Here is a 42,569-nt window from a genome sequence, read left to right on the forward strand (position 1 = left end):
TCCCAGCCGTGCCAGGACATCAGGGCCGCGTCGATGGCGGGATCGAACAGATGGGCCTGATCCCAGTCCAGGACGCCGACCAGCTCGCCGTCCTCGCCCCAGTGCACGTTGCCGCCGCACAGATCGCCGTGCACCAGCGCATCCGGTACGGCCTCCAGCGTCCTCGCCGCCTCCAGCCGCGCCCGGCACACCTCCCGCCACTTGTCCGGCAGGTGCGGAACCACCTGCCCGGCCAGCAGTTCGGCCCAGCCCCGCTCCCTTGGGGCGTGGAGCAGTCGCCGCAGGCGGGGGGTGATGGTGACCTCCCGTACCGCGCGCAGCAGTTTTCCGATCCGGTCCGGGTCGCCCCGGCCTTCCGGCTGCTCCCGGCCGCCGACCCAGGAGACGGCGACCGCCGCACGCGGCCCGAACCACGTCACGGGGGTGAGCGGCTCCGGCACCGCGAAGGGCAGCCCGGCGTCGGCGACCTCCCGCAACACCGCCATGCGGCGCGGCATCTCCCGCGCCGACGACGGGCGCCTGCTCACCCGCACCGCCGCCGTCCCCGGGATGAGCACCACGTGGTGCAGGTTGCCCCCGGTGATCCGGGCGGTGTCCAGGTCGTGGCCGGGCAGGAGCGCGTCGGCGATCTCCAGCAGTTCGTGTTGTGACGGCTCGCTCAACCCGTTCAGCTCGCCGCTCGCTTGATGAGCTCGGCGATCTGCGCCTCGACCTCGTCGGTCAGCTCGGTCAGGGCGAAGGAGGTCGGCCACATGGTGCCGTCGTCCAGGTTCGCGGCCTCGTCGAAGCCGAGCGTGGCGTACCTGGCCTTGAACTTGTACGCGCCCTGGAAGTAGCAGACGACCTTGCCGTCCCTGGCGTACGCGGGCTGCCCGTACCAGAGCTTCGGCATGAGCTCGGGCCCGTTGGCCGTGATGATGGCGTGCAGCCGCTCGCCCATGACCCGATCCTGCTCCGGCATCTCGGCGATCTTCGCGAGCACGTCCTTCTCCCCGTCGGCCTTGGACGCGTTCCGGCGCGCGGCCTTCTTCAGCTCCTGGGCGTGCTCCTTCATCGCGGCGCGTTCCTCGTCCGAGAACCCCTCGAACTTGTTGTCGGTGCTCTTCTTGGTCGCCATGATGAGGTCCCTTCTGGTGTGTGGTTCTCATGCTAGGAAGGCGCCGAGCAGATGGCTTCTCCAAAACTGATCGGTCTCCGGCGGTTGGCGCGGACCCTGAAGCGGGGCGGTGTTTCAGGGTTAACCCTCTGGGAGCGGGTCCACGTGGCGGCGAGGATGGTCGGAGCCTCTTGTCGATCAGCTTCTTGGAGTTGTTGTGCGACTCAGGACCGTTGTGACCGTGACCGCCGTGTTCGCCTCCCTGTCCGTGCTCGCGCCCGCCGCGCACGCGAGCCCTGCCCCGCCCGATCCCGCTCCCGGCGGGCCGCAGCGCCCGTACGAGCCGGACGTCGAGGGCACGAGGAACCTCGACTCGTTGTCCGTGACCGCGACCCGCGGCGCCGGCCGGAGCGTGACCCTGGCCTTCGATCGGCGCAGCCGGGCCGAGACGGGCCAGGTTCCCGCCGCGGCCCGGCGGTTCGTGTTCCTCTTCGACCGCTCGGTGAGCTTCAACCCCGGCGCCTTTCCCACCTGCGCCCGTAGCGTGATCGAGAAGCGCGGGGTCGAAGCCTGCCCCGAGGGCTCGCGCATCGGCGGCGGGCAGGGGCAGACCGCGGACGGGCAGACCCAGGACGTGTACGCCATCAACACCAGGCTCGGACGGAACCCCGGGGTGCTCGTCGTGATCCCGGACACCGGTGCGATCCTGGAGCAGACGCTGGAACGGGTCTCGGATCCCTACCGCCGGGACTACCGGTGGACGTGGGACGAGATCGTGCCCGCCTCGTCCACGCCGCCGCAGGACCGCGCGGGCACCACGCGCTTCCAGCTCTCCTTCGGCGCGACCCGCGAGCACAAGGGCCGTACGGTCGGCTTCGCCGAGACGACGGCCAAGCCGGGGGACAAGCTGGCTTTCGGCCTGTGGAGCGAGTTCGTGACCGGCGAGGTCGTCCTGCCCACCGACCGCACCCCGCTCCTGACCGGCCAGGAAGGCAGCCGATGAGCGGGGCCACCTCCAGGTAAGACCATGGCCGATCCCGTTGACCGCCGAGGGGGCCGGTCAACGGGATCCGGCGGGCACTCGGGCGGGCAGGACCGCTGTCATCCGGGTGCCCTGCCCTGGCGGACTTTCCACCACGAACCGGCCGCCAAGCGCGGCGACCCGATCGGCCAGCCCGCGCAGGCCGTGCCCGCCGGGATCGGCGCCGCCCACCCCGTCGTCGCTGACCGAAAGGCGTACCTCATCACCTGTGTCCTCGAACGCGACGACGACCTCGCTCGCACGGGCATGCTTCGTGGCGTTCGCGATGGCCTCGGAGACGACGAAGTACAGGTTCTCCTCCACGCGCGGCGGCAGCCGGCGGGCGGGAAGACCGCTCAGCACGACCGGCAGCGCGGCGCGTTCGGCCAGCGAGCGCAGCGCCGGGCCGAGCCCCGAGGCGACCAGGACGGCGGGATAGGCGCCGCGGGCCAGCTCACGCAGCTCGCCGAGCGCCGCGTTCAGCTCGCTCATCGCCCGCTCCAGAGCCGCGCTCGCCTCCGGCGGCCCGGTGAAGCGGGCACGGGCGAGGCTCAGCGACAGGCCGAGGTTGACCAGGCGCTGCTGGGCCCCGTCGTGCAGGTCGCGCTCGACGCTGCGGCGCCCGGCGTCCATGGCCTCGATGGCCCTGCTCCGCGCGTACCGGATCTCGCGGTGCAGCCGCGCGTTCTCGGCGGCCAGCGCGCGCATGCGGCGCAGCCGGTCGCGGGCCGTCCAGACCAGCCACACCACGAACACGGGCGACAACATGACGGCGGCCGCCACGATGCCGTTCATGGTCCAGAGTTCCACGCCATGATCAGTACCAACGACCACCGCAAGAAGGTGTAAAGGCCGGGAAGGCGTCAGCGGCGCAGATATGCCAGGACCGCGAGGACCCGGCGGTTGTCGTCCTCCGTGAGGGCCAGGTCGAGCCGGTCGAAGATGTTGCGTACATGCGCCTCGACCGTCTTGACGGTGACGCTCATCGCCTTGGCGATGGCCGCGTTGGTACGTCCCTCGGCCATCAGGCCGAGCACCTCGCGCTCCCGGCCGGTCAGCTCGCCGAGAGGATCTCTGGTACGCCGCCGCCGCAGCAGCCGGTCCACCACGGAGGGGTCGAGGACCAGGCCGCCCGCCCCGACGCGCCGGACGCCGCTCTCCAGGTCGCCCAGCCGGATGACCCGGTCCTTGAGCAGGTAGCCCGCGCCGCCTCCGCCGTGCGCCGCGACCTCCTCGAAGAGCTGGGCGGCGTAGTGCGTCTCGACGTACTGCGACAGGATGAGCACCCCCAGCCCGGGGTGCGCGGCGCGCAGTTCCCGAGCCACGGCCAGACCCTCCGCGGTGTACGTGGGCGGCATCCGGACATCGACCACGACCACGTCGGGCGGGTCCTCCCTGACCAGGCCGGCCAGCCGGGCGGCGTCGCCGGCCTGACCCGTGACCTCGAATCCGCGCTCGGTGAGCAGCCGTGCGAGCCCCTCGCGAAACAGCAGAGAGTCGTCGGCGACCATCACCCGCATCCGCACCGGCCTTCCGTGAGCTGATCGATCATTGTCGACCCTACGGTCACGAAGGCTGCCCCGCGTGGCCGCAGATAAGGCCGCAACGGACGATCTTCACCAAGTACGCTCTCCCTGACATCACCCCCCTCACCAGTCACCTCGGGAAGGCGCCACCGATGACCGACCGCCCGCTCGACACCAGCATTCCGAGCCCCGCCCGCATCTACGACCTGTGGCTCGGCGGCAAGGACAACTACGAGATCGACCGCGTCGTGAGTGAGCAGATCCTCGCGGCCGTGCCCGAGTTGCCGGTGCTGGCGCGTACGAACAGGGAGTTCCTCGGCCGCGCGGTGCGTTACATGGCCGGCGAGGTCGGCATCCGCCAGTTCCTCGACATCGGCACCGGCATCCCCACGGCGAACAACACCCACCAGGTCGCCCAGTCGGTGGCCCCGGAGAGCCGCGTCGTGTACGTCGACAATGACCCCATGGTCCTGGCGCACGCGCGGGCGTTGTTGCGCAGCGCGCCCGAGGGCACGACCGCGTTCGTGGACGCCGACCTGCGCGACCCCGGCACCATCCTCGCCGAGGCCCGCGACCTGCTCGACTTCTCCGAGCCGATCGGCCTGACCCTGCTCGGCGTCATCGACTTCCTGCCCGACACCGACAAGGCCCGCTCGACCGTCCGGCACCTGCTGTCGGCCATGGCCCCCGGCAGCCACCTGGCCATCTCCCACGGCCTGGTGGGCAAACAACTCGAAGAGGGCGTACGGCAGTGGAACGAGAGCGGCGGCGCCCCGATGACCCTGCGCACGCTGGAGGAGGTCACCGGCTTCTTCGACGGTCTCGAACTCCTTGAGCCGGGTGTGGTGGCGCTGCCGCGCTGGCGGCCCGTACCCGAGACCCTGTACGCCGACCACGAGGCCGTCTACTACGCGGGCGTCGGCCGCAAGCCCTGAGGCCGTATTCTCCCCACATGGCACTGCTGTTCGAGACGCGTGCGTCCGACTCGCCCTGGATCGACACCGTGTGGACCTGTACGAGCGAGCACGTCACGGAGATGACCTCCGTAGCGGCGGTGTCCTGGGGTCTGGTGTTCTCAGAGCACGAAGGCAGGTCGTACGCGAGCGTCACCGGCCCCGAGACCGGCACCGGCACCGCCCCGGTACCGGAGGGCGCGACCTTCGTCGGCATCGAGTTCGCCCTGGGCACCTCGTTACGGGCCGTAAGCACCCCGGCCCTGGTCGATGGGGGCGTGCAACTCCCCGACGCCACGCGCGCGACCTTCCGGCTGGACGGCGCCCGCTACGACTCTCCCGGCCCCGACGACGTCGAGGCCCTGGTCCACCGCCTGGTGCGGGCGGGCGCCATCATCCACGACCCACTCGTCACCGACCTGCGCCGAGGCCACCACGCCTTCGTCTCGGACCGAACCGTCGAACGCCGGTTCCGCGCGGCGACCGGCCTCACCCAGAGCGCCGTACGCCAGATCGAACGCGCCCGCGAAGCCGCCACGCTCCTGTCCACCGGGGTTCCGGCCATCGGCGTCGTCTCCAAGCTCGGCTACTTCGACGAACCCCACCTGGCCCGCGCACTGCGCCGCTACATCGGCCGTACGGCACAACAACTGCGCGAGGTCAGCGGCGGCGCGATCGCCCTGGCCCTGGATCAGCGCACGACATCGTAGATCATCTTCACGATCCCGTTCGCATAGGCTTCGCTCTCCCTGAGCCGCAACGCCTGCTGGTCCATGTCCGCCCTGCTGAACACGCTCTTCCCGGCTCCGAGCAGCACGGGGAAGACGAGCAGGTTGTACCGGTCGACCAGCCCCGCCTCCGCCAGCCGCCGGGTGAGCTCCGCACTGCCATGGATGAAGATCGCCCCACCTTCACCCTTCTTCAGCTCGACCACATCCTCGGTCGACCGCAGGATCCTCGTCGGCCCCCACCCCTCAACCAGGGCGTCCTCGGCCAGCGTCGACGAGACCACGTACTTGGGCAGGTCCTTGTACGCCGCGTGATCCTCCGAATCCCGCCAGACCGGCGCGAACGCCTCGTAACTCCGCCGCCCGAACAACAGCGCCGTCGTGTCCTCCAGTTCCTCCCCCTTGAGCGAGAACGCCTCAGGCAGGAACTCGACGCTCTTGAACACCCACCCACCACTGCGATGCCCCTCATTGGGCCCACCACCCGGGGAGTCCACAACGCCGTCGAGCGAAACGAATCCGGTGTAAACCACATCCCGCATGTGCTGCTCTCCTCGTAGTCGTGGTCTCGCTGACCGCGCCCATGCTACGAACAGACCCCTACGACTGTCTTGTACGGAAACGACAACCTCAGGGTGCGGAAGGTCGCTCTCGCCATGGCCGCGCAGGTCACTGACGGATCTCGTACGGGATGATCTCCGCGAGCGCGGAGGCCCCGCCCATGCCGTAATCCACCCGCAGCCGCACGAATCTGGCCGAAACACCCCTCAGGTCCACGTCGTTCGGCGCCGTCATACGTGGCCACTCGACCCGCTCGACGTCCCTGAACGTCGTGCCGTCGTCACTCACCTGCACCACGCCCTTCAGTACGGTGCCGTTCATGTCGTAGCGCAGCTTGGGCTGGAACCGCACCGCGGACAGTTCCCTGACCCGCCCGAGGTCGACCGTGACGAAGTGCGGCTGGGGCACGATCTCGGGGTAGTCGGAGTGGTAGTCGGTCGTGAGGTCACCGTCGACCACCCGGGAGGGGTCGCCTGCGCCGGGCTTGAAGGTGGTCGCCGTCGCGCTGAGCTCGGCGGGCGGGACCGGGGTGCCGGCCGGGGTGGTGGGCCAGACGCCGGGGGCGTGCTCGGGCTCGTCGGCGACGATCGGCCGGTCGGGGCCCGTTCCCCTGCCGCGGATCACCACGTCGGTGATGACCGCGCTGTGGTCGGAGTAGAACGGGTAGGTCTGGTCGAGGGCGCTGCCCTGGTGGCTGGGCAGGCGGCGGTCGTCCGTGCGCGAGCCGAGCACGCCGACGTCCCTGCCCCGCGTGAACACGTAGTCGATGCGGGCCGGCGCGGAGCGGTAGCCGCTCATCGGGCTCCAGGTACGGCCGGGGTGGCGCCCGGCGTCGGCGTTGGCGTACCGGAAGGTGTCGACGAAGCCGGCATCGGCGAACATCTTGGTCAACGGCCACGGCAGCACCAGGCCCGCGTGTCCGCGCGCGTCCTTGAACTGCTCGGTCCAGTCCAGGTACGGCCAGGCGTTGAGGTCTCCGCCCATGAGGACGGGGGCGTCGTCGTCGCCGATGAAGGACGGCAGCGCCTTGTCCAGGATGGCCCTGCCCATGGCGACGCGACGGAAGCGGTCGTCGTCGAGGAGTTGTTCGTCGGTCTTCGTCCGGGGCTGCCCGTAGAGGTTCTGCACGGCCGCCTCGTGGACGTCCCAGTTGGCGGAGATCTCGTGCCAGGTCCACATGCTGAAGGCGTGCACGTGCTTGCCGTTCGGCAGGCCGAGCCGGGCGCCGCCTAGGTTGAAGGAGGTGATGTCGGCGTCGGCGTAGCGCGGATAGACCTTCTCGACCTTGAGCTTCGTGTACAGCCACAGGTTGTCGCCGTTGACGCTGTTGTCCTCCGGATGGGTGAGCCGCACCCCGGAGAACCGCTTGCCCACCGGCCGCCCGGCGTTCAGCCCGTCGAGGATCTTCTGGCCGGAACCGTACCCCTCGACCACGAACAGGACGTCCGGATCGACCTCGTTGAGGTACTCGATCATCTGCCTGAGGTTCTCACCCGTCTTCTCCTGGCCGTTGATCGTGCCGCCGACGTAGAGGTTCCACGACATCAGCCGCAGCGGTGTGCCCGCGAATCCGTCCGGCATCGAGGTCACCTGGGCCTTGACGCTCACCTTCCGCTCGGGCAGCACGAAGGGACGGCTGCGCGCGTGCCCGTCCCGGCTGCGGATGGTGTCCCGCGCCCATACCTGCTCCCCGCTGCGCACGGTGATGGCGAACTCCTGCACGTGGCGCGGACGCGGCTTGGCGGTCGCGACCACCGTGCAGGTGCTGCCCGGCCGGTCGCCGTCGCAGTCCAGCCGGTACGCGGCAGGTCGGGGAACGGGATAGGCGATGGGATTGGGGGCGGGATCGGCGGCGGCGGGGACCGGGGCCAGTAACCCGGCCAGCGCCAGGGCGGCGGCGGCCAACGGAGGAACTGATCGACGCATGGGCGGATCCTTCGGGGAGGGGGTGTGCGTGCGTTCCCGGAACGGCGTCAGGCGAGTCGCCGGGGCGCGGCGGGCCGGGAGATCGAGCCGTCGGGTGAGAAGAACTGCTCGTCCACGTGGTCCAGGGCCAGGCAGGCCGCGCCGAGTGCGACGCATTCCTCGCCGAGCGCCGAGGGCCGGATATCGGGGACGCGCAGGCAGTGGGGTTCGAGGGCGCGGTGCAGGGCGGGCAGCAGGACGTCGGCGGAGCGGGAGAAGCCGCCGCCCAGGACGACCAGTTCGGGGTCCAGAGTCAGGACCATGGCGGCGGTGCCGAGCGCGAGATGCTGGGCGTAGGTGTCGAGGGCGGCCAGGGCGCCGGGGTCGCCGGCGCGGGCGGCCGCGAAGACGAGCCCGGCGGCGTCCTCGGACGGGGCGCCCCGGGCGGCGGGGGAGTCCTCCAGGCGGGCGGCCATGGTGCGCCAGCCGGTCATCTCCATGAGGCCGACCTCGCCGGTGGCTCCGCTGAAGCCGTGGTGCAGGCGGCCGTTGAGGACGAGTGCCGCGCCGGGCCGGCGGCCGGCGTGCAGGTAGACGAGGTCGCGGACGCCGGCCGCGACACCCAGTCGTTGTTCGGCGAGGGCGGCGAGCTTGCTGTCGTTCTCGACGGTGATCGGGCAGGCCAGCCGCTGCCCGAGATGGCCGATGAGATCGACCCCGGGCCAGTCGGGCAGGTCGTTGACCCGGGTGACCAGGCCCTCCCGGTTGACGACGCCGATGGTGCCGATGGCGACGCCCCACAGGTCGGCCGCGCTCAGACCGGAGGCGACGAGCGCGGCGTCGACGGCCCGCCACACGGCCTCCAGCCGCTCGGGCCGGGCCGTGTGCCGGTCCACCGCGACCCGGCCGCTGGAAAGGGTACGCCCGGCCAGGTCCGTGATCACCGCGAGGACCTTGTGGACCCCTATGTCGATGCCCAGCACGTGCCCGGCGTCGGCGCGGAAGCGGTAGCGCTTGGCGGGCCGGCCCATGCCGCCCACCGTGGGCTCGACCTCGGCGATCCAGCCGCGTTCCCGCAGATCGGTGACGACGTCGATGACGGAATTGCGCGACAGCCCGGTCCGCGCGGCCAGCTCGGTCAGCGTCAGCGGATCGGTCGTCTCACGCAGGGCGCGCAGGCTGCTGAGCGAGTTCAGCTGGCGCAGCCGCTGAAGGTCCCCACCGCTGACCTGCACAGGCTTGTCCTCCCACTAATGACGGTCTCCAGATTATGTCGGCCCCGAAAGACTCCCGCCAGCTGGATCATGCGACAAGGGAGGTATTGACGGCAAGACCCAGTTCATGACTATCTATGGACTCCGCAATAAATGGGAGAGTCGGGCATTGACAGTGACCATCGCGGTCGTCGGGGCGGGAGCCCGCGGCCAGATCTACGCCAGGGCGGCCGCCGCCGATGGCCGGGCGCGGATCGTCGCCGTGGCGGAGCCCGACCGGGCCAGGCGGGACAGGCTGGCCGCCGAGCACGGCGTACCGGAACGGGCGCGCTTCGCGGGATGGGCCGAGCTGGCCGCCGTGCCGAGGCTGGCCGACGCCGTGGTCATCGCCACCCAGGACCGCCTGCACGTCGAGCCGGCCGTGGCCTTCGCCGGGCTCGGCTACGCCATCCTGCTGGAGAAGCCCATGGCGCCCGCCGAGCCTGAGGCACGCAGGATCGCCGAGGCCGTCGAGCGCGCCGGGGTGATCTTCGCTGTGGGGCACGTCCTGCGCTACACCGCCTACACCAGGGCGTTCAAGGAGCTGGTTGACAGCGGCCGGCTGGGCGCGATCTCCAGCGTCCAGCACCTGGAACCGGTGGGCTGGTGGCACATGGCCCACTCCTTCGTCCGCGGCCACTGGCGCAACGCGAGCGAGTCCGGCCCGATGTTGCTCACCAAGTCCTGCCACGACATCGACTGGCTGCTCCACCTCATCGGGGAACGGCCGGTCGGCGTGGCCTCCTTCGGCTCGCTGACCCACTTCCGGCCGGAGAACCGGCCGCCGGGCGCGGGCAGCCGTTGCACGAGTTGCGCGGTCGAGCCCACCTGCCCGTACTCCGCCCGGCGCCTCTACCTGGACTGTCTGGGCGACCCCGACCGCGAGTTCTGGCCGCTCGGCGCGGTGACCTCCGACGCCACGACGGACGGTGTCATCCGCGCCCTGGAAGACGGCCCGTACGGCCGCTGCGTCTACGACTGCGACAACGACGTGGTGGATCAGCAGGTGGTGATGCTGGAGTTCGCGGGCGGCGCGACCGCGTCGTTCACGATGACCGCCTTCACCCCGCTGGAACACCGCAAGACCAGGGTCTTCGGCACCCATGGCTTCGCCGAGGGCGACGGCCGGGTCATCAGGGTCGTCGACTTCGTGACCGCCGCCGAGGAGCGCATCGACACCGGGACCCGCGCCGGAGCGTCGCTGGCCGACGGCCACGGCGGCGGCGACGCGGGCCTCATCGCGGCCTTCGTCGACGCCGTGGCCGCGGGGGACCAGGCGCCGCTCGGAGCCGGCGCGGCCGACGCACTGGCCGGGCATCTCGTGGTGTGGGCCGCCGAGCGCGCCCGCGAGACCCGGACGGTGCAGCCCCTGTGACGACGATCCCGGCGCCCGCCCGCCTCATCCCAGCGTCCGCCCGCGTCATTCCGGCGCCCGCCCGCCTCATTCCAGCGCCCGCCCGCCTCGACCCGGTGCAAGGGTGCTTCACCTTTACCGGCGCGACGCCTCTGACCGCCGACCCCGCGCTGGCCAGGGCCGCGGCATGGCTGCGGGAGAGCCTCACTCCGGCGACCGGCCTGCCGTTGCCCGAGGGCCCCGGCGGGGTCGAGCTCCGGATGGCCGAAGGGCTCGGGCCGGAGGAGTACCGGCTCACGGCCACCGAGGAGTCGGTGCTGATCGAGGCCGCGACCCCGGCCGGCGCCTTCTACGGGGCCCAGACCCTGCGCCAACTCCTCGACCCGGCCGCGTTCCGCGCCGGTCGCACCGGGAACAGGACGTGGAGCGTCCCCGCGGTCACGATCTCCGACGCGCCCCGGTACGGCTGGCGCGGCTGTCTCATCGACGTGGCCCGCCACTTCCTGCCCAAGCACGACCTGCTGCGTTACATCGACCTGCTCGCCGCCCACAAGCTCAACGTCCTGCACCTGCACCTGACCGACGACCAGGGCTGGCGACTGGAGATCAGGAAGTACCCGAAGCTGACCGAGGCCGGCTCCTGGCGCCGCGAGTCACCGCTGGGCGCCAGGCGGCACCGCCGCTTCGACGGCCGCCCGCACGGCGGCCATTACAGCCAGGACGACATCAGGGAGATCGTCTCCTACGCCGCCGACCGGTTCGTCACCATCGTCCCGGAGATCGACCTGCCCGGCCACACGCAGGCCGCCATCGCCGCCTATCCGGAGCTCGGCAACCTGGGCACCCCGCTGGACGTGCGTACCGAATGGGGCATCAGCGAGAACGTGCTCAACGTCGCCGACGCGACGATCGCCTTCTTCACCGACGTCCTGGAGGAGGTGCTGGAACTCTTTCCCGGCCAGTACGTCTGCGTCGGCGGCGACGAGGTCCCCAAGACCCAGTGGAACGAGAGTGTCCCCGCCAAGGAACGCATCCGCGAGCTGGGCCTGCGTGACGCCGACGAACTGCAGACCTGGTTCATGCGGCACTTCACCGACTTCCTGCTCGCCCGCGGGCGCACTCCGCTCGGCTGGGACGAGCTCATGGAAGGCGGCCTCCCGCCCGGGATCACCGTGGCCTCCTGGCGCGGGACCACGTGCACGGCGCTGGCCGCGCGGGCCGGTCACGACGTGATCGTCTCGCCCTTCGCCGAGACCTATCTGGACTTCCGCCAGGCCGAGAGCGAGCAGGAGCCGGTGCCCATCGGCAGCGTGACCTCCCTGAGCGCGGTGCACGCCTTCGACCCGATCCCCGCCGGCCTCACCGAACCGGAGCGGAGCCGGATCCTCGGCGCCCAGGCGGCACTGTGGACCGAACACATCGACTCGCCCCGGCTGCTCGACTACATGGCCTTCCCCCGCCTGTCCGCCTTCGCCGAGGCGGTGTGGAGCGGCGAGCGCGACTTCGAGGACTTCCTCGCCCGGCTCGCCGTACACGAGAAGCGGCTCGACGCGCTGGGTGTGGAGTATCGCCCGGCCGCCGGCCCGCACCCCTGGCAGCAACGCCCCGACGCCCCCGGCCACCCCAGGACCAGGGCTGAGATCGACGGCCAGCTCGCCACCTGGACCGCGAACCTGCGGTCCTAAGTCACCCCCACCTGGAGAAACCCGTGCGTTTTCGCCTCCCCCTGGCCGGGCTGCTCGGCCTCGCCGTCCTCGCGGCGGGCTGCGGCTCGTCCGGCGCGCCCGCCGCCGACGGCAAGGTCACCATCAGTTACGCCATCTGGGACAAGAACGACCAGCCCGCCAGCGAGAAGATCATCGCGGCCTTCCAGCAGGCCAACCCCAAGGTCACGGTCAAGCTGGAGATCACCCCGTGGGAGCAGTACTGGACCAAGCTCCAGACCGCCGCGTCCGGCGGCGCCGCCCCCGACGTCTTCTGGATGAACAGCCTCAACGTCCGCATGTACGCCAAGGGCGGCGTCATCGCACCGATCGACGACTCGCAGGCGCGGGGGCTGCCGGAGGCGGTCGTCGAGGGCTACCGCCATGACGGCAAGCTGTACGGGCTGCCGCACAACGTGAGCATCCCGGCGCTCTGGTACGACAAGAAGATCTTCGACGCGGCCGGCGTCAAGTACCCCACCGCCGACTGGACCTGGGACGACGTCAAAGCCGCCGCCAAGAAGCTGACCGACCCGGCCAAGAAGCAGTTCGGCATCCTCGCCCCGATGTGGGACCAGGGCGGCTTCTACAACACGATGATCCAGGCCGGCGGCCACGTGCTCTCGCCCGACGGCAAGAAGAGCGGCTTCGACGACCCCGCCTCCATCCAGGGCCTGGAGTTCTGGACCGGCCTGATCAAGGACCAGGTCGCACCCGTCGCGGAGGTCTACACCGACACCGACCCCCTCCAGCTGTTCCAGTCCGGCAAGTACGGCATGTACTACGGCGGCGTCTGGTTCGCCTCCACCTACTGGGCCAATCCCGAGATCCGCGAGCGGATCGACGTCGCTCCGCTGCCCAAGGGCCCCGCGCGGGAGGCCGTCATCCTGCTCGGCCTGGCCAACGCCGTCTCGGCCAAGAGCGAGCACCCACGCGAGTCGGCCGCCTTCGCCGCGTTCGTCTCCTCGGAGCAGGCGCAGAAGATCCTCAGCGACAGCGGTGGCGGCGCGCTCTCGGTCCGCCCAGGCACGCAGGACGGCTGGTTCAAGTCCTTCCCCTCCTGGCGGCTGAAGGAGACCTACGACGCCTCGATGCCGCACGGCGTGCCGTACCCGGCGACGCTGAACACCGCGCAGTGGCAGGAGGTGCAGCACAAGCTGCTCGCCGACGCCTGGGCGGGCAGGCGGCCGGTGGCCGAGGTCGCCAAGGAGATCGCGGCGCAGATGAACGAGATCCTGGCCAAGGAGTAACGGATGCACTCCAAGCGCGAGTGGGCGTGGGGTTACCTGCTCATCGCCCCGATGGCGCTGGGGCTGGCCGTCTTCTACCTGTGGCCCATCGCCCAGACCCTCTACCTCAGCTTCACCGAGTCGGGCGTCTTCGGCGGCTACACCTGGGTGGGGACGGCCAACTTCACCGAACTGCTCGGCGACGAGGAGGTGCTCGGCGCGCTGGGCAACACCCTGCTCTACGCGGTGCTGGTGCTGGCGGGCGTGCCCCTGTCGATCGTCGTCGCGGCCCTGCTGAACGTGCCGGGGCTGCGCGGCCTGAGCGTCTACCGCGCCCTGTACTTCCTGCCGGTCGTCACCATGCCCGCCGCGGTGGGCCTGACGTGGCGCTATCTGTTCAACGGCGACTTCGGCGCGATCAACTACCTGCTGGGCCGGGTGGGGATCGACGGGCCGTACTGGGTGGGCGATCCCGATTTCGCCATCTACGCGATCGCGATCGTCGGCATCTGGAGCACGATCGGCTACAACGCCGTGCTGTTCCTGGCGGGGCTTCAGGGCATTCCGCGCCCCTACTACGAGGCGGCCTCGATCGACGGCGCGGGGCGGGTGCGGCAGTTCTTCCGCATCACGCTGCCGCTGCTCACGCCGACCACGTTCTTCGTCATCGTGATCACGATGATCAACGCGTTGCAGGTCTTCGACCTGGTCTACCTCATGATCGATCTGAAGAGTCCGGCGCTGAGCGGCAGCCGTACGATCGTCTACCTCTTCTTCGAGAAGGGCTTCGTACAGAACCAGCGCGGCCTCGCCGCGGCGATCGCCGTCCTGCTGCTCGGGCTGATCCTCGTGCTCACCGCGATCCAGTTCAGGCTGCAGAAGAAGTGGGTGCACTATGAATAGGACCAGAACTTGGCCGGCGAACAGCCCCAGAACCTGGTCGGCGAATAGGCCCAGAACCTGGCCGGCCCACGTGCTGCTGGCCGCGGGCGCGCTGGTGATGCTCGCGCCCTTCGCCTGGCAGGTGGTGGTCGCGCTGCAGACCCTGCCCGACTCGCTGCGGGTGCCGCCGAAGTTCACGCCCTCCTGGCAGTGGTCGAACTTCGCCGACGTCTTCCGCTCCGTGCCGCTGGCCAGGCAGTTCCTCAACACCGTCGTGGTCACCGCCGCCGTCACCGCCGGGCAGTTGCTGCTGTGCTCGCTGGCCGCGTACGCCTTCGCCCGGCTGCGTTTCCCCGGCCGGGGCGCAATCTTCCTGCTGTTCCTGGCCGTGCTCATGGTTCCCGGCGAGCTGTTCATCATTCCGCGGTACGAGATCATGCAGGGGCTCGGCTGGCTCAACACGTTGCAGGCGCTGATCGCGCCGGGCGTCTTCGGGGCCTTCGGCACGTTCCTGCTCCGGCAGTTCTTCCTCACCCTGCCCAAGGAGCTCGACGAGGCCGCGCGCCTGGACGGTGCCAACCCGCTGCAGGTCTACTGGCACATCATGTTGCCGCTGGTCAGGCCCGGTCTGCTGGCGCTGGGACTGCTGACCGTCATGTGGTCGTGGAGCAGCCTGCTGTGGCCGCTGGTGGTCAACACCGACCCCGAGATGATGACGCTGTCGGCCGGCCTCGCCTCGCTCCGCGGACAGTTCCAGACCAACTTCCCGATCCTGTTCGCCGGCTCGGTCGTGGCCTCACTGCCCGTGATCGCCCTCTTCATCGTCCTGCAACGGCACCTCATCGCCGGCATCGCCTTCACCGGCTCCAAGGGCTGACCGCCTCGGCCGAACCGTACGTAGGCGCGCAAGGCCCATCAGCACGCCGGCAACCCGCAAGCCCTCCCGGCGGCGGAGCCGGGTTCTCGGATGACATGCCCGGGTGTCCGCATCGCCGCAGGTCACCGGCCACGCATGCGTACCACTCCGTCGGTGGGGCAGGGAAAATATCAATGGATCCGCTGATGAAAAGGGGCGATCGACGTGTTGCCGGGTTTCCGGCTGGAGTGGCCGATCACGGACTCACTGGTCGAACTGCGGGCGGGTGTGCGGGCGTTCGGCGCGGGCGCCGAGTTGGACGACAGACGGCTGATGGATCTGGTCATCGTGGCGAGCGAGGGCGCCGGCAGGGTGCTGGAGCAGGGCGGAGGCGGCGCAGTGGTCGCCTGGAGCGACGCCGGTGGGGTGAGCCTGGAGATCGTGGACGTTTCCGGCATGCTGGCCGTCCCGTACAGGACCGTCCATGCCAGTCCGGTCCCGCTCGACAGGCAGGGCATCGGCTTCTGGCTGATGCACCGGTTGTGTGACGAGGTCAGCCTTGATGAGGGCGACGGCACCGCGCGGTTGCACCTGCGCTTCCGGCATCGGGCCCGGCAGGCCGGCGAGCAGCTCGTACGAGCGTGAGAGCCAGAGGCAGAGCGCGCCTACGCCTCGGCGGTACGGGGACGCCCTCCGGCGGGCTCGGCGGTGGCCGAAGAGGCGGGATCTGCACGGCGGACAGCGGTACGCGATCGGTGACGCGGTCCGTCAGGTGGGCGAGGCGGCAGTCGTAACGGCGCTCCTCCGAGTCCGCCGTCATGATCGCGTCGGCCGTGTGTCCATGTCCATGGCCTGCCCGGGTGGCGGACGCCGGACGATGGTCAGATTATCGGCCGGGGGTAGTCGCCGGGCGGCGCGGGAAGCCGCCATGGTTGATGGATGTGGGTGGTGGGCAGGTCGGCGAGTTCGGGCACGTGGCGGCGTACGTACTCGCCCGCCGGATCGAACCGCTTGGCCTGGCGGAGCGGGTTGAAGGCGCGGTTGGGCCGGGTGTCGTTGCCGGTGCCGGCGACCCACTGCCAGTTGCCCGAGTTGTTGGCCACGTCGCCGTCGAGCAGGTGGTCGAAGAAGTGCCGGGCGCCGGCCCGCCAGTCGATCTTGAGGAGTTTGACCAGGTAGGCGGCGACGATGAGGCGGGCCCGGTTGTGCATCCAGCCCTCGGTGAGGAGTTGGCGCATGCCGGCATCGACGATGGGCAGCCCGGTCATGCCCGCGCGCCAGGCCTGGAGCGCGGTCTCGTCGTCGCGCCAGCGGTGGCCGCGGGGCCGGTAGTCGGTCCGGTTGATCGCCGGGAAGGCGTGCGTGACCTGGTGGTAGAAGTCGCGCCAGCACAGTTGCCGGACGAAGTCCTGGCCGCCGGCGGCCAGGAGGGCCAGCTCCAGCGGGGACAGGCAGCCGAACCGCAGGTACGGGCTCAGGCGCGAGGTGTGGTCACCGGCCAGGTCGTCATGACCGTCGGCGTAGCCCGGCAGCGCGCGGTGGATCCACTGCCGGGCACGGTCGCGGGCGGCGCTCTCGCCGCCGGGCATGGGTTCCGGCCGGGCCGGGGTCGGCAGCCGCCCCGCGGCGAGGTCCGGCGGCGTCGGCACGTGGCGGGGCGGCGCGAGCACGGAACGGCGCTCGTGCCGGCTCCAGGCGCGCCAGTACGGCGTGAAGACCCGGTAGTGGTCGCCGCCGCCGGACGGTTTGAGCGTGCCGGGCGGCACCACCGTGGCCCCGGGGAAGAGTTGGTAGGCGATCCGTTCCCGGGACAGCCGCTGCTGCCTGCGCCCGGCCAGCAGGGTGACGTCGGCGCTGGCGAAGATCGCCTCGGCTCCGGTTCGGCAGGCCAGCCTCATGGCCTCGGTCACCACGTCGCCGCGCCGTACGAACAACTCGCCGTCACGCGCCCGCAGATTGGCGCGCAGGTCGGCCAGGCACTGCAGCAGGAAGCCACGGCGGCGGCCGGCGGGGACCGTCTCGTCCAGCACGAACAGCGGGATCACGGCGCGGGCGCGCTCACAGGCGGACGCCAGCGCCGGGTGATCGTGCACCCGCAGGTCCCTGTTGAACAGGACGATCACCGTATCCATCAACGGTTCCTTCGCCGGGCCCGGCCGTGATCGCCGTTGCGCCGTACCGGTGCGCCGGGCAGGCGCAGGCAACCCGGCACCGGCACCGGCACCGGCACTGGCACCGGCACTGGCACCGGCACTGGCACCGGCACTGGCACCGGCACTGGCACCGGCACTGGCACCGGCACTGGCACCGGCACCGACACCGGCACCGACGCCGCCACCCGTGGCTTGCCGCATCCATGCTGGTCAGCCATGTCCCACAACTGCCCGCAACTGGTGGCGGCACACCAGCGGGAGCATGGGGCGGGTGGGACAGGGAAGGCTTGCAGGCATGTCATTGTGCCTGGTCACCGGGGCGACCGGCTATATAGGCGGGCGGCTGGTCCCGGAGTTGCTCGCCGCCGGTCATGACGTGCGGTGCATGGTGCGCTCGGCCGGTCGGTTGCGCGATCTGCCCTGGTTGGCGCGAGCACAGGTCGCCGAGGCGGACGCCTGCGACCCCGAGTTGACGCGCCGGGCGCTGGACGGGGTGGAGGTCGCGTACTACCTGATCCACACAATGGGCGCGAGCAGCCGGTTCGCCGAGCGGGACCGCCTGGCGGCGCGCACGTTCGCGGCGGCGGCGGCCGATGCCGGAGTGCGACGAATCGTCTATCTGGGCGGTCCCGCCGGGGATGAACGGCTTTCACCGCATCTGCGGTCGCGGGCCGAGGTGGGGGAGATCTTCCTGCGCGGAGCCGTGCCGGCGGTGGTGCTGCGCGCCGCGGTGATCATCGGGTCGGGGTCGGCCTCGTTCGAGATGCTGCGCCATCTGACCGAGCGGCTGCCGGCGATGACGACGCCGCGCTGGGTGTCCAGCCGCACCCAGCCGATCGCGGTGCGGGACGTGCTGCGCTATCTGGTCGCGTGGGCGCAGGTGCCGGGGACGGTCAACCGGGGGTTCGACATCGGCGGGCCGGACGTCCTGACCTACGCCGACATGATGCACGGTTACGCGGCCGTGGCCGGGCTGCCGCCCCGGCTGATCATTCCGGTGCCGCTGCTCAGCCCACGGCTCTCCAGCCTGTGGGTAGGGCTGGTCACGCCGGTCCCGGCGAGCATCGCGCGCCCGCTGGTGGAGTCACTGCGCAACGAAGCCGTGTGCGGCGAGCACGACATCGCCCGCCATGTGCCGGACCCCGAGGACGGGCTGATCGACTTCCGCCGGGCGGTGTCCCTGGCGCTGGCGAAGATCAAGGAGGCCGATGTCGCCACCCGCTGGTCCTCGGCCTCCACGCCGGGCGCGCCGAGCGACCCACTGCCCACCGACCCCGACTGGGCGGGCGGCAGCCTGTTCGTCGACCATCGCAGCCGGGCCGTGCCGGCGAGCCCGGAGGCGCTGTGGCAGGTGATCGAGGGAATCGGCGGCCACAACGGCTGGTACTCCCTGCCGGTCGCCTGGAAACTGCGGGGTCTGGCCGACCGCCTGGTCGGCGGGGTGGGGCTGCGGCGCGGTCGGCGCGATCCAGCCCGGTTGCGGGTGGGTGACTCGATCGATTTCTGGCGGGTGGAGGAGGTGCTTCCCGGCCGCCTGCTGCGACTGCGGGCCGAAATGCGGCTGCCCGGCCTGGCCTGGCTAGAACTCGGCGTCGCCCGTTCCGGCGGCCGGACGATCTACACCCAGCGGGCGATCTTCCACCCACGCGGGCTGCTCGGCCACCTGTACTGGTGGGCGATCTCACCCTTCCACAACCTCATCTTCGGCCGCATGCCGGTCAACGTCGCCGCGGCGGCCCTGCGGCAGGAGCGCATCTTGTCGTGATGGTCGTACGGCCATGAGTCACGCTCGGCAGCACGCCACGAAGCACTGGGATCCGTGAATGCGGCGGCTGCGAAAGGCGGTACGGACGGTCAAGTGACGGCCAAACGATCAATGGCCTGATTCTCAGTCTTGAGAACCAGGCCATTCACCTGCGGCTAACCTGTCGGGGTGGCGGGATTTGAACCCACGACCTCTTCGTCCCGAAGCAATTCGGATTCCAGTGCGAGTCAATGGGCCATGGTGTGTGACCTGCGCTGATGGTGCTACGACGTTCGCCGACGTTCGTGATCGTCTGTGTTGGTTGTCACGCAGACTGTCACGCAGACGGTCATGACAGTTGTTCGGCGAGCGATGTTGGCGGCAAGCGCGGGACGGCTCGCAGGGTCCATACGAGGGTTAGCGCGCCACCGACGAGAGTCACCCACGGTCGGAACTCGGAGTATGGGTACGGAGCACCGACCCACCACAGAGATACCAGGGCTGTGACGGAAAACGCCTTCAGCAATGGCCATCCGGGAGGCTTGGTGAGCATGGCAGGATCCTAAGACCATCGATGTGATCTTTACCATGTGAACGCTAGGTACGCTCGGTTACCTGGTCTGCCACGTCCTTGCTGGAACACTCGACAGAGCCGTCACGCGGACGTTCGGTGTTACAGCACTTCATTGAGATCTACAGGGACTCCCAATCTTGAAGCTGTCCCTGAGGTGTCCCTTCGCATGAATCGTCTCTCCCCTGGCCGGGGGCGGATGGGGGACACCCGGGACGGCAGGGACTGTAGGGGGCTGGTCTCCGCAAAATGGGGTGTGAGATCAGCTCTTAGGATCGTAGGCAGTGACACCTGAGTTGATTCTCTTCTGTACCCTCTTGAAGATACGGTTCGGTGTCGGCTCTGTCTTGTTGACTATGCTTTCATACTCGCCTCGCAGCGTTCTCACCACTATATCCAATTCGCCTATCGTCGGGTGTGAGCAGGCGAGCTTCTCCTCCATTTTGGCTCGGTGTCGGAGGGCGGTGAACTGGCGAGCTGAATCCTTGAAGGATGGCGCTTTTCTGTCTGATCCCAAGAAAGCAGCTGTCGCTGCCACGGCTCCAGCGACTGCGCCAAGTGCTCCCCATCGGCTCGGCTGACCTAAGGCAATCAGTAGTCCCGCAAGGCTGGAACACAAGGCCGGGATAAAGACTAAGACCTTCCCCCAGAGCTCAGCCGACTTGGCGGCTTCGAAATAAGTCATTGCTGAATACATTGCATCGGTGTAGAGCTCGTGGAGCTCCTCGACATATGGTTTGGCGTCTACTGTGTCGAGAGCCATCAGCGCCCCTTAATTGCTGGATATGGAACTTTAGGATTTGTCTTAAGGTACTCACAAGTCCATGTAAGTTCTGGCAGCGCCTCCGCTGAGGCATCTAGCCAGTCATTGTCGATGTGATTCGACTCGTGAAGAGCCACAAGCAAGACTCGTCTAACGGAAACTGATTGTTCGCGTCGAAACTCTTGCTTCAGCAGGGCGGTATCGCCGGGTCTGGCATATCGGCCAACGTATCTTACCGCCGACTCTCTAAGAAATCCCTCTTCATTGCGGTTGCTCAGGATGCGCCAAGCGGCCTCGTAGGCGCTTCGTCGGTAGATCTCACTCCTTAGCAAGAAGCAGAAAATGTAGTGCTCCGCGTAAGGATAATTTACGAACTTCCTCGAATTTAGTAGGTTGCCGAGAAGATCGCCGACGTCGGATCGGCTTTCGCTATGAAAGCGCTCAAGGTATCTGATTGCGTCAGGGGCAATGTGAGGGTAGGTAGGGAAATTCTCTGCGATCCATGGGAGCGCATAGTCATCATCCAGGCGGATGAATTGGTTCAAGGCGAAGCGCATGTCCCTAATATTGGGCGGATCCTGAGATGTTGCAGAATCGAAAAGCTCTCGAAGCTCTCCATAGGCACTCGGTAGTCCGATTTCCAGCCCGTACCTGATTGCGTCTTTATCGCCGTCATCTAGTTCCGCCGGGACCTTATGTGAAGGTATGATGCGAGTTTTTGCTCCGGCTACGCTAAGTCTACGACCTCTCATGATTCGGTTGACGCCCAGAAGCTCTCGGCGAAGCCCTTCCCAGTCATTGCCGAACATCATGATGTCATCCGAGTAGCGCAGGTTCCTTATTCCGTTACGTTGAAGGCTTCTGTCAACAGGAAGGAGGTAGAGGTTGGCTAGAACGCCAGAAGCGTCGCTGCCTTGAGGGATTCCCCAGACGTGATTCATCCGTTGGAACGTGACAAGAAAGGATCCAAGGCGATGCCGGATCCATTCACTGATCTCGAGCGAGCACAGGTCATCCATGAGCACGTCAAGTTCGACGTGCTCATAGAACGAAGTCACATCAGTTTTCGCTAGCAGATTTTTCGGAAATCTCTTGTGTAGGCGGCGCGCATTTCGCCGCATTCTCATCCAGGAGCTAATCGGGTTCTTCAGATCACCCTTGAGGGTCGACCAGCGATAGCTATATACAGAGCGAGGTATTTCTCTATCGATACGCTCCGCTATGGAGAAGGTGAGTGCCTCGTATACTAGTCGGTCTCTTAGCTGGAGGCGTGCTAACGGTCGAACCGTTAGCTTGTCCTTAGGGAGATCGACTACTTGGACAAGGCCTGGGCGATAATCTCCGGTGACCATATCCGAGATAAGGCTGTTGTGGTATCTTAACCAGTTATTGTGGACATCTGCGTGAGCGATGATGTCAGGTAGGTCCTGAGCGCCTTGATTCCCGTAGTAGCGCTGCCATGCGAACTCCACCCAGTTGCCAAATGCGGACAGATGGTCGTCGTTCAACCCAGAACCCCGCTCTTGTGTCCGACGCTCGATGGGCCGCATCCGGCTTAGTCCGATGATATTCGCATCCGCGTATGTGCGTAGAGACAGATCTGCGACTTGCCGAGGCTTCAAGAAGCTGTAGGTCACTAAGCCGTGGCCTGCTCGGCTACCTTGAGTTGTGGGCTGGGTGCAGAGCGCCGCTGAGCGCCTGTGCGCCTGACCCTGCCAGCCCTCGCGCTATCCGTTTGAGCTCGGCCACGGCATAGGCGTTGACCTCTATGGCGTCTAGAGCAACATCGAGAGCGACGGCAGTAGCGGCCTCGGCGTCGCCCTGCATGAGTTGGGCGCGTGCGAGGCATGCTCCGAACCAAGCCCTGTCACGACGGTAGTGCTCCGGCAAGGCAGCCAGGCCGCGTTCGAGGTAGTCGGTGGCGCGGCGGGCGTCGCCGAGTTCCAGTTCAGCCATGCCGCGTTGCATGAGGAACCAGCCTTCGCCATAAAAGTACATCCAGGGCGGCTCGTTCTCAGGGTGCTCGGCGGCGGTGCGGATGAGGTCTTCGGCTTCGGCGAGGCGGGTGCGGGCTTGGTTGGCTTCGCCGAGTTGGGCGTGTCCTCGGCCGGCCATTTGGGCGGCCATGCCTTGGACGCCGTGGGTGGTGCGGCCGTCGTGCCAGCGGGAGGCTTCGGCCAGGCGGACGCAGCGGGGTGCGTCGCCGAGGCTCCAGGCTTGGTGGGCGCGCATGTTGAGAGTGGTGGAGGCCAGGCAGGCGTCTCCGGCTTCGATGGCCCAGGAGTGGGAGCGGTCGTACCAAGCCAGGGCGGCGGCGTGCTGGCGGGAGTCCTGGCACATCCAAGCGATGAACTGGGCGTACTGAGCCAGCACGGCGATCGCCCGATCGGCGAGCGGCCCCCGGGCTCCTCGGGCGAGGTCAGCCACGGTGGTGAGCTGGGCGTGAATCAGTGGCAGGAGGGGGCGGCTGCCGATGGTGTCTTCGACGCGGCGGTGTTCGGCCAGACAGTGTTCCAGCCATTGCACCGTCGCCGCATCGACACGGGAGGGGTGCTCGATGGCGCGGGTGATGCGCTCGTACAGATCGGCGTCGGGGGCCAGGGCGGGAAGGGCGAGTATGGGGACCGGCTTGATGACGGTGCCGAAGAGTTGGTCCTCGGTCAGGCCGAACGCCTTGCAGTAGAGCGTGGTGTAGAAGGCGTCCGGCCGGTGCGCGCCGGTCTCGTGGCCCCGGATGCGGCGGATGAGGTTCGGCAGCTCGGTCAGGGGCTGGTCGGAGGCCTTGGTCAGCTCACGGGCCAGATCCCGCTGGGACCAGCCCCTGGCGGTGCGGGCGGTGAGCAGGCGGGTGGCCCAGACGGGAACCTCTGGAGTATCGGTCACCTGATGCACCTCCGGGGACGGGCGGACACGGGGGCGGACATCAGGGGTCGCCTCTCGGTGTCCTCTACAGGCTTGGTACCGCGCATGGCTCTGTTGTAGTCGTGCACTTCGACATCGAGGGTTTCTACTCGTGGACGGCTTCTGACGACGACGGTCGGGGATCGTGCGGCATCACCGGTGAGCTGGAGCGCGCCGCCGTACTGCTGCGGCAGGCGCTGGAGTCGTTAGAGCCCGGCGCCACGGGCGCGGTGCAGTTCGTGCGTCTCGATCGCTACGCATCGGACCCCTCCTACATCTACGGCATGACCCTGCTGCGCCTGCGCAGGGAGAAGGTCATCGCCGCCGCCGACTAAAAGGCCAGCGGATTTCGTCTGTCAGATCAGCCATCGCGAAGGGCGGCGTCCGCGTGCGCCGCCCTCACTGCGTCTACCGAAAGCACGTCGCCATGTACGAGTGGACGCCGCACGTCCGTTCCAGTTCTCGTCAGGTCCGGGTGACCGAGACCTCGTGTTGCGGTGAGTACGAGTGGTGCTGCGAGGCGGGGAAGTTCTTCGTCCTGCGCCACACCGAGAGCATCGGGTACGAGGAGACCGGCCGGGGCCGCTACTCCACTGCTCGCCTTGTCTGGGCCGCCCTCGTGATCGCCCACGAGCACCAGGAACGAGCGTCCTGAGACCACCCGCCCACGTCACCGCTCGGCCTGGACGCTGGCCGTGACGATGTTCTCCACCCTCGTCGGAACGGCCTGCCGCTGGAAGCAGGCCCCCGAGTCACGTCCGGGCACCTCCACTGTCCGGACGTGCTCGAATCCCTGCTCCAGGTAGTAGCGCTGCAGCCCGTAGTTGGTCTTCCACACGTCCAGCCGGAGCGAGGGGAATCCGCGCTGGGCGGCCTGATCCACCGACCAGTTCACGATGTCGGCTCCCAGCCCCTCACCGGCCCGGTCGCGGGCCAGGAGGAGCTTGTACAGGTACAGGGCCGGTCCATCAGCGTCCGGGTCCCAGAAGTCCAGGTCCGGCCGGGTGTTCAGCGTCACCGTGGCGACTACCTCGCCCCCGGCCTCGAACACCCACGTCTCCCGGTTGGCGATGTTGCGGTGGATCTTCTCCCGGCCGATCTCGTCCCACTTCGCCGTCCACTGCTGGATGCCACGTTCGGCCAGCCAGCGTTCGGACTCGGCGCGCAGCTCGACGACGCGCTCGGTGTCGCTCTCGACGGCGAGGCGGGCCACGAGGAAGGGACGATCAGGCATCTCTGCACTCCACCTGGTAGACGTACTTCGACCCGTTACCCGGCCTGATCTGGTGCAGAACCAGCACCGGCTTACCTGACAACGAGGCAGCGGCAAGACCAAGACCGAAGCCAAGAACAAGCTCAAGGAAGTCCTACGCGACTACGAGGACGGCCTCGCCATCGCCCCGGCCGACTACACGGTGGAGCGTGCCGTGAACGATTGGCTGACGTATGGCCTGAACGGTCGAGACTCCGCGACGGTGAAGACCTGCACGATCTTGTGCAGGACCCACATCATCCCGGCCTTGGGCGCTCGGAAGCTTCGTGACCTAAGCGCGGAAGACGTGGACAAGTGGCTCGCCACCAAGGCGAAGACGCACAGTACACGGACTCTTCAGGGCCTCCATGGCTGCCTCAACCGTGCAATCAAACGAGCGATGGCTCGAGACAAGGTCAAGCGGAACGTCGTGGCGCTTTGCTCGGTGCCGAAAGGGAGGGAAGGGTGCCCGTCCAAGGCCCTGACCTTCGCCCAGGCGGAAGCTGTGCTGCAGACGGCTGAGAGTTCCCGCATGTACGCCTACATCGTGCTTTCACTGCTCACTGGAGCACGTACGGAGGAGCTTCGGGCGCTCACGTGGGATCACGTGAACTTGGATGGCGCTCCTGACGCCAGCCCGCCAATTCCTCCGCATGTGGCCGTATGGCGCTCAGTACGCGCCGGGGGAGACACCAAGACGCGGAAGTCCCGCCGAACCCTCGCCCTGCCCAGGCGCTGCGTGGATCTCCTTCGGCAGCACCAGAGTGCACAACAAGGCGAGCAGGGCGAGGCGTGGTCGGACAACGGGCTGGTGTTCGCATCGGCCACGGGCAAGCCACTGGACGCCGCCAACGTCCGACGCGACTTCCGGAACGCGATCAAGGACGCAGAAGGCGTGGACCCGACCGAATGGACCCCTCGGGAACTCCGCCACAGCTTCGTCTCGCTGCTTTCGGATAACGGCATCCCCCTGGAAGAGATCTCTCGACTCGTCGGCCATAGCAGCACGGCGGTAACCGAGGCTGTCTACCGGAAGCAGATTCGTCCAGTTCTCCAGGGTGGGGCCGTGGCTATGGACCGCATCTTCGACCGGGATTGGTAGCGGTAGCCGCCGGTTCGAAACTCACATGTAGCCCTCTGACGTTGTGTCAGAGGGCTACATGAGTTGTGGCATCTAGAGTACGGCTGTGGCCGTTTCAGAGATCATTCTCACCGTGGCTGGCGGCGTAGTTGGCGCTGTGATCCAGAATCACCTCTCGAAGCACCTAGAGCGTCGCACCGCGCGAGGCGCAGTCATGGAGTGGATGCACAAGGCTGAGGCGCAGCCGATGCCTTGTCCAAGCTCCCCAGCAAGCTGGAGCGGAACGCGGACGATCATGACGATTACAACCGCCTCCACCTTGATCGACAGGCAGAAGTTCGCGAATCGAGGCAAGAGCTCCTACGGACGCTTGATGGCCTTGAGGTAGCGGCTTTGGCTGTCGGCATCCCCTGGCGCGTTGTGGAGGCGTACCGAGAATCCGTGCTGGTGACCGCCGAGGAGCGCGGCATAGAAGCGAAGGTCTTGGATGTGATGGAGTGCCATGACGAGATGCTTGCGACCTATGCGCGAACAGCCCTACTGCATCGAGCGGGCAACCGACTCCTGCGGGATGCTCTGCGTCTCCCATGGAGATCCAAGATCAACCAATGGCGGCGCGTTCGTGAGGTCACCTGGCTGTCGCAGGCCGTGTACTTGGAACGCGAGGGGTGGTACCCGGAGTTCGACGGTGGCCGTGACCCGTTCCGAACGGATCTGAAGGACTTCGGCCTGCATGATAGGGAGCGCATCCGCGAGTGGAAGAAGACGTGGAAGCAACGCCTGTCCACGTCGCGAGCAGGCTCGTCGAAAGTCGCCATACACCGCAACGGGCCAGAGGTATAGTCACGCAGTTAGTCACTCAGAAGACAAGAGAGGCCGCTTCCATCTAGCGGAAGCGGCCTTCTACCTGCGGCGATACTGTCGGGGTGGCGGGATTTGAACCCACGACCTCTTCGTCCCGAACGAAGCGCGCTGCCAAGCTGCGCTACACCCCGGTGCACGCCGGTCTTGCGCGTGCTTGGAAAAGTCTAGCGGACTTCCAAGGTGGTTGTGACCGCCTTTATCTCCGGGGTACCAGCGTCAGCAGGGTCGCCTCAGGGAAGCAGGCGAAGCGGACCGGGGCGTAGGGGGAGGTGCCGAGGCCGGCGGATACGTGTAGCCAGGCGGAGTCGTGGCGGTGCAGGCCCTTGACGCGGGGGCGGTCGATGCCGCAGTTGGTCACCAAGGCGCCGTAGAACGGGATGCAGAGCTGGCCCCCGTGCGTGTGGCCGGCCAGCAGGAGCTGGTAGCCGTCCGCCGCGAAGCGGGTCATGTTGCGGGGCTCGGGTGAGTGCATGACGCCCAGGCGCAGGTCGGCGTCCGCCGGGGCCGGGCCGGCCACGAGGTCGTAGCGGTCGCGGGAGATGTGGGAGTCGTGGATGCCCGCCACCGCCACGTCCAGGTGCCCGACCTTGATGCGGGCCGTGGTGTTGTTCATGTCGAGCCAGCCCTCGGCCGCCATGCCGGCGCCCAACTCCTCCCAGGGCAGAGAGGGTACGTGCTGGCGGTGGTCGTTCTTCGACGTGCGCCACAGGTAGCGGGCCGGGTTTTTCGGCTTGGGGGCGTAGAGGTCGTTGGAGCCGTACACGAACAGGCCCGGGCGGGACAGCAGGGGCTCCAGGGCGTGCAGGAGCGACGGTACGGCCTCCGGGTGCGCGATCGAGTCGCCGGTGTTGACGACGAGGTCGGGCTCCAGGGCGCCCAGGGAGCGGACCCAGTTGATCAGCATCCTGCGGTCGGGCGTCAGGTGCAGGTCCGACAGGTGCAGGACGCGTACGGGACGCTGACCGGGCTCCAGCACGGGCACGTCGAAGCGGCGCAGCCGGAACCAGTTGCGCTCCACCACGGAGGCGTAACCCAGCCCGGCCAGGCCGAGACCGAGCATGGACAGGGGTACTGCGACGGCTTTCCTCACGTATTCATGATGCCCGACATCCGGCGCGAGGCGACCGGACAGTTCTTCGGGTGATCGCGTCCGACATCCGGCGAGCGGCGACCGGCGGTCCGCGCAGACGGCAAGATGGACCGCATGAGCGCATTGAAGGACAAGCTGAAGGCCGATCTGACGGCCTCGCTGAAGAGCCGGGATGAGGTGCGCCTCCGCACCATCCGGATGGCACTGGCCGCGGTGAACGTCGAAGAGGTCGCCGGCAAGGAGGCCAGGGAGCTGACCGACGCCGAGATCCTCAAGGTTCTGACCAAGGAGGCCAAGAAGCGGCGCGAGGCGGCCGAGGCGTTCGGCAACGCGGGGCGTGCCGAGCAGGCCCAGGCGGAGCTGGATGAGCAGGCGGTGCTGGAGGCGTACCTGCCGGCTCAGCTCTCCGACGAGGAGCTGGCCGAACTGGTCGACGCCGCCATCGCCGAGGTCGGCGCCTCGGGGCCGCAGGCCATGGGGCAGGTCATGAAGGCCGTCAACCCGAAGGTCGCGGGAAGGGCCGAGGGTGGCCGGGTGGCCGCCGCGGTGAAGACCCGCCTGGCCGCCAACTAAGCCGGGGTCTGGGTCCGGCGTCTCAGTCCGGAAGCGGGGTCCAAGAGGCCGGAAGTGGGGTCCAAGGGGCCAGGAGCGGGGCCCGAGGGGCCAGGACCGGGGCCCGAGGGGCCAGGACCGGGGTCCGAGGGGCCAGGACCGGGGTCCAAGGGGCCAGGAGCGGCTGAGCGTGCCGAGAGCAGGCCGAGGGCGGGCCGACCGGCAAGGGGCCTCCTCCCAGGTGAGGGAGGAGGCCTCAGTGCGTCTCAGCCGCCGGAACGGCCATCTCAGCGGCCGACCCGGGTAAGCCCCGCTCAGCGGCCGACCGCGTGGTCCCGGTCAGCGGCCGGGGGTGATCGGGGCGGGAGGGCCGGCGTCGCCGCGGCCCGGGCCGCCGCCGAACGGCCCGTCAGGGGGGCCGTCCGGAGGGCCGTCAGGTGGACCGTCGGGCGGGCCGTCAGGGGGACCGTCAGGCGGGCCGTCCGGGTCGAAGATGTCCCACGGGGGCCGGTCGTCGTCTTTCTTCTTCGGCTTGGGCGCGCAGTTGTCGGTGCAGCCGCCGAACCGCGAGCGGTCCACCGACTTGAACGCGGTCGGCTCGACCCCCTTGAGCGCCTGCAGCATCGAGTCCTTCCAGATGCGCCCGGAGATCGACGCGCCGTACACGTACGGGTAGTGCCGCCCCCCGATCGTGACCCCGATCAGCTTGTGCGCCGAGGTGCCGCGCGGGTCGCCCAGGCTGACGGCCGAGGCCAGGTTGGGGGTGTAGCCGGCGAACCAGGCCGACATGTAGTCGTCGGTGGTGCCCGTCTTGCCGGCCGCGTCGCGCCCGATGCCGCCGACCTCCGTCATCGTGCCCTTGGTGAACACCCCGGACAGGATGCCGCTGACCGCGTCGGCGACCTCTTCCTCCATGACCTGGGAGCACTTCGGCTTGTACTGCTTGGCCTTGCCGTACCGGTCGGTGATCTCGGTGATGGCCAGCGGCTTGCAGTACTGGCCGCGCGCGGCGAAGACGGCGTAGGAGCTGGCGATCGTGACGGGGTCGACCTCGTTGACCCCGAGCGTGAACGTCTCCACCTCCTCCAGCTTCTGCCCGTCGGCCCGCTTGACGCCGAGCTTCTTGGCCATCTTGACCGTGTCGCAGAGCCCGACCTTCTGCTGCAGCTTGACGAAGAACGTGTTCACCGAGCCCCAGGTGCCGCTCTCCAAGGTCTTGAAGCCGCCGCCGCCCTCGCTGGAGTTGCGCACGGTGTGCGACGGGTCGCCGACGTTCTGGCCCTTGCAGTTCTTGAACGAGCTGTAGGCGGAGGCCTGGTAGCCGGAGGGGGCGGGGAAGCCGTCGCCGTACTTCAGGCCCTCCTCCAGGGCGGCGGCCAGCGTGTAGACCTTGGCCGTCGAGCCCTGCTGGAACCCGCGACCGCCGCCGTGCGCGGCGTCGGCCACGATGTTGTAGCTCATCTCGTTCTTCTTCTTGCTGCGGCCGTACGTCCGCGAGGCGGCCATCGCCTTGATCTCGCCGGTGCCGGGGACGACGATGGCCTGCGAGGCCACGGGCTTGTCCTTGGAGTTGACGTACCGCTTGATCGCCTTCTCTGCGGCCTTCTGCATCTTGGGGTCGAGCGTGGTCTTGATCCGCAGGCCACCCCGCTGCAGCAGCTTCCTGCGCTCCTCCTCGTCCTTGCCGAAGTCCTCGTTGTTGAGGATCTCGTACTGGACGTAGAGGCAGAAGTACGGATAGTTGCTGGCCTCGCAACCGCCGGGCACCTTGACGTCCTTGTAGCCCAGTTTCTTCTCTTTGGCCGCGGCGGCTTCCTGGTAGGTGATCTTCTCCAGCACGGCCATCCGGTCCAGCACGGTGTTGCGCCGCTCCAGCAGCCGCTGGCGGGACTCCGGGCCCACGTTGGGGTCGGTCCTGGCCGGGTTCTGGACGGCGCCCGCGAGCGTGGCCGCCTCGACGAGGTTGAGCTCGGAGGCGGGCTTGTCGAAGAAGCGCCTGGCCGCCGCCTGGATGCCGTGCGCGCCCGCGCCGAAGTAGGCGATGTTGAAGTACTTCTCCAGGATCTGGTTCTTGGTGTACTTCTTCTCGATCGCCATGGCGTTGCGCAGTTCGCTCAGCTTGCGCGAGATCGTCGGCGCGATGGCCGCCGCCTTCTCCTGCGGCGTCTCGGCCTTGTTGACCAGCACCTGCTTGACGTACTGCTGGGTGATCGACGAGCCGCCCTGCGTGACGCCGCCGCTGCTCAAATTCGTGATGAGCGCTCTGGCCGTTCCCTCCACATCGATCGGCCCGTGCTGGTAGAAACGGAAGTCCTCGATCGCGATCAGTGCGGTCTGCATGATCGGGGCGACCTTGTCGAGGGTCACGGACTGCCGGTTCTCGAAGTAGAACTGGGCGAGCCTCTTGCCGTCGGCGTCGAACAGTTCCGTGCGCTCGGACAGAGGAGGTTCTTCGAGCTCTTCGGGCTTGAGGTTGAGCCCTTCTACCGCCGTCTTGGTGGAGATGCCCGCCCCGCCGATGGCCGGCAGTGCCACGGCAGCCGTCAGCACCCCAGCCGCCGTGCCTGCGATGACGAGACGCAGCAGGCTCAGGACGGGGTTGGGGCGATCTTTGCGCTGGGCTTGCACGGTACCAAGAGTACGCCGAAAGGCTGACCGAATCGGTAGAGCGACACCATTTCGCCTTGACTGGCGGGGGTGACTAGTCATTCCCGGTCAAGGCCGCGCCGAGAAATTGGTCCTCTGGGGTCTGTCGGCCCGAACGTGTAGTTGCGTACGTTCTCCTTCTGCGGCAACTGAATACGGAGGCTCGGCGCCCGCGCCCGTCGGCCCCAAATGACGACTGACCACCTAAGGGGAGTGGGGTCGAACAATGTGGATCACGGATTGGACCTCCCGTGCCGCCTGTAAAGGTGCGGATCCGGATGCCCTGTTCGTGCAGGGCGCCGCTCAGAACAGAGCCAAGCTCATCTGCCGGGGCTGCCCGGTTCGTACTGAATGCCTCGCTGATGCGTTGGACAACCGCATTGAGTTCGGGGTGTGGGGCGGTATGACTGAACGGGAACGACGTGCGCTGCTACGACGGCGGCCCGACGTGGACTCGTGGCGAGAGCTGCTCGAGTCGGCCAAGGAAGAGTACGAACGAACCAACGAGCTGATCGCGGGCTGATCCCAGCCCGGCGGCCGCGTACGGCCGGCGGTGACGCCGGCCGTACTTCTATGCGGTCGCCAGCAGGTTTCCGATCTGCCGCAATCCGGCCAGATCGTGGACATCTTCGGACATGGCGCGGACCTGCACCACGGGCACCGTGGGGTGGGCCGAGATGAAATGCTCCTGCTCGCGGCTTTCGCGGGCGGCGAGTTGCATTCGCCCGGCGTGCAGCCGCAGCACCGCCGCGGTGAGTTCGTGCTCGCCCCGCGTCTCCAAGTCCTCCGCGGCCGCCGCGCTGCGGGCGGCGGAGAGCCCGGCGGCGGGCGCGACGTGCACGCGGTTGACGACCAGGCCGGCCAGGGGCATGCGCTCCTCGGCCAGCCGCTCGACGAAGTAGGACGCCTCACGCATCGCGTCGCGCTCCGGCGCGGCCACGACCACGAAGGCCGTACCGGGGGCCTGAAGCAGCCTGTACGTCATCTCGGCACGCTGCCTGAACCCGCCGAACACCGCGTCCAGCGCCGACACGAACGTCTGCAGATCCTTGATCACCTGGGCGCCCAGCAGCTTGGTCATCGCTCCGGCCATCAACCCGAACCCGGCGTTGAGCAGCCGGAACGCGCTGCGTCCTCCCGCCTTGGCCGGTGCGGTCAGCAGCTTGATGAACCGCCCGTCCAGGAAGCGCCCGAGCCGCTCGGGCGCGTCCAGGAAGTCCAGCGCGGAGCGCGATGGCGGCGTGTCCACGATGATCAGGTCCCACTCGTCCGAGCGGCGCAACTGGCCGAGCTTCTCCATGGCCATGTACTCCTGCGTGCCGGAGAAGCTGGAGGACAGGGACTGGTAGAAGGGGTTCGACAGGATCTGGCGGGCCCGCTCGGGGTCGGCGTGCGCCTCGATGATCTCGTCGAACGTACGCTTCATGTCGAGCATCATGGCGTAGAGCTGGCCGTCGCCCTCGGGCGAGCTGACCAGGCGCGGGGTGTTGTCCAGCTCGGTCAGCCCCATCGACTGCGCCAGCCGCCTGGCCGGGTCCACGGTGAGCACGACCGCGCACCTGCCGCGCTCGGCGGCCCGCAGGCCCAGCGCCGCCGCGGTCGTGGTCTTGCCCACGCCGCCGGCGCCGCAGCAGACGATGATCCTGGTGCCCCTGTCGTCGAGGATGGCATCGACTTCGAGCCTGGCGGGTTTCTTCACGCTGACCCCTGATGTCCGGCGAACTTCACGCTGACCCCCGATGCCTGGCGGGCTTCTTCACGCTGCTCCCTGGTTGCGCATGCTCTCCGCGAGTTCGTACAGGCCGGCCAGGTCCACGCCGTCGGCCAGCAGCGGCAGTTCGTAGCGCCGCAGCCCGGCCCCCTCCAGCGTCTCGCGCTCGGCCCGCTCCAGCTCCGTGCGGTGGGCGTGCTCGGCGACCTCCGCCGCGAGCGCCTCGGCCAGCACGGCGGCCTGCGCGCCGTCGGCCACGCCCGCGTCCTTGAGCCCCAGCGTCAGTTGCCCGGCGTCGAAGTCGCCCTTGACAGCCGTGTCAAGAGCGGCCTGTGGGAGCAGTGATTCACGCACCATATTGATGAAAATTCCACCCGCGGGAAGGCCCGCGGAGCGCAGTTCGGCGATGCCGTCCAGCGTTTCCTGCACCGGCATCTCCTCCAGCAGCGTGACGAAGTGCACCGCGGTCTCCGGGGACTTCACGACGTTGCTGACCAACTCGGAGTGGTTCTTGATCGGCCCGACCTTGGCCAGCCCCGCGACCTCCTTGGTGACGTTCAGGAAGCGCGTGATGCGGCCGGTGGGCGGGGCGTCCAGCACGACCGCGTCGTAGACCCTGCGGCCGTTCCTGCCGCGCCGGCGTACGGCCTCGGTGGTCTTGCCCGTGACCAGCACGTCGCGGAAGCCCGGCGCGACGGTCGTGGCGAAGTCGACGATGCCCATCTTGGTCAGCGCCCGGCCCGCCCTGCGCATCCCGTAGAACATCTCCATGTACTCGAGCATGGCGTCTTCGGGGTCGATGGCCAGCGCGTACACGTCGCCGCCCGAGGGCGCGACCGCGATCCTGCGCTCCTCGTAGGGCAGCGGCGGCAGGTCGAAGATCTGCGCGATGCCCTGCCTGCCCTCCACCTCCACGAGCAGCACCTTGCGGCCGCCGGAGGCCAGGGCGAGTGCGAGCGCGGCGGCGGCGGTCGTCTTGCCGGTGCCGCCCTTGCCGGTGACGACGTGCAGTCGTACGTCGGCCCAGTCCGTGTGCGGAGAATCCACGCTTCCACGCTACCGAACGGTCACTTGTCGTCAGTCTGCGACCAACCTTTGAGATTGCTCACACTAACCTTGGCCCCATGAAGAAATGGGAGTACCTCACGGCACCCGTGCTGATCCACAACACGAAGATGATCCTCGACAACTTCGGCGCGGACGGCTGGGAGCTGGTCCAGATCGTCCAGGGCGCCACGCCCGAGCAGCTCGTCGCCTACTTCAAGAGGGAGAAGGCGTGACGACGCCCGAGCAGAAGATCGAGGAGCTGGGCTTCACCCTGCCGCAGCCCGTCGCCCCGGTGGGCTCCTACGTGCCCACCGTACGCACCGGCGACCTGGTCTACACCTCGGGCCAGGTGCCGATGCTGGAGGGCAAGCTGCACCAGACCGGCAAGCTCGGCGTCGACCTGGGCGTCGACGAGGGCAAGGCGCAGGCGCGCATCTGCGTGCTGAACGCGCTCGCCGCGCTGAAGGGCGAGCTGGGCGAGTTGTCCAGGGTGCGGCGGATCGTCAAGCTCGTGGTGTTCGTCGCCAGCGCTCCCGAGTTCACCGAGCAGCCGCAGGTGGCCAACGGCGCCAGTGACCTGCTCGCCGAGGTGTTCGGGGACCAGGGCAGGCACGCGCGCAGCGCCGTGGGCGTCGCCTCACTGCCGCTCGACGCGCCGGTGGAAGTGGAGCTGATCGCCGAAGTCGGCTGAGCGGGCATATGTCACCATGACCGAGTGATGTTCTAGGAGGAGGTCATGTGACCGGATTGCCGCTTTCAGCCGAGCTCGCCGCCCGGGCGCGGGACGTCCTGGCCGGCCGGATCGAACCGGTGCCGGCGCGGGAGGCCGCCACAGTGGTGCTCCTGCGTCCGGGGCCGGAGGTCTACCTGCTGCGGCGCAAGGCGACCATGGCCTTCGCGGCGGGCGCGTACGTCTTCCCCGGCGGCTCCGTGGACGTGCGCGACACCGACCAGGCCGTCGCCTGGGCCGGGCCGTCCCCCGCCGAGTGGGGCGAGGTCTTCCACGCCGGGGAGCGGCTGGCGCGCGGGCTGGTGTGCGCGGCCGTACGGGAGACGTTCGAGGAGTCGGGCGTGCTGCTGGCCGGGCCTGGACCCGACTCGGTGGTGGCCGACACCACGGGAGAGGACTGGGAGGCCGACCGGCTGGCGCTGATCGACCGCAGCCTGGGCTTCGCCGACTTCCTGGCCAGGCGCGGGCTCGTGCTCCGCGCCGACCTGCTCAAGGCGTGGGCCCACTGGATCACGCCGGAGATCGAGAGCAGGCGGTTCGACACCCGGTTCTTCGTCGCCGTGCTGCCCGCGGGGCAGCGCACGCGAGACGTGGGCGGCGAGGCCGACCAGGTCGTGTGGGAGCGCCCGTCCAGGACGCTCGAACGCGCGCGCGAAGGTGAGATCTTCCTCATGCCGCCCACGTACGCCACACTGAGCGAGCTGACAGCCCACGACACCGTGGCGGGCGTGCTGGCCGAGCGCCGGGAGATCACGCCCATCATGCCGAGGGCCGTGGAGATCGAGGGCGAGATGCGGCTGGTGACCTCATGAGTGGCCTGCACATCCCGATCGGTACGCCGGACGGCTCGCGTACCGAGCACGCCGAGAACCTGCTCGCCCCCAACCCCTCCGTCATGACCCTCGACGGCACCAACACCTGGGTGATCGGGGCCGGCGAGGAGGTGCTGGTCGTCGATCCTGGCCCGGACGACGACGCGCACCTGCGCCGCGTACGTGAGCACCTCGGCGAGCGGCGCGTCACCGAGATCCTGCTCACCCACGGCCACTTCGACCACAGCGGCGGCGCCAAGAGCTTCGCCGCCATGGTGAACGCGCCCGTCAGGGCCCTGGACCCGCGCCACCGGCTGGGCGAGGAGGGGCTCGCGGACGGCGACGTGGTCACCGTGGCGGGGCTGGAACTGCACGTGTACGGCACCCCGGGCCACTCGTTCGACTCGTTGTGCTTCTGGCTGCCCGCCGACGCGGCGATGCTGACCGGCGACACCGTGCTCGGCAGGGGCACCACGATCATCGCCCGCGACGGCGGCCTGGCCGACTACCTGCGCAGCCTCGACCGGCTCAGGGCGGCGGCCGAGAGCCTGGAGGCCCAGGCCCTGCTGCCGGGGCACGGGCCGGTGCTGAGCGACCCGATCGGCGCGCTGGACGGCTACATCGCGCACCGGCGCGAGCGGCTCGACCAGATCAGGGCGGCGCGCGCGCAGGGCGCCCGCACGCCGCGCCAGATCGTCAAGATCGTGTACGCCGACGTCGACCGGTCGTTGTGGCCCGCCGCCGAGATGTCGGTGCTGGCCCAGCTCGACTACCTGGATCGGTCGTAGAGCCGACTTCGTCTATCTGGACCGGTTGTAGAGCCTGTCCAGGTCGAGGATGACCACGGCCTTGGCCTCGATCCGCAGCCAGCCACGCTGCGCGAAGTCGGCCAGCGCCTTGTTGACCGTCTCGCGCGAGGCGCCGACGAGCTGCGCCAGCTCCTCCTGGGTCAGGTCGTGGTGCACCCGCAGGCCGTCGTCGGTCTTGGTGCCGAACCGTTCGGCCAGGTCGAGCAGCTGCTTGGCCACCCGCCCCGGCACATCGGTGAAGACCAGGTCGGCCAGCACGTCGTTGGTGCGGCGCAGCCGCTGCGCGAGGGCGCGCAGCAGGTGCAGCGCCACCTCGGGCCGGCCGGTCAGCCAGGGCCGCAGGTCGTCGTGGCCGAGACCGGCCAGGCGCACCTCCGTTAGCGCCGTCGCCGTGGCCGTGCGCGGCCGCGGGTCGAACAGCGACAACTCGCCGAACATCTCGCTCGGCCCCAGCACGCTCAGCAAATTCTCCCGGCCGTCCGGTGAGGTGCGAGAGAGCTTGATCTTGCCTTCAAGCACCACGTAGAGCCGGTCGCCGGTCTCGTTCTCGTGGAAGAGCGTCTGCCCCTTGGACAGCTGGACCTCGGTGATGCTCGTACGCAACGCCGCGGCGCTCTCGCGGTCCAACGCGGCGAACAGGGGGGCCTTGCCCAGCACATCTTCGGTGTTCACTCTGCCTCCTCTGCTGCCATTGTGACTCACCCCACTCCGGGCGGCACACACAGGTTATGGGAATGCCGGAGTGCTCTGGGTTGCCCAGGTGTGTCGAGTCCAGGGGGAAAGGTACCTGACGGCCGTTTCCGGTCTGTGACCGGCACCTTCTATCATCCCGCCCGCTGGGCCAGGAGGTCGTCCACGGAGGCCACGGCGGCGGCCATGGACCGGCTGAGCAGAACTCTGAGAATCTCCACGGCGGCCGGGCGCGCCGCGGGGTCGGGAAGCCTGCACTGCTGGATCGCGATGCGCAGCGCGGGCGGCAGCGCGGCGGTGTCGCCGTCGTCGGAGCCGGTCGCGGCGAACACCACCAGGTCCGCCCACTCCCGTACGTCCGGACGGGCCTCCGGGGAGGTCCGCCAGCCGATGAGCACCTGGCCGCCCGCACCGAGCGCCACGCTGTCCTTGCTCAGCCGTACGCCCTCGGTGCCGTGCGCGTGCAGCTTGGCCATGGCGGCCACGCAGCTCACCGCGAGCCGGTGCAGCGCCTGGCCGCTCAGCGGCCCTCTCTGCCTGACGAACTCCGCCAGCGTCGCGCCCTGATCGCCCATGTGCACAACCCCCTTCGAGCCGCCAGGTTGTACGCGGTCGCACCCGTCCCGGGTTCAACCGTTCGCGGAAGCTTCTACGCTTGCCGCATGGCGACGAACGCGGCGGGGCGCAAGCCGGAGACCCAGCTCGCACTGGTTCGGCGGGCCCGCAAGATGAACCGCATCCTCGCGGAGACCTACCCGGACGCCCACTGCGAGCTGGACTTCACCAACCCGCTCGAACTCCTGGTCGCGACCATCCTGTCCGCGCAGTGCACGGACAAGCGGGTCAACATGGTTACCCCCACCCTCTTCGCGAAATATCCGACCGTGGACGCCTACGCCGCCGCGGACCCGCCGGAGATGGAGGGGATCATCCGCTCGACCGGCTTCTTCCGCGCCAAGACGAACAGCATCATCGGCATGGCCCAGGCGGTCTGCGAGCGTTTCGGCGGCGAGGTGCCCGGCAAGCTGAAGGACCTGGTCACGCTGCCGGGCGTGGGCCGCAAGACGGCCAACGTGGTGCTCGGCAACGCCTTCGACGTGCCGGGGCTGACCGTGGACACCCACTTCCAGCGGCTCGTACGCCGCTTCGGCTGGACCGAGGAGACCGACCCCGTCAAGATCGAGCACATCGTCGCCGAGCTGCTGCCCAGGCGCGAATGGACGATCTTCTCCCACCGGGTGATCTGGCACGGCCGCCGCATCTGCCACGCCCGCAGGCCCGCGTGCGGCGTGTGCCCGCTGGCCGCCCTCTGCCCCTCCTACGGCACCGGGCCCACGGCCGAGGGCGAGGCCGCCAAGCTGGTCCGATCAGGCCCGTTCTCCTGACAGGGGAAGTGATTCGCGCCACGGCGTGTTGGAGGATGCGTGACCCAAGTGCCCGACTGGCTGGAGAGACTGGCGGCGCAAGCACAACGCGTACGGGTGCCCCGATACCTTCGGCCACCGGCAGGACGCGGGCGCGAGGCGGCGGTGCTGATGTTGTTCGGCGAAGGACCGCTGGGTCCTGACGTCCTGCTCATCCAGCGCAGCACGCGCGGGCGCAGGCACGCGGGCCAGCCCGCCTTTCCCGGCGGCGGCGTGGACCCGGAGGACGCCGGGCCGATCGAGGCCGCGCTGCGCGAGGCCGAGGAGGAGACCGGGGCCGATCCGCGCGGCGTGCACGTGATCTGCACGATGCCCGAGCTCTATCTGACCTACAGCGACAACCGCGTCACGCCCGTGATCGGCTGGTGGCGTGAGCCGTCGGCGGTGCACGCGGCCTCGCCCGACGAGGTCGACTCGGTCGAGCGGGTGCCGATCGCCGAACTGGTCGATCCGGGCAACCGGGTCATGCTGCGCCATCCCAGGGGCAGCACGGCGGGGCCGGCGTTCCGGGTGCGCGGGATGCTGGTGTGGGGGTTCACCGCGATGGTGCTGGACACCGTCCTGCGCGAGGGCGGGCTCGAACGGCCGTGGGACCCCACCCGGGTCGAGGACCTGCCGCCCGACGTGGTGAACCTGGCCTCCCGCGGTTAACCCGACGCCCTCAGGGCGACTCCGAGCGAGGCCCAGCCGGCCACGTCCGCGTCGGTGTCGGCCGCCAGGGTGCGCAGCGTCGCCAGTCCCGCCCGGTCCGGTGGCTCGCCCAGGACGTGCTGCAGCGCGTACGCGGCCCCGTACCTGACCCTCGGGTCGGCATGAGCCGCCAGATCGATCACGGACGGAAGCGATCGCGGGTCCGCCAGATGACCGAACGCGATCAGCACCGAGTACAGCACCATGGCGTCGTCCTCACTGGCGGCCAGATAGCGAAGCACCGGCAGCGTACGGTCCACGAATGATCCCAGCATGCCCATGATGTCCACGCCGAGCAGCCGCTCCGCGACCGTGTCCGCGGCGCACAACCGCCGCGCCTCGATGAAGGACTCCAGGTCGGCCCGCTGGCGCAGCAGCGAGATCACGTGCCAGCGCAGCGGCCCGTCGGAATCGGTGTCGCGCAGGGCTGCCTGGATGAGATCGCGCACTGTTGTCTCCTCCGGCGGCATACCGCTCAAGATAGCCAGGTGGGTGACGCCGTCCTGGCCGAAGACGTGCACACTTGACCGTATCGCTGGTTACCTTTGAATCGTGCGCGGTGATCTGCTTGACCTCATCTTGATCGGCCTCGTGATCGCCTTCGGCATCTCGGGTTACCGGCAGGGCTTCATCATCGGAGCGATGAGCTTCGTGGGGTTCGTGGGCGGCGCCGTGCTGGGCGTTTTCATCGCGCCGCCGATCTCCAAGGCGGTCGTGGACGGCGACACGCCGCAGGCGCTGCTCGCCATCGTGGTCGTGTTCCTGGCCGCCACGATCGGCCAGTTCGCCTCCTCGACGCTGGGCGCCGTCGTGCGCAGCCACGTCACCTGGGAGCCCGCCAAGATGGCCGACGCGATCGGCGGCACGTTCGCCAGCGCGCTGTCGGTGCTGGTCATCGCCTGGCTGATCGGCTCGCTGATCGTCTCCACGGCCTTCACCCCGCTCGTGGACCAGGTCAAGAACTCCGCGCTGCTGACCACGGTCGACGACGCCATCCCGCAGGCCGCGCGCAACTGGCAGCAGCCGTTCAAGAAGTTCATCGACCGCTCGGAGTTCCCGCCGGTCTTCGACGCCATCGGCGCGGGCACGCTCATCGACGTGCAGCCGCCCGACCAGAGCGTGTTGCAGGGCGCCAAGCTGGAGCGGGCCCGCAAGGCGATCGTCAAGGTGCAGGGCGACGCGCAGAGCTGCAACAAGCACATCGAGGGCACCGGCTTCGCCTACGCGCCCGGCCGGATCATGACCAACGCGCACGTCGTCGCGGGCGTCACCCGCGACCTGGAGGTCATCGACTCCAACGACGTCCGCCACAAGGCCACGGTCGTGCGCTACAACCCGCGCCGCGACATCGCCGTGCTCTACGTCCCCGGCATGAACCTGCCGCAGCTCTCCTTCGACGGCGAGGGTGAGCGCGGCGACAACGCGATCATCGCCGGCTTCCCGAAGGGCAAGGGCTTCACCGCCGTGCCGGCCAGGATCGGCGGCCAGCTCGACGCCGAGGGCCCCGACATCTACCGCGAGAGCACGGTCAGGCGGAAGGTGTACGCGATCCGCGGCGAGGTGCTGCCGGGCAACTCCGGCGGGCCGCTGCTCACGGTGGACGGCCGGGTCTACGGCGTGATCTTCGCCGCCGCGATCAACGAGGAGCAGACCGGCTACGTGCTGACCGCCGAGGAGGTGGCCCCCGACGCCTCGGCGGGCCGCAACGACACCAGGCCCGCCAGCACCGGCGAGTGCGACTAGCCCTCTTGGGGGAGCTTGTCCAGGATCAGGGCGATGGCCTCTTCGGCGTCGCTGTCCTGGGTCAGGCCCGAGGCCGCCTTGCCGACCGGGTCGTAGACGCCGCCGTACGACTGCGCCCTGGCCGCCCCCCGGCTGAACAACGTCAACGCGCCGCGCCCGTTCCCGCGCTGCAAATGCGTCAGCCCGACGCAGATCTGCGCCAGCCCCTGCCACAACTCCCGCTCGTCCTCGGGGGCGCATTTCCAGCGGCCCTCGAACACCTCGTGCGCGTTGAACGGCAGGCCCTCCTCCAGGAAGCGGCGGCCGTCGGCCAGCGCCTGCTCCGTGGTGGGGGCGTAGTCGTCGGGGACCCTCGGCATGCCGGTCGAGCCGTAGGGGAGCGGCCTGCCGTACGCGTCGCGCGGCCGGGCGTTGCGCGGCCGGCCCTCGGGGTCGCGATCTCTCATCGGTCGGGCTCCGGATCGGTCAGCCAGCCGAGCAACTCGGTGTCGAACACGTCAGGAATCTCCTCGTGGGGGAAGTGGCCGGCTCCTTCAAACAGCCGCCACCTGTAAGGTGCCGCCACATAGCGGCTCGAACCCTGCGCCGTACGTGGCAGGACGCTGACGTCGAGCGACCCGTGCACGTGCAGCGTGGGCGCCTCGATCTCGGTACGCATGGCCCTGGCGTAGCGCCGGCCGTCCGGACGCAACTGCGAGCGGCCGAACCAGCGGTGATACTCCAGCGCCGAGTGTGCCACGGCCGGGATCCTGAACGCCTCGCGGTAGGTCCGCGACTCCTCGGGCTCCGGCCAGCCCGGCCGCGACCAGCTCTCCAGCAGCCGGCCCACCAGCGCCGCGTCGTGGCGCGTGAGCCGCCGCTCGGGCAGCAGTGGAAGCTGGAAGCCGATCCGCCGGCCGCTGGCCTTGAGCTGCCCGAAGGGGTCGGTCAGCAGGGAGTTGCGCAGGCGTAGCGGGTGGGGGGCGGAGACGGCGACCAGCCTGCGTACACACTTGGGGTCCATCACCGCCATCGTCCAGGCCAGCAGCCCGCCCCAGTCGTGGCCCACCACGATCGCCCCGGTCTCGCCCAGCGCCCTGATCAGCCCCGTCGCGTCCGCGGCCAGCGTGGGCAGGTCGTAGCCGCGCGGCGGCTTGTCGCTGCCGCCGTAGCCGCGCAGATCGGCCGCCACCGCCCGGTAGCCCGCGCCGGCCAGCGAGACGAGCTGGTGCCGCCAGGTCCACCAGAACTGCGGGAACCCGTGCAGCAGCAGGACCAGCGGCCCTTCCCCCGCCTCGACGACGTGGAAGCGGGTGCCGCCCGCGTGCACCGCGCGGTGCGTCCAGGGCCCCTCGATCTGTACGACCGACTCGTCAGGCGCCATCGCGTGTCACCGGCTCGCGATCCGGATTGAGCGCGGGCAGTGCCGGTGCCTGCTCGCCGTCAGGCGTGGCGATCTCCTTGAGGTCCTTGATCGATCTGGTGGTCCGCTTCATCCCGGCCAGTCCCTTGAGCCGACGGACCCCGATGAACACCAGCAGACCCGCGACCAGCAGGTAGAACACGGTCACGATGAGGAAGGCCAGCCAGTGCGGCATGACCTGGGCCAGCGCGTACCCGATCGTGAAGGAGGCGAGGATCAGGCACAGGTGCGCCATGAAGGCGGCGGCGGCGAACATCCCGACCGCCGTGCCGACCCTCTTGGCGTCGAACCTGAACTCGGCCTTGGCCAGCTCGATCTCCGAGCGGATCAGGGACGAGATGTGACTGCTCGCCTGGGCGACCAGTGAGCCCAGGGATTCTTCCTCGGGAGTCTGCGGCATGAACGTCTCCTATCGAGGCCTGGCGGCCGTGTCAAACTTCATCCAGCGCAGGGCGGCGCCTGCCGACAGTCTCGCCAGGCCGGGCCCTGCTGGCAGCCAGGCACCGCCGGACACACCGAGGAACTTACCGAGCACGCGTCCCGCCATCACTCCCAGAACTACCCGATCGGCAAAGATAGCGCCGACGTTCGCCACCTTCACCTTCGCCCCCGTGTACGCCGTGCGCGAAGGCCGCGTGTCCCATCCTGATCGGGATGGGACACGCGGCCTCATATGCCCACGCCGTGCGCGGCTAGTCCTCTAAGCCTGACGCCCGTCAGCCTTCTCGGTCCGTCAGCCTTCTCGGTCCGTCAGCCTTCTCGGTCCGTCAGCCTTCTCGGTCCGTCAGCCTTCTCGGTCCGTCAGCCTTCTCGGTCCGTCAGCCTTC

46 protein-coding genes and 1 tRNA gene (1 of these 47 cut by a window edge) are annotated in these 42,569 nt (G+C 68.8%); 23 read left to right on the plus strand and 24 right to left on the minus strand.

The window, feature by feature from the left end:
- Together AB0I81_RS10820 and AB0I81_RS10825 are read right to left on the minus strand one after the other, a co-directional pair.
- A protein-coding gene (locus AB0I81_RS10820) for an aminoglycoside phosphotransferase family protein (protein ID WP_360653483.1) crosses the window boundary here: on the minus strand, nucleotides 1–662 show its 5' portion. It extends 181 nt beyond the left edge of the window; 662 of the gene's 843 nt are visible here — the first part of the coding sequence; the start codon lies at nucleotides 660–662; its stop codon lies beyond the left edge, outside the window.
- Nucleotides 663–667: 5 nt separating this feature from the next.
- Nucleotides 668–1,117, minus strand: coding sequence for a DUF1801 domain-containing protein (locus tag AB0I81_RS10825; protein ID WP_360653484.1), 450 nt, complete (start codon nucleotides 1,115–1,117; stop codon nucleotides 668–670).
- 220 nt (nucleotides 1,118–1,337) lie between these two features.
- On the opposite strand from AB0I81_RS10825, the gene AB0I81_RS10830 reads away from it, so the two are divergent.
- Complete coding sequence (locus AB0I81_RS10830) at nucleotides 1,338–2,099, plus strand: hypothetical protein (protein WP_360653487.1); 762 nt, start codon at nucleotides 1,338–1,340, stop codon at nucleotides 2,097–2,099.
- A gap of 57 nt (nucleotides 2,100–2,156) precedes the next feature.
- Here the strand turns inward: AB0I81_RS10830 and AB0I81_RS10835 are convergent, their stop codons facing one another.
- On the minus strand, nucleotides 2,157–2,927 hold the full coding sequence (locus tag AB0I81_RS10835) for a sensor histidine kinase (protein ID WP_360653490.1): 771 nt from the start codon (nucleotides 2,925–2,927) through the stop codon (nucleotides 2,157–2,159).
- A gap of 53 nt (nucleotides 2,928–2,980) precedes the next feature.
- Nucleotides 2,981–3,637 (minus strand): response regulator transcription factor, encoded by a 657-nt coding sequence (locus AB0I81_RS10840; protein WP_360653915.1) that lies wholly within the window; start codon nucleotides 3,635–3,637, stop codon nucleotides 2,981–2,983.
- 158 nt (nucleotides 3,638–3,795) lie between these two features.
- Here AB0I81_RS10840 and AB0I81_RS10845 point away from each other — a divergent pair, with 158 nt between their 5' ends.
- Both AB0I81_RS10845 and AB0I81_RS10850 read left to right on the plus strand, forming a co-directional pair.
- A complete protein-coding gene (locus tag AB0I81_RS10845) occupies nucleotides 3,796–4,578 on the plus strand; it encodes an SAM-dependent methyltransferase (RefSeq protein ID WP_360653493.1) in 783 nt (260 codons plus the stop codon).
- A 17-nt stretch (nucleotides 4,579–4,595) separates the two neighbouring features.
- Nucleotides 4,596–5,306: a helix-turn-helix domain-containing protein gene (locus tag AB0I81_RS10850; protein WP_360653496.1), complete on the plus strand. Its 711-nt coding sequence runs from the start codon at nucleotides 4,596–4,598 to the stop codon at nucleotides 5,304–5,306.
- Here AB0I81_RS10850 and AB0I81_RS10855 read toward each other — a convergent pair.
- The 3 genes from AB0I81_RS10855 to AB0I81_RS10865 all read right to left on the minus strand — a co-directional run bounded on the left by AB0I81_RS10855 (nucleotide 5,288) and on the right by AB0I81_RS10865 (nucleotide 9,025).
- Nucleotides 5,288–5,866 (minus strand): dihydrofolate reductase family protein, encoded by a 579-nt coding sequence (locus tag AB0I81_RS10855; RefSeq protein WP_360653499.1) that lies wholly within the window; start codon nucleotides 5,864–5,866, stop codon nucleotides 5,288–5,290. The genes AB0I81_RS10850 and AB0I81_RS10855 overlap by 19 nt on opposite strands.
- Nucleotides 5,867–5,993: 127 nt before the next feature.
- Nucleotides 5,994–7,811, minus strand: a complete 1,818-nt coding sequence (locus AB0I81_RS10860; RefSeq protein ID WP_360653502.1) for an endonuclease/exonuclease/phosphatase family protein — start codon at nucleotides 7,809–7,811, stop codon at nucleotides 5,994–5,996.
- 47 nt (nucleotides 7,812–7,858) lie between these two features.
- Nucleotides 7,859–9,025, minus strand: coding sequence for an ROK family transcriptional regulator (locus AB0I81_RS10865; protein WP_360653505.1), 1,167 nt, complete (start codon nucleotides 9,023–9,025; stop codon nucleotides 7,859–7,861).
- Between the two features lie 154 nt (nucleotides 9,026–9,179).
- Between AB0I81_RS10865 and AB0I81_RS10870 the strand changes: the two genes are divergently transcribed.
- From AB0I81_RS10870 to AB0I81_RS10895, 6 genes are all read left to right on the plus strand, one after another.
- A complete protein-coding gene (locus AB0I81_RS10870) occupies nucleotides 9,180–10,418 on the plus strand; it encodes a Gfo/Idh/MocA family oxidoreductase (protein ID WP_360653918.1) in 1,239 nt (412 codons plus the stop codon).
- The gene (locus tag AB0I81_RS10875; RefSeq protein WP_360653508.1) at nucleotides 10,415–12,082 is read left to right on the plus strand and encodes a beta-N-acetylhexosaminidase; all 1,668 of its coding nucleotides are present in this window, start codon (nucleotides 10,415–10,417) and stop codon (nucleotides 12,080–12,082) included. Before AB0I81_RS10870 ends, AB0I81_RS10875 begins: the two co-directional genes overlap by 4 nt.
- A gap of 23 nt (nucleotides 12,083–12,105) precedes the next feature.
- Entirely contained in the window at nucleotides 12,106–13,350 is a 1,245-nt protein-coding gene (locus tag AB0I81_RS10880) for a sugar ABC transporter substrate-binding protein (protein ID WP_360653511.1), read from the plus strand.
- A 3-nt stretch (nucleotides 13,351–13,353) separates the two neighbouring features.
- Nucleotides 13,354–14,232 carry a sugar ABC transporter permease gene (locus AB0I81_RS10885; protein WP_360653513.1) on the plus strand — a complete coding sequence of 293 codons (879 nt, stop codon included), beginning with the start codon at nucleotides 13,354–13,356 and terminating at the stop codon, nucleotides 14,230–14,232.
- A complete protein-coding gene (locus AB0I81_RS10890; protein ID WP_360653515.1) occupies nucleotides 14,225–15,088 on the plus strand; it encodes a carbohydrate ABC transporter permease in 864 nt (287 codons plus the stop codon). Before AB0I81_RS10885 ends, AB0I81_RS10890 begins: the two co-directional genes overlap by 8 nt.
- A 204-nt stretch (nucleotides 15,089–15,292) precedes the next feature.
- Complete coding sequence (locus tag AB0I81_RS10895) at nucleotides 15,293–15,712, plus strand: ATP-binding protein (RefSeq protein WP_360653518.1); 420 nt, start codon at nucleotides 15,293–15,295, stop codon at nucleotides 15,710–15,712.
- A gap of 236 nt (nucleotides 15,713–15,948) precedes the next feature.
- On the opposite strand, the gene AB0I81_RS10900 is transcribed toward AB0I81_RS10895, so the two are convergent.
- Entirely contained in the window at nucleotides 15,949–17,199 is a 1,251-nt protein-coding gene (locus AB0I81_RS10900) for a deoxyribodipyrimidine photo-lyase (protein WP_360653521.1), read from the minus strand.
- A 316-nt stretch (nucleotides 17,200–17,515) separates the two neighbouring features.
- Here AB0I81_RS10900 and AB0I81_RS10905 point away from each other — a divergent pair, with 316 nt between their 5' ends.
- A complete protein-coding gene (locus tag AB0I81_RS10905) occupies nucleotides 17,516–18,985 on the plus strand; it encodes an SDR family oxidoreductase (RefSeq protein WP_360653523.1) in 1,470 nt (489 codons plus the stop codon).
- Between the two features lie 812 nt (nucleotides 18,986–19,797).
- Here the strand turns inward: AB0I81_RS10905 and AB0I81_RS10910 are convergent.
- The 3 genes from AB0I81_RS10910 to AB0I81_RS10920 all read right to left on the minus strand — a co-directional run bounded on the left by AB0I81_RS10910 (nucleotide 19,798) and on the right by AB0I81_RS10920 (nucleotide 23,181).
- Nucleotides 19,798–20,298: a hypothetical protein gene (locus tag AB0I81_RS10910; protein ID WP_360653525.1), complete on the minus strand. Its 501-nt coding sequence runs from the start codon at nucleotides 20,296–20,298 to the stop codon at nucleotides 19,798–19,800.
- Entirely contained in the window at nucleotides 20,298–21,806 is a 1,509-nt protein-coding gene (locus AB0I81_RS10915; protein ID WP_360653528.1) for a reverse transcriptase domain-containing protein, read from the minus strand. Before AB0I81_RS10915 ends, AB0I81_RS10910 begins: the two co-directional genes overlap by 1 nt.
- Nucleotides 21,807–21,954: 148 nt before the next feature.
- The gene (locus AB0I81_RS10920; protein WP_360653531.1) at nucleotides 21,955–23,181 is read right to left on the minus strand and encodes an XRE family transcriptional regulator; all 1,227 of its coding nucleotides are present in this window, start codon (nucleotides 23,179–23,181) and stop codon (nucleotides 21,955–21,957) included.
- A gap of 101 nt (nucleotides 23,182–23,282) precedes the next feature.
- Between AB0I81_RS10920 and AB0I81_RS10925 the strand changes: the two genes are divergently transcribed.
- On the plus strand, nucleotides 23,283–23,534 hold the full coding sequence (locus tag AB0I81_RS10925; protein ID WP_360653534.1) for a hypothetical protein: 252 nt from the start codon (nucleotides 23,283–23,285) through the stop codon (nucleotides 23,532–23,534).
- 53 nt (nucleotides 23,535–23,587) lie between these two features.
- On the plus strand, nucleotides 23,588–23,854 hold the full coding sequence (locus AB0I81_RS10930) for a hypothetical protein (protein ID WP_360653537.1): 267 nt from the start codon (nucleotides 23,588–23,590) through the stop codon (nucleotides 23,852–23,854).
- Nucleotides 23,855–23,869: 15 nt separating this feature from the next.
- On the opposite strand, the gene AB0I81_RS10935 is transcribed toward AB0I81_RS10930, so the two are convergent.
- The gene (locus tag AB0I81_RS10935; protein WP_360653541.1) at nucleotides 23,870–24,433 is read right to left on the minus strand and encodes a GNAT family N-acetyltransferase; all 564 of its coding nucleotides are present in this window, start codon (nucleotides 24,431–24,433) and stop codon (nucleotides 23,870–23,872) included.
- 193 nt (nucleotides 24,434–24,626) lie between these two features.
- On the opposite strand from AB0I81_RS10935, the gene AB0I81_RS10940 reads away from it, so the two are divergent.
- Both AB0I81_RS10940 and AB0I81_RS10945 read left to right on the plus strand, forming a co-directional pair.
- Complete coding sequence (locus AB0I81_RS10940) at nucleotides 24,627–25,553, plus strand: site-specific integrase (RefSeq protein WP_360653543.1); 927 nt, start codon at nucleotides 24,627–24,629, stop codon at nucleotides 25,551–25,553.
- Nucleotides 25,554–25,784: 231 nt separating this feature from the next.
- Nucleotides 25,785–26,375, plus strand: coding sequence for a hypothetical protein (locus AB0I81_RS10945; RefSeq protein WP_360653546.1), 591 nt, complete (start codon nucleotides 25,785–25,787; stop codon nucleotides 26,373–26,375).
- Between the two features lie 78 nt (nucleotides 26,376–26,453).
- On the opposite strand, the gene AB0I81_RS10950 is transcribed toward AB0I81_RS10945, so the two are convergent.
- Together AB0I81_RS10950 and AB0I81_RS10955 are read right to left on the minus strand one after the other, a co-directional pair.
- Nucleotides 26,454–26,527 (minus strand) — tRNA-Pro (locus AB0I81_RS10950).
- A 65-nt stretch (nucleotides 26,528–26,592) separates the two neighbouring features.
- A complete protein-coding gene (locus tag AB0I81_RS10955) occupies nucleotides 26,593–27,456 on the minus strand; it encodes a metallophosphoesterase (protein WP_360653921.1) in 864 nt (287 codons plus the stop codon).
- Nucleotides 27,457–27,600: 144 nt separating this feature from the next.
- Here AB0I81_RS10955 and AB0I81_RS10960 point away from each other — a divergent pair, with 144 nt between their 5' ends.
- Complete coding sequence (locus AB0I81_RS10960; protein ID WP_360653549.1) at nucleotides 27,601–28,059, plus strand: GatB/YqeY domain-containing protein; 459 nt, start codon at nucleotides 27,601–27,603, stop codon at nucleotides 28,057–28,059.
- Between the two features lie 318 nt (nucleotides 28,060–28,377).
- Here AB0I81_RS10960 and AB0I81_RS10965 read toward each other — a convergent pair whose 3' ends face one another.
- On the minus strand, nucleotides 28,378–30,666 hold the full coding sequence (locus tag AB0I81_RS10965; RefSeq protein WP_360653552.1) for a transglycosylase domain-containing protein: 2,289 nt from the start codon (nucleotides 30,664–30,666) through the stop codon (nucleotides 28,378–28,380).
- A gap of 244 nt (nucleotides 30,667–30,910) precedes the next feature.
- On the opposite strand from AB0I81_RS10965, the gene AB0I81_RS10970 reads away from it, so the two are divergent.
- The gene (locus AB0I81_RS10970; RefSeq protein WP_020542548.1) at nucleotides 30,911–31,207 is read left to right on the plus strand and encodes a WhiB family transcriptional regulator; all 297 of its coding nucleotides are present in this window, start codon (nucleotides 30,911–30,913) and stop codon (nucleotides 31,205–31,207) included.
- 48 nt (nucleotides 31,208–31,255) lie between these two features.
- Here the strand turns inward: AB0I81_RS10970 and AB0I81_RS10975 are convergent, their stop codons facing one another.
- Together AB0I81_RS10975 and AB0I81_RS10980 are read right to left on the minus strand one after the other, a co-directional pair.
- Nucleotides 31,256–32,383 (minus strand): ArsA family ATPase, encoded by a 1,128-nt coding sequence (locus tag AB0I81_RS10975; RefSeq protein ID WP_360653557.1) that lies wholly within the window; start codon nucleotides 32,381–32,383, stop codon nucleotides 31,256–31,258.
- A 57-nt stretch (nucleotides 32,384–32,440) separates the two neighbouring features.
- Nucleotides 32,441–33,442, minus strand: a complete 1,002-nt coding sequence (locus AB0I81_RS10980; protein ID WP_360653560.1) for an ArsA-related P-loop ATPase — start codon at nucleotides 33,440–33,442, stop codon at nucleotides 32,441–32,443.
- A 77-nt stretch (nucleotides 33,443–33,519) separates the two neighbouring features.
- Between AB0I81_RS10980 and AB0I81_RS10985 the strand changes: the two genes are divergently transcribed.
- From AB0I81_RS10985 to AB0I81_RS11000, 4 genes are read left to right on the plus strand one after another with little or no spacing between them, the layout of a single operon-like run.
- A complete protein-coding gene (locus tag AB0I81_RS10985) occupies nucleotides 33,520–33,675 on the plus strand; it encodes a DUF4177 domain-containing protein (RefSeq protein ID WP_156325316.1) in 156 nt (51 codons plus the stop codon).
- The gene (locus AB0I81_RS10990) at nucleotides 33,672–34,133 is read left to right on the plus strand and encodes a RidA family protein (RefSeq protein WP_360653563.1); all 462 of its coding nucleotides are present in this window, start codon (nucleotides 33,672–33,674) and stop codon (nucleotides 34,131–34,133) included. The genes AB0I81_RS10985 and AB0I81_RS10990 overlap by 4 nt, the downstream gene beginning before the upstream one ends.
- Before the next feature lie 56 nt (nucleotides 34,134–34,189).
- On the plus strand, nucleotides 34,190–34,984 hold the full coding sequence (locus AB0I81_RS10995; RefSeq protein ID WP_360653924.1) for an NUDIX hydrolase: 795 nt from the start codon (nucleotides 34,190–34,192) through the stop codon (nucleotides 34,982–34,984).
- The gene (locus tag AB0I81_RS11000; RefSeq protein WP_360653565.1) at nucleotides 34,981–35,772 is read left to right on the plus strand and encodes an MBL fold metallo-hydrolase; all 792 of its coding nucleotides are present in this window, start codon (nucleotides 34,981–34,983) and stop codon (nucleotides 35,770–35,772) included. The genes AB0I81_RS10995 and AB0I81_RS11000 overlap by 4 nt, the downstream gene beginning before the upstream one ends.
- A gap of 12 nt (nucleotides 35,773–35,784) precedes the next feature.
- Here AB0I81_RS11000 and AB0I81_RS11005 read toward each other — a convergent pair whose 3' ends face one another.
- Together AB0I81_RS11005 and AB0I81_RS11010 are read right to left on the minus strand one after the other, a co-directional pair.
- Nucleotides 35,785–36,420, minus strand: coding sequence for a Crp/Fnr family transcriptional regulator (locus AB0I81_RS11005; protein WP_360653927.1), 636 nt, complete (start codon nucleotides 36,418–36,420; stop codon nucleotides 35,785–35,787).
- Nucleotides 36,421–36,617: 197 nt separating this feature from the next.
- Complete coding sequence (locus tag AB0I81_RS11010) at nucleotides 36,618–37,058, minus strand: hypothetical protein (RefSeq protein WP_360653568.1); 441 nt, start codon at nucleotides 37,056–37,058, stop codon at nucleotides 36,618–36,620.
- 87 nt (nucleotides 37,059–37,145) lie between these two features.
- Between AB0I81_RS11010 and nth the strand changes: the two genes are divergently transcribed.
- A complete protein-coding gene (gene nth / locus AB0I81_RS11015; protein ID WP_360653571.1) occupies nucleotides 37,146–37,868 on the plus strand; it encodes an endonuclease III in 723 nt (240 codons plus the stop codon).
- Between the two features lie 39 nt (nucleotides 37,869–37,907).
- The gene (locus AB0I81_RS11020) at nucleotides 37,908–38,558 is read left to right on the plus strand and encodes a CoA pyrophosphatase (RefSeq protein ID WP_360653574.1); all 651 of its coding nucleotides are present in this window, start codon (nucleotides 37,908–37,910) and stop codon (nucleotides 38,556–38,558) included.
- Here the strand turns inward: AB0I81_RS11020 and AB0I81_RS11025 are convergent.
- Entirely contained in the window at nucleotides 38,555–39,046 is a 492-nt protein-coding gene (locus tag AB0I81_RS11025; protein WP_360653577.1) for a HEAT repeat domain-containing protein, read from the minus strand. The genes AB0I81_RS11020 and AB0I81_RS11025 overlap by 4 nt on opposite strands.
- Nucleotides 39,047–39,149: 103 nt before the next feature.
- Here AB0I81_RS11025 and AB0I81_RS11030 point away from each other — a divergent pair, with 103 nt between their 5' ends.
- Complete coding sequence (locus AB0I81_RS11030) at nucleotides 39,150–40,340, plus strand: MarP family serine protease (protein WP_360653580.1); 1,191 nt, start codon at nucleotides 39,150–39,152, stop codon at nucleotides 40,338–40,340.
- Here AB0I81_RS11030 and AB0I81_RS11035 read toward each other — a convergent pair.
- From AB0I81_RS11035 to AB0I81_RS11050, 4 genes are read right to left on the minus strand one after another with little or no spacing between them, the layout of a single operon-like run.
- Nucleotides 40,337–40,786: a DUF309 domain-containing protein gene (locus tag AB0I81_RS11035; protein ID WP_360653583.1), complete on the minus strand. Its 450-nt coding sequence runs from the start codon at nucleotides 40,784–40,786 to the stop codon at nucleotides 40,337–40,339. The two genes, AB0I81_RS11030 and AB0I81_RS11035, sit on opposite strands and share 4 nt — an antisense overlap.
- Nucleotides 40,783–41,703 (minus strand): alpha/beta hydrolase, encoded by a 921-nt coding sequence (locus AB0I81_RS11040; protein ID WP_360653586.1) that lies wholly within the window; start codon nucleotides 41,701–41,703, stop codon nucleotides 40,783–40,785. Before AB0I81_RS11040 ends, AB0I81_RS11035 begins: the two co-directional genes overlap by 4 nt.
- A complete protein-coding gene (locus AB0I81_RS11045; RefSeq protein ID WP_360653589.1) occupies nucleotides 41,693–42,142 on the minus strand; it encodes a phage holin family protein in 450 nt (149 codons plus the stop codon). The genes AB0I81_RS11040 and AB0I81_RS11045 overlap by 11 nt, the downstream gene beginning before the upstream one ends.
- A gap of 9 nt (nucleotides 42,143–42,151) precedes the next feature.
- On the minus strand, nucleotides 42,152–42,415 hold the full coding sequence (locus tag AB0I81_RS11050) for a Na+/H+ antiporter NhaA (protein ID WP_360653591.1): 264 nt from the start codon (nucleotides 42,413–42,415) through the stop codon (nucleotides 42,152–42,154).
- Nucleotides 42,416–42,569 lie beyond the last annotated feature (154 nt).

Source organism: Nonomuraea sp. NPDC050404, from assembly GCF_040655495.1.
In the GTDB taxonomy this organism is placed as follows: domain Bacteria; phylum Actinomycetota; class Actinomycetes; order Streptosporangiales; family Streptosporangiaceae; genus Nonomuraea.

Bases quoted from the DNA above. Each gene is read 5' to 3' on its own strand.
- AB0I81_RS10825 (WP_360653484.1), bottom strand. From the start codon at position 1,117: ATGGCGACCAAGAAGAGCACCGACAACAAGTTCGAGGGGTTCTCGGAC.
- AB0I81_RS10840 (WP_360653915.1), bottom strand. From the start codon at position 3,637: ATGCGGGTGATGGTCGCCGACGACTCTCTGCTGTTTCGCGAGGGGCTC.
- AB0I81_RS10845 (WP_360653493.1), top strand. From the start codon at position 3,796: ATGACCGACCGCCCGCTCGACACCAGCATTCCGAGCCCCGCCCGCATC.
- AB0I81_RS10850 (WP_360653496.1), top strand. From the start codon at position 4,596: ATGGCACTGCTGTTCGAGACGCGTGCGTCCGACTCGCCCTGGATCGAC.
- AB0I81_RS10855 (WP_360653499.1), bottom strand. From the start codon at position 5,866: ATGCGGGATGTGGTTTACACCGGATTCGTTTCGCTCGACGGCGTTGTG.
- AB0I81_RS10860 (WP_360653502.1), bottom strand. From the start codon at position 7,811: ATGCGTCGATCAGTTCCTCCGTTGGCCGCCGCCGCCCTGGCGCTGGCC.
- AB0I81_RS10885 (WP_360653513.1), top strand. From the start codon at position 13,354: ATGCACTCCAAGCGCGAGTGGGCGTGGGGTTACCTGCTCATCGCCCCG.
- AB0I81_RS10890 (WP_360653515.1), top strand. From the start codon at position 14,225: ATGAATAGGACCAGAACTTGGCCGGCGAACAGCCCCAGAACCTGGTCG.
- AB0I81_RS10900 (WP_360653521.1), bottom strand. From the start codon at position 17,199: ATGGATACGGTGATCGTCCTGTTCAACAGGGACCTGCGGGTGCACGAT.
- AB0I81_RS10905 (WP_360653523.1), top strand. From the start codon at position 17,516: ATGTCATTGTGCCTGGTCACCGGGGCGACCGGCTATATAGGCGGGCGG.
- AB0I81_RS10910 (WP_360653525.1), bottom strand. From the start codon at position 20,298: ATGGCTCTCGACACAGTAGACGCCAAACCATATGTCGAGGAGCTCCAC.
- AB0I81_RS10935 (WP_360653541.1), bottom strand. From the start codon at position 24,433: ATGCCTGATCGTCCCTTCCTCGTGGCCCGCCTCGCCGTCGAGAGCGAC.
- AB0I81_RS10955 (WP_360653921.1), bottom strand. From the start codon at position 27,456: ATGCTCGGTCTCGGCCTGGCCGGGCTGGGTTACGCCTCCGTGGTGGAG.
- AB0I81_RS10960 (WP_360653549.1), top strand. From the start codon at position 27,601: ATGAGCGCATTGAAGGACAAGCTGAAGGCCGATCTGACGGCCTCGCTG.
- AB0I81_RS10970 (WP_020542548.1), top strand. From the start codon at position 30,911: ATGTGGATCACGGATTGGACCTCCCGTGCCGCCTGTAAAGGTGCGGAT.
- AB0I81_RS10985 (WP_156325316.1), top strand. From the start codon at position 33,520: ATGAAGAAATGGGAGTACCTCACGGCACCCGTGCTGATCCACAACACG.
- AB0I81_RS11000 (WP_360653565.1), top strand. From the start codon at position 34,981: ATGAGTGGCCTGCACATCCCGATCGGTACGCCGGACGGCTCGCGTACC.
- AB0I81_RS11010 (WP_360653568.1), bottom strand. From the start codon at position 37,058: ATGGGCGATCAGGGCGCGACGCTGGCGGAGTTCGTCAGGCAGAGAGGG.
- nth (WP_360653571.1), top strand. From the start codon at position 37,146: ATGGCGACGAACGCGGCGGGGCGCAAGCCGGAGACCCAGCTCGCACTG.
- AB0I81_RS11035 (WP_360653583.1), bottom strand. From the start codon at position 40,786: ATGAGAGATCGCGACCCCGAGGGCCGGCCGCGCAACGCCCGGCCGCGC.
- AB0I81_RS11040 (WP_360653586.1), bottom strand. From the start codon at position 41,703: ATGGCGCCTGACGAGTCGGTCGTACAGATCGAGGGGCCCTGGACGCAC.
- AB0I81_RS11045 (WP_360653589.1), bottom strand. From the start codon at position 42,142: ATGCCGCAGACTCCCGAGGAAGAATCCCTGGGCTCACTGGTCGCCCAG.
- AB0I81_RS11050 (WP_360653591.1), bottom strand. From the start codon at position 42,415: ATGAGGCCGCGTGTCCCATCCCGATCAGGATGGGACACGCGGCCTTCG.